This is a genomic window from Brachyspira hyodysenteriae ATCC 27164, from assembly GCF_001676785.2.
Classification (GTDB): Bacteria; Spirochaetota; Brachyspiria; order Brachyspirales; family Brachyspiraceae; genus Brachyspira; species Brachyspira hyodysenteriae.
The window spans coordinates 2,191,521-2,249,191 of sequence record NZ_CP015910.2; the positions used below are offsets into that span (position 1 = coordinate 2,191,521).

At 27.4% G+C, this 57,671-nt stretch carries 56 protein-coding genes (1 of these 56 only partly in view); 21 read left to right on the plus strand and 35 right to left on the minus strand.

From position 1 onward, the window contains the following. Window positions 1-58: 58 nt before the first annotated feature. The 11 genes from BHYOB78_RS09555 to BHYOB78_RS13610 form a co-directional block, all read right to left on the minus strand. The gene (locus BHYOB78_RS09555) at window positions 59-766 is read right to left on the minus strand and encodes an acyl-[acyl-carrier-protein] thioesterase (protein WP_020063961.1); all 708 of its coding nucleotides are present in this window, start codon (window positions 764-766) and stop codon (window positions 59-61) included. A 546-nt stretch (window positions 767-1,312) separates the two neighbouring features. Next, window positions 1,313-2,026 carry a peptidoglycan editing factor PgeF gene (gene pgeF / locus BHYOB78_RS09560; RefSeq protein ID WP_020063962.1) on the minus strand — a complete coding sequence of 238 codons (714 nt, stop codon included), beginning with the start codon at window positions 2,024-2,026 and terminating at the stop codon, window positions 1,313-1,315. Next, on the minus strand, window positions 2,019-2,255 hold the full coding sequence (locus BHYOB78_RS09565) for a hypothetical protein (RefSeq protein ID WP_012670572.1): 237 nt from the start codon (window positions 2,253-2,255) through the stop codon (window positions 2,019-2,021). Before BHYOB78_RS09565 ends, pgeF begins: the two co-directional genes overlap by 8 nt. 145 nt (window positions 2,256-2,400) lie before the next feature. Further along, window positions 2,401-3,489 (minus strand): 3-isopropylmalate dehydrogenase, encoded by a 1,089-nt coding sequence (leuB, locus tag BHYOB78_RS09570; RefSeq protein WP_012670573.1) that lies wholly within the window; start codon window positions 3,487-3,489, stop codon window positions 2,401-2,403. 3 nt (window positions 3,490-3,492) lie between these two features. Further along, complete coding sequence (gene leuD / locus BHYOB78_RS09575) at window positions 3,493-3,984, minus strand: 3-isopropylmalate dehydratase small subunit (RefSeq protein ID WP_012670574.1); 492 nt, start codon at window positions 3,982-3,984, stop codon at window positions 3,493-3,495. 56 nt (window positions 3,985-4,040) lie between these two features. Further along, complete coding sequence (leuC, locus tag BHYOB78_RS09580; RefSeq protein ID WP_020063963.1) at window positions 4,041-5,288, minus strand: 3-isopropylmalate dehydratase large subunit; 1,248 nt, start codon at window positions 5,286-5,288, stop codon at window positions 4,041-4,043. A 133-nt stretch (window positions 5,289-5,421) separates the two neighbouring features. Next, entirely contained in the window at window positions 5,422-6,918 is a 1,497-nt protein-coding gene (locus BHYOB78_RS09585; RefSeq protein WP_020063964.1) for a 2-isopropylmalate synthase, read from the minus strand. A gap of 85 nt (window positions 6,919-7,003) precedes the next feature. Beyond that, on the minus strand, window positions 7,004-7,999 hold the full coding sequence (gene ilvC / locus BHYOB78_RS09590; RefSeq protein WP_012670577.1) for a ketol-acid reductoisomerase: 996 nt from the start codon (window positions 7,997-7,999) through the stop codon (window positions 7,004-7,006). Window positions 8,000-8,032: 33 nt separating this feature from the next. After that, a complete protein-coding gene (gene ilvN / locus BHYOB78_RS09595; protein WP_012670578.1) occupies window positions 8,033-8,560 on the minus strand; it encodes an acetolactate synthase small subunit in 528 nt (175 codons plus the stop codon). 18 nt (window positions 8,561-8,578) lie between these two features. Further along, entirely contained in the window at window positions 8,579-10,252 is a 1,674-nt protein-coding gene (gene ilvB, locus BHYOB78_RS09600; protein WP_020063965.1) for a biosynthetic-type acetolactate synthase large subunit, read from the minus strand. A gap of 121 nt (window positions 10,253-10,373) precedes the next feature. Next, window positions 10,374-10,514 carry a hypothetical protein gene (locus tag BHYOB78_RS13610; RefSeq protein ID WP_020063966.1) on the minus strand — a complete coding sequence of 47 codons (141 nt, stop codon included), beginning with the start codon at window positions 10,512-10,514 and terminating at the stop codon, window positions 10,374-10,376. Window positions 10,515-10,668: 154 nt separating this feature from the next. On the opposite strand from BHYOB78_RS13610, the gene BHYOB78_RS09605 reads away from it, so the two are divergent. Next, window positions 10,669-11,490 carry a SanA/YdcF family protein gene (locus BHYOB78_RS09605; RefSeq protein ID WP_012670580.1) on the plus strand — a complete coding sequence of 274 codons (822 nt, stop codon included), beginning with the start codon at window positions 10,669-10,671 and terminating at the stop codon, window positions 11,488-11,490. 41 nt (window positions 11,491-11,531) lie between these two features. After that, window positions 11,532-12,965, plus strand: a complete 1,434-nt coding sequence (locus BHYOB78_RS09610) for a sodium/glutamate symporter (protein WP_020063967.1) — start codon at window positions 11,532-11,534, stop codon at window positions 12,963-12,965. 82 nt (window positions 12,966-13,047) lie between these two features. Here BHYOB78_RS09610 and BHYOB78_RS09615 read toward each other — a convergent pair whose 3' ends face one another. From BHYOB78_RS09615 to BHYOB78_RS09670, 12 genes are all read right to left on the minus strand, one after another. After that, entirely contained in the window at window positions 13,048-13,539 is a 492-nt protein-coding gene (locus BHYOB78_RS09615) for a peptidylprolyl isomerase (RefSeq protein ID WP_020063968.1), read from the minus strand. A gap of 33 nt (window positions 13,540-13,572) precedes the next feature. Next, a complete protein-coding gene (locus tag BHYOB78_RS09620) occupies window positions 13,573-14,148 on the minus strand; it encodes a peptidylprolyl isomerase (RefSeq protein WP_012670583.1) in 576 nt (191 codons plus the stop codon). Window positions 14,149-14,222: 74 nt separating this feature from the next. Further along, entirely contained in the window at window positions 14,223-15,689 is a 1,467-nt protein-coding gene (locus BHYOB78_RS09625) for a LysM peptidoglycan-binding domain-containing protein (protein WP_020063969.1), read from the minus strand. 41 nt (window positions 15,690-15,730) lie between these two features. Continuing rightward, window positions 15,731-16,321, minus strand: coding sequence for a hypothetical protein (locus tag BHYOB78_RS09630; RefSeq protein WP_012670585.1), 591 nt, complete (start codon window positions 16,319-16,321; stop codon window positions 15,731-15,733). A gap of 149 nt (window positions 16,322-16,470) precedes the next feature. Continuing rightward, a complete protein-coding gene (locus BHYOB78_RS09635) occupies window positions 16,471-16,962 on the minus strand; it encodes an META domain-containing protein (protein ID WP_020063971.1) in 492 nt (163 codons plus the stop codon). Between the two features lie 138 nt (window positions 16,963-17,100). Continuing rightward, a complete protein-coding gene (locus BHYOB78_RS09640) occupies window positions 17,101-17,553 on the minus strand; it encodes an ankyrin repeat domain-containing protein (protein ID WP_012670587.1) in 453 nt (150 codons plus the stop codon). Between the two features lie 138 nt (window positions 17,554-17,691). Beyond that, entirely contained in the window at window positions 17,692-18,114 is a 423-nt protein-coding gene (locus BHYOB78_RS09645) for an ankyrin repeat domain-containing protein (protein WP_020063972.1), read from the minus strand. Window positions 18,115-18,142: 28 nt separating this feature from the next. Beyond that, window positions 18,143-18,577, minus strand: coding sequence for an ankyrin repeat domain-containing protein (locus BHYOB78_RS09650; protein WP_020063973.1), 435 nt, complete (start codon window positions 18,575-18,577; stop codon window positions 18,143-18,145). A gap of 35 nt (window positions 18,578-18,612) precedes the next feature. Beyond that, window positions 18,613-19,071, minus strand: a complete 459-nt coding sequence (locus tag BHYOB78_RS09655; RefSeq protein WP_020063974.1) for an ankyrin repeat domain-containing protein — start codon at window positions 19,069-19,071, stop codon at window positions 18,613-18,615. A gap of 881 nt (window positions 19,072-19,952) precedes the next feature. Then, a complete protein-coding gene (rsgA, locus tag BHYOB78_RS09660) occupies window positions 19,953-21,056 on the minus strand; it encodes a ribosome small subunit-dependent GTPase A (RefSeq protein WP_012670594.1) in 1,104 nt (367 codons plus the stop codon). 63 nt (window positions 21,057-21,119) lie between these two features. Next, window positions 21,120-22,868, minus strand: a complete 1,749-nt coding sequence (locus tag BHYOB78_RS09665) for a DHHW family protein (RefSeq protein ID WP_020063975.1) — start codon at window positions 22,866-22,868, stop codon at window positions 21,120-21,122. An 11-nt stretch (window positions 22,869-22,879) separates the two neighbouring features. Continuing rightward, entirely contained in the window at window positions 22,880-24,205 is a 1,326-nt protein-coding gene (locus BHYOB78_RS09670; protein WP_239650876.1) for an MBOAT family O-acyltransferase, read from the minus strand. A 406-nt stretch (window positions 24,206-24,611) separates the two neighbouring features. Here BHYOB78_RS09670 and BHYOB78_RS09675 point away from each other — a divergent pair, with 406 nt between their 5' ends. After that, the gene (locus BHYOB78_RS09675; protein WP_020063977.1) at window positions 24,612-25,772 is read left to right on the plus strand and encodes an MFS transporter; all 1,161 of its coding nucleotides are present in this window, start codon (window positions 24,612-24,614) and stop codon (window positions 25,770-25,772) included. A gap of 55 nt (window positions 25,773-25,827) precedes the next feature. Here BHYOB78_RS09675 and BHYOB78_RS09680 read toward each other — a convergent pair whose 3' ends face one another. Together BHYOB78_RS09680 and BHYOB78_RS09685 are read right to left on the minus strand one after the other, a co-directional pair. Beyond that, a complete protein-coding gene (locus BHYOB78_RS09680) occupies window positions 25,828-27,765 on the minus strand; it encodes a heavy metal translocating P-type ATPase (RefSeq protein WP_020063978.1) in 1,938 nt (645 codons plus the stop codon). Continuing rightward, entirely contained in the window at window positions 27,752-28,150 is a 399-nt protein-coding gene (locus BHYOB78_RS09685; RefSeq protein WP_012670599.1) for an ArsR/SmtB family transcription factor, read from the minus strand. Before BHYOB78_RS09685 ends, BHYOB78_RS09680 begins: the two co-directional genes overlap by 14 nt. Before the next feature lie 611 nt (window positions 28,151-28,761). On the opposite strand from BHYOB78_RS09685, the gene smpA reads away from it, so the two are divergent. The 4 genes from smpA to BHYOB78_RS09705 all read left to right on the plus strand — a co-directional run bounded on the left by smpA (window position 28,762) and on the right by BHYOB78_RS09705 (window position 33,871). After that, complete coding sequence (gene smpA / locus BHYOB78_RS09690; protein ID WP_020063979.1) at window positions 28,762-29,241, plus strand: outer membrane lipoprotein SmpA; 480 nt, start codon at window positions 28,762-28,764, stop codon at window positions 29,239-29,241. 406 nt (window positions 29,242-29,647) lie between these two features. Next, on the plus strand, window positions 29,648-31,630 hold the full coding sequence (locus BHYOB78_RS09695) for a DUF4954 family protein (RefSeq protein ID WP_020063980.1): 1,983 nt from the start codon (window positions 29,648-29,650) through the stop codon (window positions 31,628-31,630). Window positions 31,631-31,658: 28 nt separating this feature from the next. Next, window positions 31,659-32,528: a 50S ribosomal protein L11 methyltransferase gene (locus BHYOB78_RS09700; protein ID WP_020063981.1), complete on the plus strand. Its 870-nt coding sequence runs from the start codon at window positions 31,659-31,661 to the stop codon at window positions 32,526-32,528. A 44-nt stretch (window positions 32,529-32,572) separates the two neighbouring features. Further along, window positions 32,573-33,871, plus strand: a complete 1,299-nt coding sequence (locus tag BHYOB78_RS09705; RefSeq protein ID WP_020063982.1) for a glutamate-5-semialdehyde dehydrogenase — start codon at window positions 32,573-32,575, stop codon at window positions 33,869-33,871. Between the two features lie 122 nt (window positions 33,872-33,993). Here the strand turns inward: BHYOB78_RS09705 and BHYOB78_RS09710 are convergent, their stop codons facing one another. Continuing rightward, window positions 33,994-35,364, minus strand: a complete 1,371-nt coding sequence (locus BHYOB78_RS09710; RefSeq protein WP_020063983.1) for a PTS transporter subunit EIIC — start codon at window positions 35,362-35,364, stop codon at window positions 33,994-33,996. 20 nt (window positions 35,365-35,384) lie between these two features. Then, window positions 35,385-36,779, minus strand: coding sequence for a glycoside hydrolase family 1 protein (locus tag BHYOB78_RS09715; RefSeq protein ID WP_020063984.1), 1,395 nt, complete (start codon window positions 36,777-36,779; stop codon window positions 35,385-35,387). A gap of 176 nt (window positions 36,780-36,955) precedes the next feature. On the opposite strand from BHYOB78_RS09715, the gene BHYOB78_RS09720 reads away from it, so the two are divergent. After that, window positions 36,956-37,711: a DeoR/GlpR family DNA-binding transcription regulator gene (locus tag BHYOB78_RS09720; RefSeq protein ID WP_020063985.1), complete on the plus strand. Its 756-nt coding sequence runs from the start codon at window positions 36,956-36,958 to the stop codon at window positions 37,709-37,711. An 89-nt stretch (window positions 37,712-37,800) separates the two neighbouring features. Here BHYOB78_RS09720 and BHYOB78_RS09725 read toward each other — a convergent pair whose 3' ends face one another. Beyond that, a complete protein-coding gene (locus tag BHYOB78_RS09725; RefSeq protein WP_012670607.1) occupies window positions 37,801-38,205 on the minus strand; it encodes a hypothetical protein in 405 nt (134 codons plus the stop codon). A gap of 246 nt (window positions 38,206-38,451) precedes the next feature. On the opposite strand from BHYOB78_RS09725, the gene BHYOB78_RS09730 reads away from it, so the two are divergent. The 3 genes from BHYOB78_RS09730 to BHYOB78_RS09740 all read left to right on the plus strand — a co-directional run bounded on the left by BHYOB78_RS09730 (window position 38,452) and on the right by BHYOB78_RS09740 (window position 41,495). After that, window positions 38,452-39,216 carry a ParA family protein gene (locus tag BHYOB78_RS09730; RefSeq protein ID WP_012670608.1) on the plus strand — a complete coding sequence of 255 codons (765 nt, stop codon included), beginning with the start codon at window positions 38,452-38,454 and terminating at the stop codon, window positions 39,214-39,216. A gap of 99 nt (window positions 39,217-39,315) precedes the next feature. Further along, window positions 39,316-40,278 (plus strand): ParB/RepB/Spo0J family partition protein, encoded by a 963-nt coding sequence (locus tag BHYOB78_RS09735; RefSeq protein WP_012670609.1) that lies wholly within the window; start codon window positions 39,316-39,318, stop codon window positions 40,276-40,278. Between the two features lie 8 nt (window positions 40,279-40,286). Then, window positions 40,287-41,495 carry a DUF4384 domain-containing protein gene (locus BHYOB78_RS09740; RefSeq protein ID WP_012670610.1) on the plus strand — a complete coding sequence of 403 codons (1,209 nt, stop codon included), beginning with the start codon at window positions 40,287-40,289 and terminating at the stop codon, window positions 41,493-41,495. Between the two features lie 47 nt (window positions 41,496-41,542). On the opposite strand, the gene BHYOB78_RS09745 is transcribed toward BHYOB78_RS09740, so the two are convergent. The 5 genes from BHYOB78_RS09745 to BHYOB78_RS09765 all read right to left on the minus strand — a co-directional run bounded on the left by BHYOB78_RS09745 (window position 41,543) and on the right by BHYOB78_RS09765 (window position 46,535). Further along, complete coding sequence (locus BHYOB78_RS09745) at window positions 41,543-42,232, minus strand: hypothetical protein (RefSeq protein ID WP_012670611.1); 690 nt, start codon at window positions 42,230-42,232, stop codon at window positions 41,543-41,545. Window positions 42,233-42,463: 231 nt separating this feature from the next. Further along, window positions 42,464-43,516, minus strand: coding sequence for a hypothetical protein (locus BHYOB78_RS09750; protein WP_020063986.1), 1,053 nt, complete (start codon window positions 43,514-43,516; stop codon window positions 42,464-42,466). A 14-nt stretch (window positions 43,517-43,530) separates the two neighbouring features. Then, a complete protein-coding gene (locus BHYOB78_RS09755) occupies window positions 43,531-44,346 on the minus strand; it encodes a TIGR00282 family metallophosphoesterase (RefSeq protein ID WP_020063987.1) in 816 nt (271 codons plus the stop codon). Between the two features lie 5 nt (window positions 44,347-44,351). Beyond that, window positions 44,352-45,881 (minus strand): ribonuclease Y, encoded by a 1,530-nt coding sequence (rny, locus tag BHYOB78_RS09760; protein ID WP_020063988.1) that lies wholly within the window; start codon window positions 45,879-45,881, stop codon window positions 44,352-44,354. A 114-nt stretch (window positions 45,882-45,995) separates the two neighbouring features. Next, the gene (locus BHYOB78_RS09765; RefSeq protein WP_014488538.1) at window positions 45,996-46,535 is read right to left on the minus strand and encodes a rubrerythrin family protein; all 540 of its coding nucleotides are present in this window, start codon (window positions 46,533-46,535) and stop codon (window positions 45,996-45,998) included. A 205-nt stretch (window positions 46,536-46,740) separates the two neighbouring features. Between BHYOB78_RS09765 and BHYOB78_RS09770 the strand changes: the two genes are divergently transcribed. From BHYOB78_RS09770 to BHYOB78_RS13805, 3 genes are all read left to right on the plus strand, one after another. Continuing rightward, on the plus strand, window positions 46,741-47,361 hold the full coding sequence (locus BHYOB78_RS09770; protein WP_012670616.1) for a cytidylate kinase-like family protein: 621 nt from the start codon (window positions 46,741-46,743) through the stop codon (window positions 47,359-47,361). 82 nt (window positions 47,362-47,443) lie between these two features. Further along, on the plus strand, window positions 47,444-47,815 hold the full coding sequence (locus tag BHYOB78_RS09775; protein WP_244269312.1) for a DUF2262 domain-containing protein: 372 nt from the start codon (window positions 47,444-47,446) through the stop codon (window positions 47,813-47,815). Next, entirely contained in the window at window positions 47,781-47,942 is a 162-nt protein-coding gene (locus tag BHYOB78_RS13805; protein ID WP_244269313.1) for a hypothetical protein, read from the plus strand. Before BHYOB78_RS09775 ends, BHYOB78_RS13805 begins: the two co-directional genes overlap by 35 nt. Before the next feature lie 121 nt (window positions 47,943-48,063). On the opposite strand, the gene BHYOB78_RS09780 is transcribed toward BHYOB78_RS13805, so the two are convergent. Both BHYOB78_RS09780 and ychF read right to left on the minus strand, forming a co-directional pair. After that, window positions 48,064-49,314 (minus strand): chloride channel protein, encoded by a 1,251-nt coding sequence (locus BHYOB78_RS09780; protein WP_012670618.1) that lies wholly within the window; start codon window positions 49,312-49,314, stop codon window positions 48,064-48,066. A 73-nt stretch (window positions 49,315-49,387) separates the two neighbouring features. After that, window positions 49,388-50,488, minus strand: coding sequence for a redox-regulated ATPase YchF (ychF, locus tag BHYOB78_RS09785; RefSeq protein ID WP_020063990.1), 1,101 nt, complete (start codon window positions 50,486-50,488; stop codon window positions 49,388-49,390). Window positions 50,489-50,715: 227 nt separating this feature from the next. Here ychF and BHYOB78_RS09790 point away from each other — a divergent pair, with 227 nt between their 5' ends. The 7 genes from BHYOB78_RS09790 to BHYOB78_RS09820 all read left to right on the plus strand — a co-directional run. After that, window positions 50,716-51,699 (plus strand): Rieske 2Fe-2S domain-containing protein, encoded by a 984-nt coding sequence (locus tag BHYOB78_RS09790; protein ID WP_020063991.1) that lies wholly within the window; start codon window positions 50,716-50,718, stop codon window positions 51,697-51,699. Between the two features lie 56 nt (window positions 51,700-51,755). Beyond that, complete coding sequence (locus BHYOB78_RS09795; protein ID WP_012670621.1) at window positions 51,756-52,133, plus strand: STAS domain-containing protein; 378 nt, start codon at window positions 51,756-51,758, stop codon at window positions 52,131-52,133. A 49-nt stretch (window positions 52,134-52,182) separates the two neighbouring features. Then, complete coding sequence (locus BHYOB78_RS09800) at window positions 52,183-53,187, plus strand: hypothetical protein (protein ID WP_020063992.1); 1,005 nt, start codon at window positions 52,183-52,185, stop codon at window positions 53,185-53,187. A 23-nt stretch (window positions 53,188-53,210) separates the two neighbouring features. Then, complete coding sequence (locus tag BHYOB78_RS09805) at window positions 53,211-54,146, plus strand: bifunctional riboflavin kinase/FAD synthetase (protein WP_012670623.1); 936 nt, start codon at window positions 53,211-53,213, stop codon at window positions 54,144-54,146. Further along, window positions 54,113-54,382, plus strand: a complete 270-nt coding sequence (gene rpsO, locus BHYOB78_RS09810; protein WP_008726355.1) for a 30S ribosomal protein S15 — start codon at window positions 54,113-54,115, stop codon at window positions 54,380-54,382. The genes BHYOB78_RS09805 and rpsO overlap by 34 nt, the downstream gene beginning before the upstream one ends. Window positions 54,383-54,451: 69 nt before the next feature. Next, complete coding sequence (gene pnp, locus BHYOB78_RS09815) at window positions 54,452-56,590, plus strand: polyribonucleotide nucleotidyltransferase (protein ID WP_012670625.1); 2,139 nt, start codon at window positions 54,452-54,454, stop codon at window positions 56,588-56,590. A 183-nt stretch (window positions 56,591-56,773) separates the two neighbouring features. Continuing rightward, window positions 56,774-57,671, plus strand: the 5' portion of a protein-coding gene (locus tag BHYOB78_RS09820; RefSeq protein ID WP_020063993.1) for an ankyrin repeat domain-containing protein. Its footprint extends 518 nt past the window's final position; only the first 898 of its 1,416 coding nucleotides appear in the window; the start codon lies at window positions 56,774-56,776; its stop codon lies beyond the right edge, outside the window.

Here is a 57,671-nt window from a genome sequence, read left to right on the forward strand (position 1 = left end):
TCCTTCATATATATTTTATTATTATAATAATCAATTAAAAGCAACAAAGTAAAATTAATTATAAACTATAAGAAAACTCTAATATAGCATAAGTTTTATTATCCTCACTGTCAAACTTTAATAAAACCTTATCGTCAATTACAGCTTTCTTTACAACAATAGTATCTCCTAAAGCGGCAGGCACTCTGTATTCTATTCTTATTCTTTTATAATAATCATCAACATAATCTATTGCCATATCAATATATCTTGCATTATTCACATGATTATTATCATCTATAAAATATTTTTTTACTTTGAATCTGTCAACTTCTTCTAATAAATTATTGTCAACTTTTATTTTTCTAGGTAAATAATTCATTTCCTGCTTATTATCAAATTTAAAATTTTCTATAAATGATGAAGGCACTCTAATCAAATTACCATTAGATAAATCTACAAATCCGCCTATAGCATAGCAAATAGCAAGTTCATTATAATTTTCATCATATATAACAGTATTTCTATAACCATAAGCCTCATTACATTCATAAACATAAGTACGCACTATAACTTTATCGCTATACTTTGGAAGTTTATATATATCAACTTGCCTAGATACCAAAAACATACTCACATTGTTTTCATTAAAATATTTTGTAAGATCCTCTTCTGAATCTAATTGAAAAAAAGAACAGTCCTGCATAAGATCAAATATTGATGATGTTTTTAAAAGTCCATCTTTATCAATCTGACTTGTTCCTACAATTGTTTTCATTTCATACATAAATAATACCTTTTCTTAAATTTAATTAATATAATTCAAATATTATAATACTAAAATTATAATTGTCAAAGCTATTAAATAATGGTAATTTCATATATACCGCACGGTTAGTTTATTTCTTATATAATGAAAACTCTATTATTTAATACGCTAATTTTATATATAAAAATTTAATCGTGCGTTGATAGTGCTTTAAATTTAAAAAACTCTAGGGTGGGCATCTATAATTCATATTTAAGTTATAAAAATAAATAAAACTATAAATTCAAAATAAATCATTAAATATTAAGGGTGGGGAATGAAAGTAAAATTTAAAATCTACTTACATATCCCGCCCTTTAAATTCATAGATTCATTTAATATTTTAACTATATTTATCTTTATTAATTTACAAAGAAAAAAGAAATCCCGCCCAAGTTTTGATTAGATTAAATACTGAATTTACCGCACGATTAATATAATTTTTCTAATTAATGAAATTTTAAAAATGAACTATTTTAAATTATTAGATTTATTCAACGTGCGATTTAGAAATTAAAAAAGAATTTATAAAATTACACCAAGAGTAAGCATTCTTCCCACCTGAACACCATCTCGTCTGTAAGAATAACAAATATCATCATAAGTATTTATTTTAGAAATCTCAATATTATTTTCTAAGATACCGCATTCAATAATCTGATCTTTTATTTCTAAACCATTATCAATATGCCATTTATCATTAATCATACCTTTATTTTTGAAATGCTCTGCTACTTCATCACCTACTTCATAATCTTTTTGAGCTATATAAGGCCCTATATAAGCATACATTTTTGAAGGATTGGCATTATATTCTTTTTTCATTAAATCTATAGTTTTTGCAGTAATATTCTGAACAGTTCCTCTCCAGCCAGAATGTATAGCTGCCATAGATTTACTTTCATCACAATAAAGTATTATAGGAACACAATCTGCTGTCTGAACTATTAAAGGAATGTTTTTAAGATTGGTTATCAAAGCATCAGTATCTTTAACTAATTTTTCTCTGCTTCCAAATAAATTGATATTAGATTCATCTATTTTTACTATATTATCTTTATGAACTTGATGCATAAAGACAGCTTTGTTTATATCAAAATTAATATATTTAAAAAAATCTTTTTCAGCATTTTCTCTATATTCTAAAGTAATATCATGAGCATTAATATTTCCTTTAGATAGTATAGCTATATATATTTTTTTATTATCATTTTCAGACGGATAAAAAATATTATTCATTCTTCAATCTTCTAATTTCTTCTTCTAATTCTTTTACTTTTATAGTTAATTCTTTAGTTTCGTTTCTAGACTGCTCCATTATATTTTCGTATAAAGTAAAAAATTTCTTTGCGTACTCTAATTTCTGCTTCAATTCATTTATCTCTTCTTTATAGATATCTATTTTAGAAGAAAGCAGTTTATTATCTTCCTGCAATTCCAAAATGATCTCTTTATCAGTATATTCCACTTCTACAAACCCTCTATTTATTTAATATATAATATTTATTATGTACATTATAAATGAATTGTCAAGTATAAATTGAACAATATTATGAAGTCTTAATTAACAAGAGGTTTAAAATGTTTTATACCCCTTGTTAATAAGATTATAATCATATATTAGATACTATTATATCACCCATTTCAGAACATTTTACCTGTTTGTATAAATAAGTCATCATATTATGCTTAGGCATTATATCTGCAGTTCTATAACCGTCATCTATAGCCTTATAAACAGCTTTTTCTATATCTTCAGCCTCATTTTCCATTTTAAAAGAATATCTAAACATCATAGCAAGAGAAAGTATTGTACCTATAGGATTAACTAAATCCTTACCTGCTATATCCGGAGCAGAACCATGTATAGGCTCATACATACCAACACTTCCATCAGATAAACTAGCAGAAGGAGCCATACCTATAGATCCTGTAATAACACTAGCTTCATCAGAAAGTATATCTCCAAACATATTTTCTGTTACTATAACTCCAAACTGAGAAGGATTTGAAGCAATCTGCATAGAAGCATTATCAACATACATATCATTATATTTTACATCACTGTACTCTTTAGCTAAATTATTCATAACCTCACGCCATAATTTAGAAGTATGAAGTACATTAGCTTTATCAACAGAAGTTAAAGGTCTTTTTAAATTTCTAGCTAATTCAAAAGCAACCTTTCCTATTCTTTTAATTTCTGTTTCTGTATAAAGCATAAGATCTGTAGCTTGTCTTACTCCATCAACTACTTCAAATTTATGCTCGCCAAAATATACTCCTCCAGTAAGCTCTCTAACCATGATAAAATCAACCATATCCTTACATATAGTTTCTTTAAGAGGAGAAGCATATTCTAAAGATTTTAATATTTTTGTAGGTCTTATATTGGCATATAATCCCATTCCCTTGCGAAGTTTTAATAATCCTCTTTCAGGTCTATTTTCAGGAGCAACATTATCCCATTTAGGGCCTCCTACAGAACCAAGAAGTACAGAATCGGATTTTATACATTTTTCTAAATTTTCTTCTGTAAGCGGAACTCCATATTTATCTATAGAACATCCACCCATATCAACATATTCCAAATTAAATTTATGAGAATATTTTTCAGCTATTCTATTAAGTACATCAATAGCCTTATCTACTACTTCAGGACCTACTCCATCACCCTTAATAACAACAATATTCTTTTCCATTAATTACCCCTTAGAATTTTTTATAGAATTTAAAAGCCCATTAGAGTTAATAATCTTTTTTATAAACTCAGGAAAAGGCTCTGCTTTATAAGTTTCATTTTTAGTAATATTCTTTATCAAACCATTATCAAAATCAACTTCAACTTCATCATTGTCGCTTATTTTTTTGCTTGCCTCATCACATTCTAATATAGCAAGTCCTATATTAATCGAATTTCTATAAAATATTCTAGCAAAAGAAGATGCTATAACACAAGATATTCCGGATTCTTTAATAGCAATAGGAGCATGCTCTCTTGAAGAACCGCATCCGAAATTATCCCCTCCTACCATTATATCTCCTGTTTTTACCTTCTTTACAAAATCTTTATCAATATCTTCCATACAATGTGCTGCTAATTCTTTATGATTTGCAGTATTTAAATATCTTGCAGGAATTATAACATCTGTATCAACATTGTCTCCGTATTTATGAACGAAACCTTTAGCTTTCATATTATCTCCTAATTAAAAATATAATATTTAATATATATATAAAAAACAGTGATTTATTATTTAGGCTCTGTTATATAACCTGTTATTGCACTATATGCAGCAGTGGCAGGACTAGCTAAATATACCTTTGAAGTTTTATCACCCATTCTTCCAACAAAGTTTCTATTAGTTGTAGTAACAGCAACTTCATCATGAGCAAGTATTCCCATATATCCGCCTAAACAAGGTCCACATGTAGGAGTGGATACTGCACATCCTGCATCAATAAATATATCCATATAACCTAATTTTATACATTCTTTATAAACTTTCTGAGTAGCAGGAATAACTATACATCTTACACCCTTAGCCACTTTCTTTCCTTTTAAAATATTAGCAGCTGTAGCCATATCAGATAATCTTCCATTAGTACAAGAACCTATAACTACCTGATCAACTTTTATATTTTTTAGTTCTTTAGCTTCTTTTGTATTCTCTGGTAAATTAGGACATGCCACTGTAGGCTCTATTAAAGATAAATCAATATCATATTCTTTATCATAAACTGCATCATCATCAGCTTTGAAAACAGTATAATCTCTTTTTACTATATCTTTTAAGTATTCTATAGTTTGATCATCAACTTCAAATATTCCGTTTTTAGCACCTGCTTCAATAGCCATATTAGCAATACAAGCTCTATCGTCCATAGTAAGAGATGAAACTCCTTCACCTCTAAACTCCATAGATTTATATAAAGCTCCGTCAACTCCTATCATACCTATAATATGAAGTATCACATCTTTACCAGATACATTTGGTTTTAATTTTCCTTTAAGATTAAATTTAATAGCAGAAGGAACTTTGAACCAAACCTGTCCTGTAGCCATAGCAGCAGCCATATCTGTACTTCCTACTCCTGTAGAAAAAGCTCCGAAAGCTCCATAAGTACAAGTATGAGAGTCAGCTCCTATTATAACTTCACCAGGTGCAACTAATCCTTTTTCAGGTAAAAGAGCATGCTCAACTCCCATATCTCCAACATCATAATAATTTGAAATATCATATTTATTAGCAAAATCTCTGCATTGTTTGCATTGCTCTGCAGCTTTGATATCTTTATTCGGAGCAAAGTGATCCATAACCAAAGCTATCTTTTCTTTATCAAAAACTTTATCAAAACCATACTTTTCAAATTCATTGATAGCAACAGGACTTGTAATATCATTTCCTAAAACTAAATCAGTTTTAACCATAATAAGTTCGCCTGCCTCTACTTTTTCTACGCCGGCATGTGCAGCTAAAATTTTCTGAGTAATAGTCATATTCGTATCCTTAAATTAATTTGCAGATAAAAAACATAAATATTTATGCTTATTTTTTAATAAAAAATGGGATATAATTATATCATAAAAAGGGCTTTTACAATCTTTTAATTGTATAGCCCTATAAAATTTATTATAATTTATTTAACCCATTAACATAAGCTCTCAAACTAGCTTCAATAATATCTGTACTTACTGCTCTTCCAATAACAGTTTTATCATCAGAAGCTAATTTTACAATAACCTCTCCCAAAGCATCTTCGCCTTCTGTAATAGCATTAATACTATAATTAACCAATTTAGCTTTATTGGAAGTAATAGAGTCTATAGCACCGAATGCAGCATCAATAGGTCCGTTTCCTTTTCCTATTCCTTCAACAACATTATTTTGATTATCCATAATTGATACTGTAGCCAAAGAAGATATTGAATTACCGTCATTAACAACAAAACCATTTAATGTATAAATAGGATTATCTGAATCATTATTACCTATCAATAATGCTTCTATATCAGAATCTGTCACTATTTTTTTCTTATCAGCTAAAGCCTTAAACTCTATAAATTTATCCTCTAAAGCCTTATCATCAATATCATAACCTAAAGATTCAATTCTGTCTTTAAAAGCATGTTTTCCAGAATGTTTTCCTAATACCATTTTATTCTGAGGTATTCCTATATCTTCAACATTCATAATCTCATAAGTAGAGCGCTCTTTCAAAACTCCATGCTGATGTATACCTGCCTCATGAGCAAAAGCATTAGCACCAACTATAGCCTTATTAGGAGCAACTACCATACCTGAAATTGTAGATAATAATTTTGAAATTTTATAAATTCTTTTAGTATTAATATCAGTATAAGCATTATAAAAATCTTTTCTAGTTTTAATGCCCATTACAATTTCTTCCAAACTAGCATTACCAGCACGTTCCCCTATACCATTAATAGTACATTCTACCTGAGTAGCTCCAGCTAAAACAGCAGATAAAGAATTAGCAGTACCAAGTCCTAAATCATCATGACAATGCACAGATATATCAACATTTTCTATACCTTTAACATTCTCTTTTAAATACTTTATCAAATCAGCCATTTCTAATGGAGTAGTATAACCAACAGTATCAGGAACATTTATTGTAGTAGCACCGTTTTCTATTGCAGTAGAATAAGCCTGAGCTAAAAATTCCCTATCGCTTCTTGATGCATCTTCAGCAGAAAATTCTATAAACTCAAATTTAGTTTTAGCATAAGAAACAGATTCTTTTATGGTTTCTAATACCTGCTCTCTGGTCATCTCTAGTTTATGCTTTAAATGTATATCGCTAGTAGCTATAAATGTATGAAGCATAGGATGTTTTGCATCAGCAAGAGATTCATAAGCTCTGTCTATATCCTTCTTATTGCATCTTGCCAAACTAGCCAATTTAGCATTCTCTACAACTTTGCTAACTTCTCTTATAGCATTGAAGTCATCATCAGAACATATAGCAAATCCTGCTTCTATAACATCAACGCCTAATTTATCCAATTCAGCTGCCATTTCTAATTTTTCAGCCAAATTCATAGTACAACCAGGAGATTGTTCTCCATCTCTTAAAGTAGTATCAAAAATCTTAATCTTTCTCATTGTTAAAACCCTTATAAAATAAACACTTGTATAATTAAATACTTTATTAAAAAATATTTAATTATACATAGAGTATGAATAAAAATTACTTTTTAATCCAACTCATCATCTTTCTTAATTCAGCACCGACTTTCTCTAATTTATGCTCGCTTTCTAATTTTTTAGTAGCATTAAATTTAGCTTTGCGGCCTGCACTAAACTCTTGAATAAATTCACTAGCAAAAGTACCGTCTTGTATCTCTCTTAATACTTTTTTCATTTCTTTTCTAGTTTCTTCAGTGATCATTCTTCTGCCTGTTCTGTAATCACCATATTCAGCAGTATTTGAAATAGAATATCTCATCATAGCAAATCCGCCAGAATATATTAAATCAACAATCAATTTCATTTCATGTATACATTCAAAATAAGCCATTTCTGGTTCATAACCTGCTTCTACTAAAGTATCGAATCCTGCTTTCATTAATTCAGTAACACCGCCGCATAATACAGCTTGTTCACCAAATAAATCAGTTTCAGTTTCTTCTCTGAATGTAGTTTCTAATATACCGGCACGTCCTGCACCTATTCCTGAAGCATAAGCTAAAGCATAATCTTTTGCTCTTCCGCTGAAATCCTGATAAACAGCAATCAAGCTAGGTACCCCTCTTCCTTCTAAATACTGACTTCTTACAGTATGTCCTGGTCCTTTAGGTGCTACCATAATAACGTCTATATTTTTAGCAGGAACTACAAATTGGAAATGAATATTAAATCCGTGTGCATACATTAATACATTTCCTTCTTTCATATGAGGTGCAACTTGAGTATTGTATATATCAGCTGAAACCTCATCAGGAACAAGCATCATTACTATATCAGCAAGCTTAGCAGCTTCTTCTACTTCCATTACTTTAAATCCAGCTTCTTCTGCTTTTTTGCAGTTTGCACTGTCTTTTCTAAGTCCTACAATTACATTCATTCCGCTGTCTTTTAAGTTCTGAGCATGAGCATGTCCTTGGCTGCCGTATCCCATTATAGCTATAGTTTTACCATCTAACAAACCTAGATTACAATCAGCATCATAATATTTTTTTATCATTTTAATTTCTCCTTTAACTTATATTATTATTTATTAAAATTCAAAATTGTTGATTATATTCATATCAGGAACTTCATCTCCAAGCTGTATTGAAGTTACGCCTGTTCTTGAAAGCTCTAAAATATTGAAATTCTTTAATGACTCTAAATATCCGTCTATCACAGATACAGAAGCATTAAGTTCAACTATCATACTTTTACTTCCTATATCAAGTATAAGTCCGTTATGAGCATTTGTTATATTACAAGCTTCACGCTTATTTTTATCATTAATTTCTATTTTTACCAATAATAAATCTCTTATTATACTATTAGAATGATCTATTAAATGTACTGAATGAACTTCTATAAGTTTTGAAGTCTGTTTCATAATATGAGATATCTGAGTATCATCGCCTTCTGTTACTATAGTCATTCTTGATATACTAGGCACACAAGTTACAGAACAAGTGATTGTTTCTATATTAAAACCTTTTTGACTGAATAATAAAGTTATTCTATTTAATACACCTGAACTATTATCTACAAATAAAACTAAAACTCTTCTTTGTTTCTTATTCATTTTTTACTCCTACTGTTTTTAATCTACTATTATATCATCTATAGTACCGCCGGCTGGAATCATAGGTAAAACTTTCAAATCTTTATCTATAACACATTCTATCCAAACAGGACATTTGCATTTTAAAGCCTCTTCAAAAGCTGTTTCAAATTCTTTTATAGTTTCGCATCTAAATCCCTTAGCACCGAAACCTTCAGCAACTTTAACATAATCCATTTTTTTATTTATATCTGTACTTGAATATCTTTTATCATAAAATATAGTCTGCCATTGTCTAACCATACCTAATGTACTGTTATTAAGTATAATTGTTATAACAGGCAAATTGTATTCAACTGCTGTTGCTACTTCATTTAAATTCATATAAAAAGATCCGTCTCCTGTTATATGTATTACTCTTCTATTTGGCTTAGCCACCTGAACACCTAAAGCAGCACCATATCCGAATCCCATAGTTCCCAAACCTCCGCTTGTTATAAAACTTCTTGGTTTGGTATGTCTTATATATTGAACAGCCCACATTTGATGCTGTCCTACATCTGTAACATAAATTGCATCGTCTTTAGTTTTTTCACCTATTATATCCATAACTTTACTTGGATAAATACCATCTTTATTTGTGTTTCTGTCTGAATCTTCTTTAATTTCTTTGGCTCTTAAATCAGATAAATATTTTACCCATTCATCATCTTGTACCCTTTTTACAAGTTTATTAAATCTATCCAATACATCATTCAAATCGCCTATTATACTATAATCAACATGAACATTTTTATTAATTTCACTTCTATCAATATCTATATGAACTTTTTTAGCAACACCTCCGAACTTTGAAGTATTCAAAGCAACTCTATCGCTGAATCTAGTTCCAACAGCAAGTATCAAATCAGCTTCATTCATAACCTTATTTGCTGTGGCAGAACCATGCATTCCCAAAAGTCCTATATTTAATTTTTCATTATATCCTAATACTCCTGCTCCCATTAATGTATGCACTGAAGGTATATTAGAGTTAATCATAAACTTTCTTAATTTATCGCTTGAATCTTTAGCACCGCCTCCAAAATATATGATAGGTCTTTTTGATTCATTTATTAATTTTGCTACTTCTTCTATAGTTTTTTCATCTTCAGCACTTATTTTTACATGCTTGGGAACAAATTTTTCTTTTCTTGTAAATTCTGTTTCAGTGAATGTAAAATTTTTAGGTATATCTATTAAAACAGGTCCTTTTCTTCCTGTATTTGCTATAACAAATGATTTTCTTATTATATCTGCCAAATCATTAATATCCCTAACTACAAAATTATGTTTTGTAATAGGCATTGTAATACCTGCAATATAAACCTCTTGAAATGAATCTTTACCGATCAAACTTTCAGGTACATTAGCAGTTATAGCAATCAAAGGAACACTATCCATATATGCTGTTGCCAAAGGTGTTACTAAATTAGTAGCCCCTGGTCCGCTTGTTGCGATTACTACTCCTGTTTTTCCGCTTGCTCTTGCATAACCGTCTGCTGCATGACAAGCTCCTGTTTCATCTGCAGGCATTATATGTTTAATTTTATCTCTATATTTATAGATAGCATCATATATAAATAAAGCCGCACCTCCCGGATAACCAAATACTGTATCAACACCTTCCTCTATTAGAACTTCCATTATTATATCAGAACCGTTTAACTTCATTAAATAACTCCTTATATTTTATAGCCTTTTTAATTTTCTTATTAGTATTTCTACTTATAGAAATTATATTTTTAAATGTATTCAATCAAATAATGTATTTTATAAAAAATAGATTATAATATTACAGGATAATGAGAAGAATTGAGAGGAGAATATTTAGGAAAATAATAGTTTTTGAAGATTTATTTTGTTTATAAAAATTAGAAGCAGGAGCTGTATCATCAAAAACAGCATTCATACCATTAGCAGATGATGTATTCATCTTTATTCTCCTTATTATATTTGCTAAATATTATAATATTTTTGAGTAATATTGCAATACTTAAAATCAATTTTTTCTTAACTTTTATCATTAATAGTAATTGACAATATAAATTAATTTAGTATACTATCAAAACAATGACATTGCAGGTTTTATGAAGATATTAAAAAATAGATACAAAAATAAAATATTAAATATTAAAAATAATAAAAGAATAATTGAAAATAGAATAGAAAATAAAAGCAGTATATATAAAATTATAAATTATATACTTCTTATTTTTATTTCTCTTTTTACTTTTCTTCCTGAAATTATTATTCTATCTCTTATATCTGCAGTAATATTGTATTCATCTGTTTCATTATATTCAAAAAGATATATATATTCATCAATAGAAGAAATACCATATAATGATGTTGCATTGGTATTAGGAACAAGCAAATATCTGCATAACGGACAGGTTAATATGTATTTTCAATTCAGAATGGAAGCAGCTTATGAATTATATAAAAGCGGAAAGGTAAAATATATACTTGTAAGTGGAGATAATAGATATAAATCATATAATGAACCAAGACAAATGCGTCTTGATTTAATAAAATTAGGTGTAAATAAAAAACATATATTTTTAGACTTTGCCGGATTTAGAACAAGAGATTCTATTATAAGAGCTAATAAAGTTTTTGAACTTACAAATTTCACAATAGTTTCCCAGCCTTTTCATAATGAAAGAGCAATACTAATAGCAAGACAAAAAAATATTAATGCAATAGCATATAATGCCAATAATGTTAGAAAACTTTATAGAGTAAGACAATTTCCAAGAGAATTAGGAGCAAGAGCTTTAATGTTTGTTGATATATTATTGAACAGACCGCCTAAATTCTATGGAGATATTATTAAAATAGAAGAAAGAGAAGATACTATAATAGATAAAAGCAATAAACTCGATAAATCAAAAATTAAACAATTATAAAATACTAAAAAATAAAAACATTCATTTTTAAGGAAAGAAATATGACATCTAAATTATTAACAGAATTGCTGCAATCATTATCTCTATTATCGGTACTGCTGCTTATAGGTGTGTTTTTAAGAGCAAAAATAAAGCTGTTTCAAAAATTATATCTGCCGGCTTCCGTAATAGGAGGATTCATAGGTCTTCTAATATCTCCTGAAATATTGGGTAAATTTTCAAACTATTCAATATCTTCTGAATGGATAAAAACCTATTCGCTTCTTCCTGGAATATTATCAATACCTATATTTGCTGCTATTCCTTTGGGTATGTTTTTAAACGAAACAAAAAGTATAAAATCACTTTACCCCACAAAAGTTTTAATAGCATTTGGTATATTTCAATGTGCAAGCATGTTTCAATCTGCAATAGGATATGCCACTAATATACTATTTACAAAAATAAATCCTGATATAAATATGTATAGAACTTTCGGATATGAACTTTCAGCCGGATTTGCAGGAGGACATGGACTTGCCGCTGCTACAGGAAAATTACTTGAAGGTTTTGGAATACCTCAATGGGAAATAGCTCAGGGAGTTGCTCTAACTACCGCTACAATAGGACTTGTTGGAGGAATGATATTTGGAATAATATTCATTAATATTGCTGTAAGAAGAAATAAAACCAATGTTATAAAAAAAGTAGTTAATGAAAATGAAGACAATCAAAATATAAATAAAATAGATAAAAATATGGAAGTAGGATACAATAATGATATAAGCAAGCAGGCTAGTTTAGGAAGAGAAACTTTTTTAAGCAGCTCTATAGAAACTATAACTTTTCATTTGGCTGTTATATTTGCAGTATGCGGACTTGCTTTTATAGTTTTAAACTTCATTAAAAAATTAAAAGTGCATGGATTAGATGTTCTTCCTGTTTGGACTTATTCTATGATTATAATGTTTGCTTTAAATATGATAATAAAAAAATTGAAATTATCTTGGATGGTAGATGCTAAAGTAAAAGCAAAAATCATAGGTACATTAAGCGACTTTGCTATAGTATCAGCAATAACAAGTCTTCCAATAAAAGCAATAATACATTATATAGCACCTATAATAGTTATGTGTGTAGCTGGATTTGTATTTACTTATTTGATAGTATTTATATTTAATAACATGTTATTTAAAGATGATTATGCTTTTGAAAGAGCTATAATTTCTTGGGGTACTTTGACAGGAGTTTTAATAACAGGAATGACTCTTTTAAAAATATGCGATCCTGAATATAAAAGCCCAGCACTTACAGAGTTTTCTCTAGGATTTTCTTTGATGTCTGTTACAGGTTTATTAGTAGTGCCTATACTTAATACGGTTTTGGCTGTAGGTTCAACTTGGGATAATCTTATAACCGCATTAATAACTTCAGCCATTTATTTGATTATAGCATTTGCTGTTTACTTCGTTCATAAAAAGTCGGTTAAGCAATAATAAAATAATTAAAAAATTATAAAATAATAAAGACGAAACTCAATATTGGGCTTCGTCTTTATTATTTTTAAGTTATTAAATATTATTCTACTTCTTTAACATAAACTTTGTTCATAGTAGAATTTTCCATAGGGTTGTCGTTATGATCTCTTTTTAAAGAAACAATTTTATCAGCAACATCCATACCATTAACAACATTTCCCCAAACTGTATACTGTCCGTCCAAATGAGGAGCATCAGCTACACAGATAAAGAACTGAGAACCGGCACTGTCAGGATGCTGACTTCTAGCCATAGAACATATACCTCTTTTATGAGGCTTATCGCTAAATTCAGCAGGAATATTAAATCCAGGACCGCCTGTACCATGCAAATGTCTTTTTGTTGCGTCTTTACTTACAGGATCTCCGCCTTGTATCATAAATCTAGGTATTACTCTATGAAATCTTATTCCATCATAAAAACCTTCATTAGCAAGTTTTTTTATAGCCTCAACATGTTTTGGTGCTATTTCAGGATAGAATTCTATTTCTATAGTACCATAATCTGTTTCAATAAATAAATGTTCTTTCATTTTAATTTCCTATTTTCCTTTATAAAAAATAAATTAATTAACTGTTTTAACATAAACTCTATTCATTTTAGCAGGCTCTAAAGGGTTATCATTAGCATCTCTTTTTAATGCCACTATTTTATCAGCAACATCCATACCGCTAACAACTTCTCCCCATACTGTATATTGTCCGTCTAAGAAAGGGCTGTCAGCTACACAGATAAAGAATTGAGAACCAGCACTATTTATACTAGCTCCTCTAGCCATAGAACATATTCCTCTTTTATGAGAAACATCATTAAACTCTGCAGGTATAACAAAATTAGGACCGCCTGTACCATGCAAAGATCTGTTAGGCTGCTTACTTAGAGGATCTCCGCCCTGAATCATAAAACCAGGTATTACTCTATGGAAAAGTGTTCCATTATAAAAACCTTCATTAGCAAGCTTTTTTATAGCCTCAACATGTTTTGGTGCTTTTTCAGGAAAGAAAGCTATTTCTATAGTACCAAAATTTGTTTCTATAAATAAATGTTCTTTTGAAGCTTTCGGCTTTTGTGCTATAAGTACAGTTCCGAATATAATCACACCCAACAATGAAATAATAATGATTTTTAATTTTTTACCCAAAATATCTACCTCTTAATTATAATTCTTCAATAATATTCGTAATTATTTTTTATAAATTTATATCAATTTTTATATTATTGATTTCCTTCTTCTGCTGCTGTCTCATCAGTAACTGTTGTATCATCTTCAGTCATTTCTGTATTCTCATCAGTAGCTGCTGTATCTTCAGTCATTTCTGTATTCTCATCAGTAGATGCTGTGTCTTCAGTCATTTCTGCATTTTCGTCAGCAGTTGTTGTATCTTCTGTCATTTCTGCATTTTCATCAGCAGTATCAGTTTGTTCATCTATAACAGTTTCTTCTGTCTGCTCTGCTTGTGCTTCCATAGCTTCTTCATCTTCTATAATTATATTACCTTCTATTTGGTTAGTAGAGAAAGTAGTTATATTTCCGTAAGTTTGGTTAGTGCTGTAAGTTCCCTGTCTTGTTTCACCTTTAAGACTAGGTATAACCAATCTTTGTCCAGCTCTTATAACATTAGGATCTTTTATAGTATCTCTATTAGCTTCATATATTCTTCTCCATAAATTACCATTACCGTAAATGAAATCATAAGAAGCTATACGCCATAAAGAATCTGTATTAGCTCTTCTAGACTGAACTATATAATATTGAGGGAATACTGTTCCATCTGTTACTATTACTTCTTCAGTAGTACCTATATCTCCAGATGTACTTTCCATTGAATTAACTAAGCTGATAACATTTTTAGAATGCATTAAAGAATCAGTGTAATTATTAGCTATCAAAGTTTCACCTGCTGAAGATAATGATTTTAAAGCTTCTGTATATAAATTAGGTTTACTATTATTGAAACCATCTTGTTTAGCTTTATCCATAGAATCCTGAGCTTTAGCATAAGCTAACGGAGCTTCTAACATATCAAGTATATTCATAGCCTCTCTTGATTTTGTTAAAGAATTAGTATAATCTCCGCTGCTTAATGCATTTTTAGATTCATCTCTTAAATTTGTAATTTGTGTATCATTATTATCTCCATTAGTTAATACTGATTCACTCATTAAATATTCTCTTCTTAAATCTATAGCAAGAACATTATAGCCCAATTCAGATTTTTCAGCTGACTTATTATATTCGAGCATAGTATTAGTATAATCAGTGCTGTTAGTTGATGCTTCAAGCATGCTATGTGCTGAATTAATATCAGTAACAGATTCTTCATATAAAGAAGTTGTCAATTCATTAGTATCTCCGCCAACTCCTTTGAATAAGCTAAGTTTTCTTTCTGCATCTCTCTGACTATTTAAAACATATTCATAAACACCATATCTTAATATGATTTTATCAGAATATTCTTTACTCTGTCTTGAATACTCTATACTTTGATTATAATCACCTACACTATGAGCATCTATAGCCATTTCTCTATATCTTTGTGCCAATTTATAATCATCGCTTTCCTTTATACTAGCAGGCAAATCTGCTGGCAATTCAGGAGGTAAAACTAACTCATTTGTTTCTTGTGCATACAAAAAACAAGAAAATGTTAATAAGATAAATAAAAATAATCCCTTTTTCATATTTTTTCTCCATTAATTTTTTATAATTAAAGTAAGGTTATTTACTTGGAAGATGATCTTTCTAATTCTTCAATCTGTCTAATTTTATCTTCAGCTTCTTTTATTCCTCTTGTGCTTTCATCGTATCTTATTTTAGTTGTAAAATAAGCTTTATGATGATATTTCTTAGCATTTAAAAAACAACTTACAGCTTCTTCATAATTGTTTGTGCTTAAAGCTGACAATGCATTTATATAATTAAGTTCTGCAAATTCATAATTTTCTTTATCTACTCTATATGCTTTTACTTCTTTAGAATATACTCTCTCTAGAGATATTTCATTTTTTAAAACTTCAGCATACTGAGGAAGTCCGTCATTCAATACTGTCTGATATGAATTTGATGCAGTTGTAAGAAGCTCTTTTACTTTTGCTGAATCTTTATTCTCATCTATAAGTATCATAGCTTCAGAATAATTTGCTTCAGCTATATCAAATTCCTCTTTAGAATAGTTTTGCAAATCATACTTTATAGCTTTATCTCTTAAAGTAGTTGCATCTTTATATTCCTTTAAAGGCATACTCTCTGAACAGGATATAACGATAATCAAACAAAATACTAGCGGTATAAAAATATATTTCTTTAATTTCATAATCACTCCAAATATTTTATCTAAAAAACAGAAATATACATTTATATTATACTACTCAATATAAAAGTCAATAGTTTATTAAAAATTTAAAATAAAAAAGCAAGATAATATAAAATATTATCTTGCTCTAATAATATAGATAGTGTTAATTAATTGGCATTTTCACTTGCTACTTCTACATTACCTTTGAAAGTATAAATTAAATTAGTACCTGAAGTTGTAGTAATAGTTAATACATCTCCATCTAAAGAAATAGTATCAGCACCATTTAATATTTGTAGATATTCTGTTTCTACAGCCATATCTTCTTCAGGACCTGCCATTTTAGTAGAACCTAAAGCATTCAATTTTAATTTATTACCGTCTAATGAGAACTCAGTAAAATAGTTATTAACAGCTGATTTTCCGCCTAACATATTAGTATCAGAAAAAGCTATTGTAACTTCTTTACCTTCATACATATTAGTAAGAGAATACTCTTTTCCTAATAAATCATCAACTGTAATTACTGTAGCAGTAGCTGCTGGAGCTTCTATAGCGGTAGTTGTGTTTTCTGCAGTAGTATTAGAAGTATTACCGCCGCATGATACTGCAAATAGTGTTCCCATAACAATAAGAACTAATGGCAATATTTTTCTCATGTTTTCTTTTTTCCTTTACAAAATTTTTTTAAATTTGCAAAGAATTATATTATGATTAAAATTTATTATCAATGTTATATATAGTAATTTTAATAAAAATTGCTATTTTTTTTATATTTTATAATTAAAACTTTAAAATTATTTACCGCCTGCAGCTCTTAAAAGGCTAACTACATTTTTATGATTCTCTTCTGAAGCATAACTCAAAGCTGTTTTGTCTTTTCTATCTTTAACATTAACTTTAGCACCTGCATCAATTAAAAGCCTTACAACATTAATATGTCCGTTTTCTGATGCTTTGCTTATTGCTGTTCTTCCATCTTTGTTTTGAAGATTCAAACTGCATCTATACTGAACCAATAATTCAATAATTTTTAAATGTCCATTTTCTGATGCTTTTATTAAGGCATTATCTCCTTTAGAGTCTTGTTCATTAATATTAGCACCGCCTCTTAGAAGCTCTCTTACCTTTTTAATATCTCCATTTTCTGCAGCATTTACTAAATCTACATTGCTTTTAGGAAATGCACTATTACAAATAAATAATGATAGAATTATAAAAAATAAAAATATTTTATTATTTAATTTCATAAAAAACTCCTATATCAAATAAATAAACAAATTTACATAAAGATCTTACAATTATTAAATCGTCATTTTTTATTTTTAATACAAATATTTTTTAAAAAAATTAAATAAATTTTATAAGTTAATTTAATGAAATATAAACTACTTTTTTAATATGGAAACAATATCTTTATGCCCTCTCTCCATTGCATAATCCAAAGCAGTTTTTCCATATTTATCTTTAATACTTTTATCCGCTCCGGCATTCACTAACATACGTACTATTTCAGTATGACCTTTATATGAGGCTCTGCTTAAAGCTGTTCTATTTCTAACATTTCCTAAGTTTAAATTAGCTTTCTTTTCTATCAATACTTTAACAACTTCTGTAAGACCTTCTTCTGATGCCTCTATTAATGGAGTTTCTCCCATTCTATCTTTAGTATTTATATCAACCCCTGAATTTATAAGTGCTATTGCTGTTTTAGTATCTCTTTTTTCCAAAGCATCCATTAAAGGACTTCTTTTTTGAGCAGCAAATGAAACTGCACTAATAAATATTAATAAAAAAATGATTTTCTTCATATATAACATATTCCTTAATTTTATAATTTTATTTAGCACCTGCATCTTTTAATATTTTTATTATACTTTGATGACCTCTTTGGGTAGCATAACTTAATGCTGTTTTACCATATTTATCTTTAAGATTTATATTAGCTCCGGCATCTACAAGAATTGAAACTATATCTGCATAACCTCTGCTGGCAGCTCTCATTAAAGCTGTTCTCTTATTATTATTTACATCATTCAAATTAACCTTTTTACTTACCAACAACTTTACTACTTCAGGAAGTCCCTCTTCTGCAGCCTCTATTAATGGAGTTTCTCCTCGTCTGTCTCTTGTATTAAGATCAACACCTGAGTTTATTAATTCTATAGCTCTTTTAGTATCTTTTCTCTCCAAAGCCTCCATTAAAGGTGTCATCTTCCTTTGAGCAAAAACACTAATACTAATTATAAAAATTAAAGCTAAAATTTTTTTCATAAATATATCTCCTTAATTATTTAAATATGTTAACTTTATTTAGCACCAGCAGATTTTAATATTTTTACTATATTCTGATGTCCTCTTTGATTAGCATAAGTTAATGCAGTTCTTCCTCTATTATTATCTTTAATATTCAAATCGGCACCTGCTTCAACAAGAACCTTTACTATATTAGCATAACCCTTAGAAGAAGCTCTCATTAATGCAGTTCTACCCCATTTACTTTTGAGATTCAAATTTACTTTATTATCTATCAATAATTTAACAATTTCTATATGTCCGCCTTCAGCTGCCTCTATCAATGCATTCTCTCCTACTCTATCCTGCTGATTGATATTAGCTCCATTGTTTATAAGTGATTTTACTTGATTAATATCTCCTCTGCCGGCAGCATCAATAATAGCTATATTACTTTTTGAAAATGCATTAAGGCAAAATATTAATAACAAAACAAATGAAAATATTAATATTTTATAATTAAAATTTTCCATAAAAAATCTCCGTATAATCTATATAAAAAATAGTATAATAGATCAAAAAGGATTTGTCAATTTTATGTAAATAAAATTTATTAAAACTTTACATTTTTAATAATATTTTAGATAATATGTAAACTAAATTTATACATAATAGACATTTTAGAATAATATTTATATTTAAATAAACAAAATAAAATAATATTTAAACAATTTATAATCTTTGTAAAATATAATTCATATTCATAACAAGTAATTATATTCATATATAATTATTTCTTATTCTTGACATTCATTTTTTTATAATTATTTCTATGTTTTGTAATTTTCTTTAATGCCATTTTTTTATTATTGCTAGTGATAAACTCGCCGATTATTAGCTGACAACTTCCTTCGTCAGTTATCAGCTGCTCGTTTATCACTTTAAACTATTTCTTATTTTTAACATTCATTTTCTTATAATTATTTCTATGCTTTGTGATTTTCTTTAATGCCATTTTTTTATTATTGCTAGTGATAAACTCGCCGATTATTAGCTGACAACTTCCTTCGTCAGTTATCAGCTGCTCGTTTATCACTTTAAACTATTTCTTATTTTTAACATTCATTTTCTTATAATTATTTCTATGCTTTGTGATTTTCTTTAATGCCATTTTTTTATTATTGCTAGTGATAAACTCGCCGATTATTAGCTGACAACTTCCTTCGTCAGTTATCAGCTGCTCGTTTATCACTTTAAACTATTTCTTATTTTTAACATTCATTTTCTTATAATTATTTCTATGCTTTGTGATTTTCTTTAATGCCATTTTTTTATTATTGCTAGTGATAAACTCGCCGATTATTAGCTGACAACTTCCTTCGTCAGTTATCAGCTGCTCGTTTATCACTTTAAACTATTTCTTATTTTTAACATTCATTTTCTTATAATTATTTCTATGCTTTGTGATTTTCTTTAATGCCATTTTTCTGTCTTTTTTTATCTCTATAGAAGTTTTTTGAAGTTCTCTATTTTCATTAAGTAAAGTTACATAAGCATCATATCTTTCATAAGGTATCTCATCATTTTCAAGAAGTTCCAATATATAACAATCTGGCTCATGCTGATGTGTACAATCTTTAAACTTACATTTTTTAGCATACTCTTCCAAATCTTCAAAAGTTTTCTTTATACCTTTATCATCTTCCCACAAACCTAAATTCCTTAAACCAGGAGTATCTATTACAACTCCGCCGCTATCTAGTACTAAAAGTTCTCTATGTGTTGTGGTATGCATTCCTTTGAAATCATACTCTCTCACTTCCTGAGTTTTCATCTTTTCATCTTTCAAAAGATAATTAATAATAGTAGATTTTCCTGCACCTGAAGCTCCGATAAAAACAGATGAAGTATCTTTCTTAATATATTTCAAAAATGTATCTGCATTCTTTCCTGTTTTTGAACTATATGCAAAAGCTGTTTCATTAGGATAAGTTTCTTTTATTGCTGCCAATAATTCTTTGTATTCAGCATCTTCATACAAATCAATTTTACTTATTGCAATTATTGGTTTTATACCTGAAGTATGAACTACTGATAAATATCTTGCTATGGCTGACATTGGCATTTCATTATCGATTCCTACTATAATAAAAGCATAATCAATATTACTTACTATAGCTTGAATATCATTTTTTTTAACATTAGCTTTTCTATATAAAATATTTTTTCTAGTAAGTATTGTATCAATAAAGGCGTTATTATCTGACTTTTTCATTAGAACCCAATCGCCTACTACAGGAAGCTCGCTTTGTATTTCAGAATTATATCTAATCTTTCCTTTTATTCTAGCTAAAAACTCGCCTTCATCAGAAAACAAAGTATAATATCTTTTATTAATCCTTATCACTCTTGCTGGAACAAGTTCTTCATTATTAATTTCTTTTAAAGAATTAATATTCAAACTCTCTAATGCTAACTTCTCAAAATATTCATCAAAGCCAATATCTTTTATTTTCAATATTTTTATCTCCAAAATTTAATATTACTGTTATATAATACTAAATATAAAAGTTTTGTCAATTTAATTGTTAGTTGCTATAGAATTAGTTTCTAAATTTTTATTATTTATTTCCTCTATTTCGTAAATTGGTATCACATATAATAAACGATATTTTAAAAATCTTTCAACTGTTTGAAAAACTACTATATTAGGATTTATATCTATCACATCATTAAACTTAAAATCAGAAATACCTACAAAACTAGATTTATAAAAAGAAGATGCTATATAATCAAACATTGCTATTGTAAATGAATCTCTAATCATTAATATATTATTTGTATTATTAGAATATGATTCATAGCTATAATAATGTTTATCTACATTATTTAACATTTTATAATCATTTGAACTAAAGGAATTTATAATATAATTATTATCATTTGAGTAAAACTTTATAAAATTTATATGTCCAGCTAAATCTCCAGAAATTTTACCAGAAGATGAAATTTTTAAATTATCTAAAGGCTCAGCATTTATATTGATTTTTTTCATAAGTTCAAAATATCCTATATAACCTCCTAATGCATTCCAATGTGTATCGTATTTATAATATAATTGATATTTATGTTTATAACTCAATAATTCTTTCTTAGGATAAACTACTTTTATATCAGTATTATTATTCATATATTCAACAAATTTATCTGTAGAATTTATTTTACTCTTTCTTTTTATATAAGATGGCATATTCTCTTCATAAATTAAATTTTTATTTGGGCATATCATCAATACAAAATCAATATTTCTTTTTTTAAGTTCATCTCTTAAATGTATCAAATTATTTTTAGCAATTTCTAATTGTTCATCTGTAAAACCATCCAGACCAATATAGTTTTCTATCAAATTATCATATCTATAAAATAACCAATCATTTTTACCAAGCAAAACATTGTGAATAATATTTTTAAATAAATTCACATCAATAATATTTTTCAACTGTATAAGTTCATTTCTAAAAGCTAAAAAATCATTAAAATAATTTTCATATGATTTAGGATAATTTTCTAGCTTAATAGAAAATATATACGGTTTTTCTGATTTTGTCCTATTCTCATAATTATTTTTATCAAAATAATTACCAAATATAGTATAAATTATAATAGGTAATACAAGAAAACTTAAAAATACTGTTATAATATAATGCCCTTTTATATTGGATAATTTTTTCAATTTTTTTACAGTTAATAATAAAGCTAATAATATAAAAACTATAAATATATTATTTACAGAAATATTGAACAATATAAAAAAAGCAAATATAAATAAAACAATTGGGATTATATATTTTTTTAATATAAAGAAAAAATCAATTTTATTAAAAAAATTTGCTACTACGATACATAAGTCATCTAAAATATAAACAAATATAATGAATAAAATAATTAATAATATAAATAATAAAAAAATATTACTTTTTACTTTCAATCTATATTTAATATTATCTATTTTTTCTTCTTTTATTTTTTTTGCACTGACTAAAGTACCAAAAGGACTTCCTTTACTTTTATAGTTTATATTTTTTATATAATCAGGCAAACTATCTTCTACTATATAAACTCCATATATATCACTATTTCTAAATACTTTATCATAATATCTTATAGTAAAAGTATATTCATAACTATTATTAATAATATTAGTAAGTAATAAATTATTTAAATATCCTATCCTCTCTTTTCCACCTAAAATACTAAAAACTATTAAACTTATAAAACCTAAAACTAATATACATATATAAATACTAATTAATACTTTTTTTAATTTCATAAACTACTCTCTTAAAATCTGAAATAAATAAATGGATTGTAAGTACCATTAACTAAATACATAATACAAATAAATAAAAGTATGAATTGAATTATGCTTTCTAATACATAAACTTTTGTTGAAAATACTGCTTCTTTAATCTTTGGAAATATACTTTGAAATAATCCGCTAAATAAAATACCAAATATGAAACAAACTAAAGTCTGAGGATAAAAGAAGTACCTAACTGTAAAAATACTTTCCTGATAACTAAACATTACTTTATACAATTCTAAAGCATGTGTTAAATCATTAGCTCTGAAAAGTACCCAGCCTAATACAAATACTAATATTACATAAATATGATTTATAAACTTGAATTTATTTTTCTCTAGTAAATTAGCTAAAAAGATTCTCTCTATAACTAAAAACAATCCATGCCATAAACCCCATAATACAAAATTAAAACTAGCTCCATGCCATAAACCTGTAGCAAAAAATACAATAAACAAATTCAAATAAGTAAAATATTTTCCTTTTCTATTTCCGCCTAATGGTATGTATAAATACTCCTTAAACCAAGTAGATAAAGATATATGCCATCTCCTCCAAAACTCCTGTACTGACTTCGATATATAAGGATAATTAAAATTCTCTAAAAACTTGAATCCGAACATATGACCTAAGCCTATAGCCATATCCGAATAACCTGAAAAATCATAATATATCTGAAGCGTATAAAGAATAGCAGCAATCCATACTAAAATCGTAGAAAGCTCACTTACTGGCTGTTTTAATATTTCATCACAGGATAAAGCAAACATATTAGCTAGTATCACTTTTTTTGATAGTCCGTAAATGAACCTTTTTATTCCGTAGCTTATATTTTCTAAAGTTTCTGTTCTATTTATTATCTGATTTTCTATATCATGATACTTTACTATTGGGCCTGCTATTAATTGAGGAAAGAAAGATATATATAATGCTAAATTAATAATATTTTTCTGTGCTTTATTTTGTTCTCTGTAAACATCTATAACATAAGATAAAGCCTGAAAAGTATAAAATGATATACCTATAGGAAGAACTATATTTTTTAATGAAATTAATTCTTTACCTGATATGGAGTTGATTATTGATATAGCAAAATCAGTATATTTGAAATAACCTAATATTAATAAATTAAGTACTATACAAAACAATAAATATATTTTCTTTTTTCTCTTATCGTTATCTTCAATTGCTTTATCAATCAATAATGCAAATATATAATTAATTATTATAGAAGAGAACATTATTAAAGTGTAGCTTACTCCGCCCCAAGCATAGAATATAATGCTGGATATTAGTAATAACACATTTCTATATTCTTTTTTTACTAAATAATAAATACAGAATACTACAGGCAAAAAAAGCCACAAAAAAATCATGGAACTAAAAAGCATTAGTATAGCCCCATGTTATAAAGATTATATGTAATTTTATAAAAGGATAGTTTAGTGCGGTGCGGTGCGGTGCGGTGCGGTGCGGTGCGGTGCGGTGCGGTGCGGTGCGGTGCGGTGCGGTTACCACCATATTTATTCTCCTAATCATATTATTTAAATTATAATATTATACTTTTTATTTAATGTCAAATACAAAAGTTTTGTCAATTTTATTATTATTGTCAGTAACATATTTAGCAACAAAAATTATTTATATAATAAGTATTCAATAAAAAATTATTTGTATTATAATATTCAAATAAATTTATGGATACTTAATATGGTTAATTTACTTCTAGCTATTATATATTTATCTTTTATAAGTTTAGGACTTCCGGATGCACTTTTAGGTTCAGCTTGGCCTAGTATGTATAAAGAATTCAATGTAGCTATTTCTTATGCAGGTATAATTTCAATGATTATATCTATAGGAACCATAATTTCAAGTTTACAAAGCGACAGATTAACTAAAAAATTTGGAGCTGGAAAAATAACAGCATTCAGCGTTGCCGCAACAGCTATAGCATTAATTGGATTTTCAATTGCTCATTCATACTGGATGCTTTGTATTTGGGCAATACCTTATGGATTAGGCGCTGGAAGTGTTGATGCTTCTTTAAATAATTATGTGGCTCTTCATTATGAAAGCAAACATATGAGCTGGCTTCATTGTATGTGGGGAATAGGTGCTACCATTGGACCATATATAATGGGGTATGCTATTACTAATAATAATTGGAATGCAGGATACAGATATATATCAATAATACAGATTGTACTTACTGCCATTTTATTTTTTAGTCTTTCTTTATGGAATAAAAATGATGAAAAAAATAAAGAAAAAATCAGTACAAAAGTTTTAAGCTTAAAAGAAATAATAAATATACCAGGTACTAAAGAAATTATGATATGCTTTTTTTGCTACTGTGCTATAGAATCAACCACTGGATTATGGGCAAGCAGTTATTTAAATCTATATAAAGGAGCGGACATAAAAACAGCAGCTTCATTCGGAAGTTTATTTTATATAGGAATAACTGTAGGAAGAGCAATATCCGGATTCATTACAATGAAATTAAATGATAATCAAATGATAGTTTTAGGCGAATCATTAATTTTAATAGGTATAATATTGATGATTATTCCTACAGTAAATATTTTATCTTTAATAGGATTTATCATTATAGGTTTAGGCTGTGCACCAATATACCCTTCTATCATACATTCAACTCCATATAATTTCGGAGCAGAAAATTCTCAGGCTATAATAGGAGTACAAATGGCTAGTGCATATGTAGGTACATCTATAATGCCGCCATTATTCGGATATATTGCCAATCATATATCAATATATTTATTACCATTTTATTTAGTAATAATTTTAATATTGATGTTTATTATGCATAGATTAATGATAAGAAAAACTATAAAAAATAAATAAAAAATAGATGCATGAATAATAATCATGCATCTATAAAAAATATAATTATCAATAATCAATGTCCGCAGCCACAGTCAGTAACTTTTATATCACAAGTTTTAGTATCTATATTAACAGCCTCTCCTTTTTCACCTAAAGGATAAAGAAGTCTTAATGCATTTAATACCACTATCATAGTAACGCCTGTATCAGCGAAAATAGCAAGCCACATAGAAGCAAGTCCTAAAGCTCCTAATATAATAGCTCCAAATTTAATAGCTAATGCTAAAAGTATATTCTGCAATACTACAGCATGATTTTTCTTAGCAAGTTTTATAGCAAGTGAAACTTTAGAAGGCTTATCATCCATAATAACAACATCAGCATTTTCTATGGCAGCATCAGAACCAAGTCCTCCCATAGCTATACCTATATCAGCTCTTGCTAGAGAAGGAGCATCATTTATACCATCTCCTACAAATATTGAAGCCTTAGAATCTTTCATCATTTCTTCTAATACGCTTACTTTATCTTCAGGTAAACAGCCGCCTTTGAATGATTGTATATTCATCTCTTTTGCAAATGCTTCTACCCTACACACATTATCGCCGCTTATCAATGCAGTTTTTATATTCATTGAATTTAACAAATCAATAGCTTCTTTGGTATCATCTTTCACACTATCATCAATGAAAAATCCGCCGGCATATTTATTGTCTACAGCAATATGAACATTGATATTTTCTTTAATTTCTGATATTTCAACATTATTCTGTTTTAATAAATCAATTCCGCCTATTAATATATTTTTATTTTCAACTATTGATGAAGCACCTTTTCCGCTTATGTCTTTATGATTTGAAATTAAGCTATCATTTATAATGCCTTTATGATGATTTTTATAATGCTCAACTATTGATACTGCTATAGGATGAGAAGAACCTGTCTCAGCATAGGCAGCATATTTTAGTAAAGTTTCATTATCATATACACCAGTATTGTATATATCTCTTATAGAAAACTCACCTTTTGTAAGAGTTCCTGTTTTATCAAAAATAACTTTATCAACTTTAGCAAGCAAATCTAAAAATACTCCGCCTTTAACCATTATACCAAATTTAGATGCTCTTCCTATAGAAGCAAAATATGTTAATGGAATACCAACCATAAAAGCACAAGGACAAGATACAACTAATAGAGTTAAAGAACGCTTGAACCAATTATCAAAAACCTCAGTACCGTATATTATAGTAGGTATTACAGTAAGAAAAATTGCACCGAATACCACTATAGGAGTATATATACCTGCAAATCTGCTTATAAACTGCTCAATATTAGCTTTTCTGTTTTGTGAATCCTGAACTAATTTTAATATTTTAGCTATAGATGATTCTCCATATGCTCTTATAACTTTTGCCTTTATAGTGTTATCGCCATTAATAGTACCAGCTAAAATTTCATCATTAACTTTAACACTTCTAGGCATACTCTCACCAGTTAAAGCCTTAGTATCAATCCAGCTTTCTCCTTCATATATAATAGAGTCAAGAGGCACTTTCTCAAATGGATTTATTATTATACTATCATTGATATGAACTTCTGATATATCAACTTTTTCAACATTTCCATTTTCTCTTATAATGTTTGCTGAATCAGGTCTTATTGCCATTAATGCTGCTATTGTGCGTTTAGATTTATCCACTGCCATATCTTCAAAGTACTCACCTACCCTATAAAACATAAGTACTGCTAAAGCCTCAGGAAGTTCATGAAGTATAATAGCTCCAACTGTAGCTATACTCATAAGGAAACTTTCACGCATAAACTTTCCTTTAATGAAATCTAAAGCAGCATTTTTAAATACATCTCTTCCCAAAATAAAATATGGTATAAAGAAAATAATATATTCTATAGTACCATGTATATTGTTATGCAAAGTATATAATAATACTAATACTATAAGTCCTAAAAAAATTTCTGATAAAAATAAAAGTCTCTCTTTATTCTTTAACATGTTCATACCCCCAAGTATAAATTTTTTCTATATGCTCATCATCTAATCTATAGAAAACATGAAGTCCTACTTTTCTCTTTTTTACTACCCTAGCCTGCCAAAGCATCTTTAAATGCTGTGATATGGAAGGCTGCTTCATATCTAGCAAAGATGACAATTCATGCACACATAATTCCTTCTCACTCAGGGCAGATATTATTTTTAATCTTGTAGGATCTGAAAACACAGAAAAAAAACCTGCTAAAAGTGAAAACTCTTCATCATTGGGAAGTTTTGGTATTAATGATGATATGTTTGAATCTTTTGTGCTTATTTCACAATCATCATCATTATTCAAATATTCTTCATCAGAAGATTCAATATCTTTATTTATATTCTTTTTCATATTACCTCATCTTTATATAAGTATATTATAATATAATAATATACTTATATAACAATTAAGTCAATGATAAAAATATAATTTTTTTAATTTTACTAAAATTTTAAAAAATACTATGTAAAGTATAAAGTAAACATTATTTAACAATAAATTAGATTTTTTATTTCTTTACAAATAAATATTACATATAATAATTTTTTTTAATATTTCAATTTACAATTAAAAAATATTATTTTTTTTATTTTTTGAAAAAAATAGATATATAAATTATTTAGTTTTAATTAAAATGAACATAAATCAATCATATTCAGAAAAAAAATAAAAAAAACAAATAAAAAATAATATTTTCAGAAAAAAAATATTTTCTGAGTATTGACATAAAATATAAAGACCTCTAGCATTTTAGTATAAAGAAATTAGAAACATTGATAAAAAAATAAGGCAATATGGTTGTAAAGTTAGATTACATAAACTAAAAATTACTCTTTACAATAAAGATCAAATTGTTCTTAAATAATACCATAATCAAAAAATATAAATGTTTCTAAAACAATTTTTCAAATAAGCATTAGAAATAATGTTTATTATAAATTTCATTTAAAGGAGTTCAAAATATGAACAAAAAAATTTTCACACTATTTTTAGTAGTTGCCGCATCTGCAATATTTGCAGTAAGCTGTAACAACAAAACAACAAATCCTACTTCAAACAGCTCAGAAAAAAAGATTGTTACAGAAGAAGATTTTAAAAATGCTATAGAAGGTTTAACTTACAAAACTTGGGCATTTACTGGAAAAGGAAAATCATTTAATTTCGGAAGTCCTATAACTGTAGAGGCTACATCTGGTTCTGATTCATTAGCAGGTGTAGAAAAGGGATTTGGAAATGCATTAAAATCAGCTTTAGCAGCTAAAGGAATTGATACTGGAAATATAACTTTTGATAAAGGTGGAGCAAGTTCTTCAGATAAAACATCTGTATCTTTCAAATTTACTCCTAAAGCTCTTGGAACATCAAATTTTGAAGAAAAATTAAAATCTTCTGTAAAAGAAGTAGAAATAAAATTAACTCCTAAAGAAAATTGGGGAGCTTAATTAAAATTGACATATTGTAAAATATGCTTGTCATACAAAAAATTGAATTAAAAAATGGTGTGAATATATATAATTATAATTGCACCTAAAACACAAACTATATATAACTATTATTCAAAAAATATTTTATTTATCTTTCTAATTAAAAGATTATTTGACTGGCGGGGATATAATATCCCTGCCATACAAAAAATTGAATTAAGATTATCATATATTCATATTAAAAAAAGTCAATATAAAAAATCTAAATTTATTCCATATAATAATAGAAAATTATTTTATTTTGATATATAATCTGTAATATTTTTCATTTTTTAACGAATTTTCATTTTTACAAAAAATTTACACAATTTTTTAAAGTTAACATAATGATTAATAAATAATAAAAAAAGGAAAACTTTTAATTATGTATATTTTCAAAAAACAAGATAAAGATTTTAGAAATCTAACAAGCGAAGAAATAAACTTTCTTAAATCTCAAGGCTGCTCTTCTCAGTCTTGGGAAAAAATATTGATTAAAAATGTAGATTTAAGCAGGATAAAAGATGTTCAGTTTCATGGCAAAATAAAAATCAATTCTCTTAATGGAATGGTAAAATATCACAAAAAAGTTAAATTATTAGCTTCTATAAACAGAGCAACTTTAATAAATGTATATATTAATGGAAATGTTTATATAAATAATGTAGGAAGATTTATAGAAAATTACAAAATAGAAAACGGTGTTATAATAGAAAATGCCGGATCTATATATATGGAAGGAAAAAGCAGTTTTGGAAATGGTGTTGAAACTTCACCTATTATGGAAGGCAATGGAAGAAGTGTGAAAATATTTTATAGACTTAATTCTCATATAGCGTATTTAGTATCAATGTATAGACATGAAAAAATAATGCGTGAAAAAATTAATTCTATGATAGATGAGTATACAAAACAAAAAACTAGAAGATTCGGAAAAATAAAAAAATATGCAAAAATAATAAATGCAAGACTAATAAAAAATTCCTTAATAGATCCTTATGCCACAATAGAAAATACTGATGAAATTAATAATACAACAGTAATAAGTACAAAAGAATGCCCATCATATATAGGAACTTCTGTTATATTAACAGATTCAATAGTGCTTAAAGGAGCCCATATAGTTGATGGTACAGTTATTAAAAAGGCATTCATAGGCGAAGGTGTTAAACTTGGAAGACAATTTTCATGCGAGGATTCTCTTCTTTTTGCAAACTGCGAAGGAGAACATGGAGAAATGTTTTCAATATTTGCAGGTCCTTATACAGTTACGCATCATAAAGCAACTCTTCTAATAGCAAGTCATTTTTCTTTCTTTAATGCCGGAAGCGGAACTAATCAAAGCAATCATATGTACAAACTAGGGCCATATCACCATGGTTTTATGGAAAGAGGATGCAAAACCGGAAGTAATTCTTATATATTATGGCCTTCTCATATAGGAGCTTTCTCAACTGTTATAGGCGCTCATTATGATAATGTTGATACTTCTGATTTTCCTTTCTCTTATATAACTGAACATGGATATCATCAGACAAGACTAATACCTGCTTTAAATTTATTCGGAGTAGGTTTATCAAGAGATGAAAACAAATGGAGAGAAAGAGACAGAAGAAAAGGTGATAAAAAAGATTTAATAATATTTAATGTATTTAGTCCTTACACTGTATCTAAAATGATTAACTCAGAAAAAATATTGGAAGAAATAAAGAATGAAAGAAATAACAATAATGGAGATTTTTTAACATACAAAAATATGATTATAAAAATATCTTCTTTAGATAAATATTCAAAAAGATATTCCATAGCAATAGACTTATATCTTCATAATAAAATACTTTCATATATAGAGAACTCTAAAAATATTGATGAAATTATAAAAAACCTTAATTATGATGAGAATAGTATTTTTGAAAAATGGGTTGATATAGGCGGACTTATATGTGCAAAACAAAGAATTGATAATATTATAAAAGATTTAGAAAATGATAAAATAAGCGATGTAAAATCATTGACTGAAAGATTTGAAGATATATATAACTTATATTCAGAAGATGAAAAATCTTGGGTAATGAATACTATAAAATCAAGATATAATATAAAAGATATAGATAAAGAAACTATAAAAAAATTGTTAAATAATCATAAATCATTATTAGAAGAAGCATATAATATATTTTATAAAGATGTTGAAAAAGAATATGATGCATCAAAAATGGTAAGCTCAGGCATTGATGATAAAAGCGTTATGGAAAAAGATTTTGAGGCTGTAAGAGGTACTGTTAATGATAACACTTTCGTAATAAAATATAAAAAAGATATGGAAAATAAAATCGAATCTATTAACAATATTATTAATATATTGTAATATATAGAAAATTATTATTGGAGTCATTATGTTAATATATTCATTATCAATAAAAATAGAAAGAGGTTTTGAAGATATAATTGAGGCTGTTATAGAAAGCGGTAAATTAAATATATTAGGTTTTAATACAGAGTTTCCTATAAAAGAAGAAAGTATTTCAATAGTTAATATATACAATGAAAATGAAGAAATATTAAAAAATAATTTAAATATAATAGAAGAAAATATTAAAGGTATAGCTGAATACACATACAAAACAGAAGAATTAAAATCTGAAGAATATTTAACTTCATATATGGATTTTCTTAAACCTTTCAATATAGGAGATGTTACTATAGTACCGAATTTAAAAGATTTTTATAATGAAGAATGTGAGAATCCTCTTTATATAGCAAAGCAATATGCATTCGGTTCTGGAACCCATGAAACTACATCTCTTGCACTTGAAATGATTTATGAATATTCAAATAATAATGATATCGTTTCAAAAAGTATAGCTGATATAGGATGCGGAAGCGGTATATTATCATTATTCGCTTATAAACTAGGTGCAAGAAATATTACCTCTATAGATATTGATAATGATGCTGTTCATTGCACTCTCGATAATGCTGATTACAATAGTATAAAACTTGATAATGTTATACTTGGAAATTCTAGAGATTTAATCAATATGAATTTAAAATTCGATTTGGTAATAGCTAATATTGAAACTGATATTTTAATAGATATTCTTCCGGATTTAAAAGAATTATTAAAACCTAGTTCTACTTTAATATTATCAGGAATTTTACTAGAAAAAGAATCTTATATGATTAATGCCATTAGAGAAAATAAACTCAATACCTTTTTAAGAAAAAGAAAAAATGATTGGGTATCTTTAATGCTTAATCTATAATAAAAATAATTATGTTTACTTAAAATATATTTAAGGAGAATAATATGCAATTAATAGATTTAGTAAAAAATGCAAAAGAAGCCACATATAAATTACAATCATTGAATACAGATATAAAAAATAATGCTCTTCTTGAAATAGCAAAAAAAATTGAAGAAAATAAAGATAAAATATTTGAAGCTAATAAAAAAGATTTGGAATATGCTCAAAAACTTCTTGATGAAAATAAAATTTCTAAATCTATGTTTAACAGATTAAAATTAGATGAAAATAAATTAATAGATGTTGTTTCAGGAATTAGAGATGTTGTAAAATTAGAAGACCCTATTAATAAAGTATTATTAGAAACAGAACTTGATGATAATTTATTATTAAAAAAAATATCCTGCCCTATTGGACTTATAGCTGTAATATTTGAGGCTCGTCCTGATGTTATATCTCAAATATCTTCTTTATGTATAAAATCATCTAATGCCGTTATACTTAAAGGAGGAAGCGAAGGGGAAAACACTAATAAAGCAATATACAATATAATAGAAGAAACTCTAAATAATATAAAAGAATTTCCAAAAAATTCTGTTAATTTGGTATTCACTAGAGAGGATATAAAAGAATTATTATCAATGGATAAATATATCGATTTAATAATACCAAGAGGCGGAAACAGTTTAGTACAGTATATAAAATCAAATACAAATATACCTGTACTAGGACATGCTGACGGTATATGTCATTTATATATAGATGAATCTGCCGATCAGGAAAAAGCATTAAAAATATGTTTGGATTCAAAGGCTCAGTATCCAAGTGCATGCAATGCTGTTGAAACTATACTTGTAAATAAGAATATCGCTTCAGAATACTTACCAAAACTTTATAATTTATTCAAAGAAAATGAAATAACAATGAACGCTGACGCTGAAGTAAAAAAAATATTAACTTCATCTGATATAGGCGAAGTAAAAGAATGGCATTTTGAATATGGAGATAAAGAAGTATCATTAAAAATAGTATCAGATACAGAAGAAGCATACAATCATATCAACAAATACGGTTCTCATCATACAGACTCTATAATATCAGAAAACAAAGATAATATAGAAAAGTTCATGACATTCGTTGATTCTGCCAATGTATACTGCAATGCTTCAACAAGATTTTCAGACGGATTCAGATATGGTTTTGGTGCTGAGGTAGGAATTTCAACAAACAAAACTCATGCAAGAGGTCCTGTAGGTTTGGAAGGATTAACAATATACAAATACAAAATTTTTGGTAACTATCAAGTAGTAGATGATTATGTTAACCATAGAGCTAGTTTCAAACATAAAAGGATAAAATAATATTGCTTTTAAAATGTGAGTAAATCATAAAACAATTTCTATAAAATTATAAAAGGCAAGGACTTTTTATTAAAGCTCTTGCCTTTTATATAATGGATAGTTTTTTAATATTTATAATAATACTATTCTATTTTAGTAATAAAGAAACTCACTATAAAACCTACAGCAAAAGAAATAACACATGTTATTATGGCATGAACTATATTCATAGGATTTTCGCCTATAAATACAGGCAATGCAGTTAATCCAGGAGATACAAAAGCATATCTAACAAGTCCTGATAAACCTGCATATATACCGCCTACTCCGCCTCCTATCATAGCAGCAATTAAAGGAGTTTTTAATTTTACAGTAACACCAAATAAAGAAGGTTCTGTAATTCCAAGAAGAGCTGTAAAACCTGTAGAAGCAGCTAATTGTTTTAACTCTTTGTCTTTTGCCTTTAATGCCACAGCTAAAGTTGCACCGCCTTGTGCTATATTAGAAGCTAACATTCCAGGACCATTAACCTGTTCATATCCGTTTTTAGCTATTTGCATAGTTGCTATAGGTGTTAAACTCCAAGCTGTTCCTGTCAAAAGCATAACCGGCTGTAAAGCTCCCATCAATAATGGTATAAGCCAGCTTACTTTATCATTCAATATATTAGCAAAAGAAGCAACAATATCATTTAATTTTGAACCTAAAGGACCTATAAATAATAAAGCTAATATACCAGTAAGCAATATTGTTATTAATGGCTTAGTAAAAAATTTTATCATTTCAGGAGAATATTTATCAGCATATTTTTCTATAAAACTCTGTATCCATACTGTAATTATTATAGGCAAAACACTTCCGGAATAATCAACTAATGTAAGTTTTATGGCAAATAAAGAAGCAGCTTCATTGCCATTAACCAAAGCTATCCAACTAGGATGGAGCAATACTCCGGCTAATGTTATAGATAATATAGGATTGCATTCAAATTTTAAAGCAGCGCCATAAGCTAATAACATTGGAAGAAAATAAAAAGCAGCATCGGATATCATATTTAAAATATAATAAGTATGACCATTAGTATCTATTGCCTTAGTTAAAACTAATATTGCAAGTATGGCTTTTATCATACCAGCTCCTGTTATGGCAGGAATCATAGGAGTAAATATAGTAGATATTGTATTCATAAATCTTTCTAATAATGATTTTTTAGCCGGTTTTTCTGATGAAGAAGTATTAACACTATCATTAGATACGCCTAATACTCTATTTAAAGACTTATATACAGTCTGTACATTCATTCCTATTATAATTTGAAACTGTCCGCCTCCTTCTACTACATCTATTACACCATCTATAGCCTTTATAGAATCTACATCAACTATATCTCTATTTTTTAATTCAAATCTTAATCTTGTAGCACAATGAGTAAGTTTATGAATATTTTCCTTACCTACTATATAAGGCAATATAATGCCGCCTAATTCTTCATAATTAATTTTATTTTTAGCCATAACTATCTCCTTTAATTTAATTATTTATTATGTAAACTAACACCATTAGTTTTTATAACTTTTGAATACCAATAAAAACTATCTTTCTTAATTCTTTTTAAAGAACCTTTTCCTTCATTATCTTTATCAACATAAATATATCCGTACCTCTTTGACATTTCAGCTGTAGATGCACTGATAATATCTATAGGTCCCCAACTCAAATAACCAAGCAAATCAACTCCATCTTCTATAGCATTGTATACTTCTAAAAGATGCTGTTTTATATACTCTATTCTATAATTATCATGAACTTTCATGTCATCTGTAAGATTATCCAAAGCCCCAAGCCCATTCTCTACTATAAATAATGGCTTTTTATATCTGTCATATAAATTATTCAAAGTAATTCTTAATCCCAAAGGATCTATCTGCCACCCCCATTCGCTAGTTTTAAGATAATTATTCCTTACACCCTTTTGCATATTGCCTGAAACTAATTGTTTTTTAGATGTATCAGCACTAATAACTTTGCTTGAATAATAACTAAAGCCTATAAAGTCAACAGTATTTTTTATTATCTCATAATCATTTTTATCAATATATATTCCAAGCTCTTTAAATAATTTTTTTATATAAAAAGGATACTCACCTTTTACCTGAACATCAGGACATAATGTTAATTTTCTCTGTTCTTTCAAACAAGCAAAAACATCTTCAGGATTAGGAGTATCAGGATATATAGGAGAATATGAAATCATACATCCTATTTTTGAATCTTTTATAATATCATGACAAAGCTTCACTGCTTTTGCACTGGCTACTAATTGATGATGAAGTGCCTGATATTTTGTTTTATCATCTTCTTCTAATATGCCCGCACCTGTAAAAGGTATTGATAAAGTAAAATTAAGTTCGTTGAATGTAAGCCAATACTTTACTTTATCTTTATATCTGTTGAATATAGTTTCTGCAAATTTACAGAAAAAATCTATTAATTTTCTATTTTTCCATCCGCCAAACTTTTCTACTAAATATAAAGGCATTTCATAATGCGATATAGTTATAAAAGGCCTTATATTATATTTCAAAAGCTCATCAAATAATCTGTCATAAAATTCTAATCCCTTTTCATTTGCTGTATCTTCTACACTTGTAGGAAAAATTCTTGTCCAAGCTATAGATGTTCTTAAACAATTTATACCAAGTTCAGCTAATAACTTTATATCTTCTTTATAAGTATGATAAAAATCTATACCATAATGAAAAGGATTATAAATATTACTATCAAAAGGCAGTTTTGGAGGAAATACTACACCATTTGGAGATACATCTGCTGTAGAAAGCCCCTTACCATCTGCATTATAAGCTCCTTCAGACTGATTTGCTGATATAGCACCGCCCCATAAAAAATTATTAGGAAAAGAATTATTCATAAGCAATAACCTCTCTATACATAATGAGATATTATAAAAGAAAAATATTTTATGTCAATAAGAAAATTATTTTTCTTTTAATATTTTAAAAGAAATAAAAAGAAAAAATATTTTCTTTTTCATGATTGATATTAATAATAAAACAAATTATAATTAAATTATAAGGGGTTGGTAATATGGATTTTAAATATAGAAATGTAATATTAAATTATATAAAGGAAAATAAAGAAGCAAGCATACATGATATTGTGGAACTATGCTCTATAACTATACCAACAGCAAGAAAATATTTAAATGAACTTTCAAATGAAAATTTAATTTCTTTCAAAAGAGGAAAAGCTGTTATTACATCATCATTTTATTATTCAAATTTTTCAAGAAAGATAAATGAAAATCAGGATTTAAAAAAACAAATAGGAGAATATGCTTCTTCTTTTATCAGTAATAATAAAACCATATTTATAGGAGGAGGATCAACTTCATTTTATATATTAGAAAATATACTAAACTATAAAAATATAACAATAGTAACTAATTCAGTGCCTATAATAACATTTGTAATACAGCATCCTGAAATAAATTTAATAGTTATAGGCGGAAAATGGAATGACAGAACAGAATCTTTTGAATCAAATGATATAAAACAACTTGAAGATTTGTATCCTGACATAAGTTTTGTAGGCGCTATGGGAATAGATATAAACAGAGGTGTTACTCAAAATACTCAAATGCAGCAGCAAACAGAGTTTATAATGTTTGAAAAAAGTAAAGAATCATTCATATTGGCAGACAGCACAAAATTCAATATAGCATATCCATGGACTGTTTTTCCAATAGAAAAGATTTCTAATATCATAACTGATAATAAATTTGATGATAAAGATATAGAAGTTTGGAATAATATAGGAATATCCATATTCAAATACAAATAATTTAATTAAATAATAAGTACATACTAAAAACTATATTAAAGCTAATAATATGTACTTAAATATCTTTATTCAATTAAGTTATTTATTAATTATATTTTTTCATAATAGAAAATCATATTGGGTTTGCTTCCATAACTTATTTCACATTCATTCTCACTTATAAAATAAAATACAATGCTGCCTAAAATAGGAATATTAGGTATAACCAATTCATAATAACTTCCTTCATCATATTTATAATAATTCCAATTATCAATATAATGCCTGCTGTATGTACCATCAGAATTATAAAAAGTTAATATTCCATCATAAGAAATAGTAAATCTTTCATTATAATTATCTATGTTTCTCCAAGTACCTCTCAAATCATAAGGCCTGAATCTTACTCTATAATCAGGCTCAAAAAATGATGAACAGCTTACAGAAAACATAGATATTATAGAAATCAAACTAATAAATATAAATGCTCTCACAATTTTTTTATTTTTTATCATATAAACCTCCTCAAATGCAATATCATAGTATAAATAATAATTAATATGATATGCATTACTAGTCTATAGTATAACACCAAAATATTTTGTCAATAACATATAACAAATATACAATAATAAAATTTAAGATTTTAAGCATAAAATCATATATATAGAATAAAATAGTTATATATAAAACTTGATAAAATGCCCGATTTTGATATAATAATATAATTTCATGATAGTTTTTAGTTTAAGGATATATTTATGTCTAAAGTTATAGCTATAGTTAATCAAAAAGGCGGAGTAGGAAAAACTACTACAGCTGTTAATTTAAGTGCCAACATAGCAAAAATGGGTCATAAAACACTTCTTATAGATATAGACCCTCAGGCAAATGCTTGTCTAGGTATAGGAATTACAAGAGATCAAATGCAAAAAAGTGTATATGATATATTGATAGGACAGGCTGATGCAAAAGAAGTTATAATGCCTACTTATCAGGAAAATTTATTCCTTATACCAGCAGATTCTGATTTGGTAGGTGCTCAGATAGAACTTGTTAATGAAATAGCTAGAGAATATAAATTAAAAAAGGCTGTAGAAGCTATAAAAAATGACTATGAATATATTATTATAGACTGTCCACCTACTTTGGGTATATTAACACTTAATGCATTAACGGCAGCGGACTCTGTGCTTATACCTATACAATGCGAGTTTTATGCATTAGACGGAGTTGCTGAACTTAATAATACAATAGCACTTGTAAAAGAAAATCTTAATAAAGAGTTAAAAATAGAGGGTGTTCTTCTTACTATGTATGATGCTAGAACAAAATTAGCTTCAGATGTAGTAAAAGAAGTTGTAAATTTCTTTAAAGAGAAAACTTATAAAACTATGATACCTAGAAATGTAAGATTAAGTGAGGCTCCTTCATACGGTAAAGCTATAGGAGACTATGATAAAGACTGCGTAGGGGCTAGAAGCTACAAAGAATTTGCTAAGGAATTTGTTGAAAAGTCTAAATAATTAGTATTGTTATAAAATATTAAGAAAATAAAATATTTTGTATTAAAAAAGCTTATAAAAATATAATTATGTTAATTAAATAAAATTAAGAGGATTTATATGAGTAGAAAAGGCGGACTTGGTGGTCAGGGGTTAAGTGCATTAATAAAATCTGCTGACAATGAAATAAGAACAGCAGCTGAAGAAGCAGAAAAAAACGGAGTACTAGAGATAGATGTATCTCTTATAGATGTTAATCCGGATCAGCCTAGAAAAGTATTCAATGAAGAAGAAATACAAGGTCTTGCTGAATCAATAAAAGAAAATGGACTTATAAATCCTATTACTTTAAGAGAAAAAGACGGAAAATACCAAATAATATCCGGAGAAAGAAGATTCAGAGCTTTCAAATTCTTAAACAGAAACAAAGTTCCGGCATTAGTTCTCCAAAATATAGCAGATTCTAAAATGCTTGAGCTTACTTTAGTTGAAAATATACAAAGGGCTGATTTAAATGCCATAGAAGTTGCAAGAAGCTATAAAAAATTAATATATGATTTGAATATCAAACAAGAAGAATTGGCTTTAAGAGTGGGAAAAAGCAGAAGTACAATATCAAATTCTATGCGTATATTAGATTTAAGTGAAAATATACAAAATCTAATATTAGAATCAAAAATAACTGAAGGACATGCAAGAGCAATATTATCATTAAGCGATGAAAATGAAAGAGAAGAATTTGCTAAAGAAATAATAGAGAAAGGATACTCTGTAAGAGAATGCGAAAGAATAGTAAAAGAAAGAAAAAACAATATATCAAATGATTTAAGCGGTAGTAATGAAGAAAATACAGAAAATCAAAATGAAGCGAAAAAAGAAAATAAGAAAGACCCTAATATAAAAAAGCTAGAAAATGATTTAGAAAAAATATTCTCTACTAAAGTAAATGTAATAGATAAAAATGGCAAAGAAGGTAAAATAGTGATAGAATATTACAGTTCTGATGATCTATCAAGAATTATGGATATGCTTGAAAAAATATATGAAAGAGAAACCGGAATAAAACCTACTCTTGAATATTAGGAGCAATTTTGAAAACTGCATTAAAATATATTTTAATTATAACTATAATATCATTAAATCTTTATTCAAGAGAAACACTGCTTATAGCTACTGTAGATTTAGATCATAGTTTAAGAGCTAATGAGCCTTTAAGAAAAGAGCTCGTAAAAGCAATAAATAGATTTCATTATCTAAAACAAAAAACTTCTATTTCTGTAGACAGAGAAAAGAAAAAATTATTTTCTACAAATGTACTTACTTTACAAGAAGGCTTAACTGTTGCATCAAATCTAAAAGTACAGGCTGTTATTATAATGGACAGCGAAAAAGTATTAAAAAATACAAATAATAATAACAACAATAAAATCACAATCAATTCAAACGATATAAATACAATATTAAGCAATTATAATATTACAAATACAATGTTTAGTAATGATATAGTGCTTACAAATGAGATAAAAGATTTAGGCGACTTGATAGAATATGGAATAGGAGAAAAAAAAGAAAACATAGATAAAGACGGAGAAGAAAAAAGCGATGAAGAACTTTATGAAATAAGATATAATTTAAAAGTTATGGATATGGCAACAGGATATACACTTAAAGAATATAAATTAAAAAATAATTATGAAACCATATCTGCTATGCAAGAAATATGCACTTATCTAGAATTTCATTTATCCAACCGCATATTTAAATACATTGAATATCCTATAAATGGAATATATTTAAACTTTAGAATAGAAAGAATTACATTAGAAAATAAAACAAATATAATAAATAATATAGGCGAAATAATAGAAGGAGAATCTTTCACTTTGAATTTCAGATCAAATATGGAAGGTTATCTATACATTTTTGCTTTTCAAAATGACGGAAATGTAATATTGATGTATCCAAATGATTTCAATAACTTCACAAATGATAAATATGAGAATAAAATATATGCTAGAAAAAACTATATAATTCCTCCTTCTAACTCTAAATTCAATATAAAAATAAGGCCTCCATTCGGAGAAGATGCCTTTTATTGTTTATACACAAGAAAAGAACAGAAATGGATAACAGGGGAATATTTCAAAGGTGATGGCTTTAAGATATGTCCAAAAAATAAAATAGCTGAATTTACTGATAAATTAAAATACAAATTGAAATTTATTAGTTATGAAGATTGGCAAATATCAAAGATATATTTAAAATCTATTTCAGAAACAAATGAGCTATTAACTCAGTAAACTAAGTTAATAGCCCTTTTGATAATAAAACTTTTTCGTATATATAATTATTTGTAAATATATTTACTGTTATATAGAGGCTGATATCTATTTTCTTTATCTAAAAATGAATTAAGATAAAAATCATATAAAACAATGGTTCCATCTTCCTGAACATGTCCTACAGGATCATATTTATAAAAAGGCAAAATAGAACCTTTATATTTTACTGTATCTGAAGGACCCCATTTTTGAGGTACATCAACACCGAATACCTTATCCTCTTCTACAGGTACTCCATATATATAAACATATTTTGTGTAAATATCTATAGCTATTAAAGTATTGTCTAAAGATATTATTCCGCCGCCTTTTCCTGTAAATCTATAGAAATAAAAACGTTTCATCATATCAGCATTATCTCTATTTCTTTTCTCTGTATATAAAGGATTATATCCTCTGTATTGATAGTATGTCATAGAAGATATAAAAAACATACCTGCTTTTGAATTTTTGCCCTTATACATATATTCTTTTGTATCTTCGTTATTTATTTGCCAATACTTATCTTCTGTTTTTTCTATGAATTGTAATGTAGGTACATTATCACCATTAAAAGCAGCAACTAAAAGCCAATTATTGAATTTTGAAGAACTAAAGTTTGGATTATATGATAAATCTCTTTCTATAGTTTCTTTAGAAAATAAAAATAAACTATTTATAAATATTAAAAATAAACAAAAAAATATTTTTTTCATAAAATCATCTCAAAATTATACTAATAATCTCTTTTTTATTAAATTTATAATACACTAAAAATTATATAAGTAAATGTTAAAAATATAGTATATAATATAAATTTACTTAAAATTAAAGAAAAAAAAGAATTTATAGTATAAATATAATACGTTTTATACAAAAAATACTACATTTTATATTTATTGTTGATAAATTAGTGAACATTTTTTATTTTATGTCTTATAAAGATATTAATTATTATCTTGGTTATCGTTATCTGAATTAAGTTCTATATATTTGATATCATCTTTATTATCATCGCCATTATTATCAGCATTAATTTCTATAAATTTCAAATCATCTTTATTAGTATCATCATTTTTTTCTTCTTCTGCTGCAGGCTTTTTATTGATGTTTTTTAATTTTCCATAAATAATTACAAAAATAACATAATAAATAATAGACATTAAAACGGCAGATAAACTATAAGGAATTAATGACATATTATTATTGTATACTGTTTTAAACAAATAATTATAACCATAAGGGAAAAGTATATATAATAATAATATTAATGGAATGGTAAGAAAAAGCCATAATTTATTTTTATAAACTTTATCTGCAAAAGAATATGATATAATAATAGTTAATATAGATATTGTAGATAAATATGAAACAGTACCTCTATCTAATTTAGCATTATTATAATCTAATTCTAAGAAATTCATTATAATTATTCCGCATATAGAAGTCAAAAATATACCTATCATAGTATACAATATAGCAAATAATAATTTTAATAAAAATACTCTGCTTGAAAACTCTTTTTCAGTATGAGGGAGCATTTCAACAACCCAAAGTATTATAGAAAAAGAAAAAGTTTGAATAAGAAGTTCAGGTAAATTAGTTAGATGAAATTCAATAGGAAGCTGAGTATATATTAAACCTTCTATAGAACTAGGTGCTGATGAAGGAGATGCAATAATACCTATACATGCAAATACAAGCCATAGTATAAACCAGCCGAATTTAGTTGCTATAATTCTTCTTAGAGGAAATAATGCAATAGCTATAAATATTGCCCTTATAGGCTGTAAAAATGGTCCTATAACTGTAAGAGGCGATTCAAAGCCTCGCATAAAATTAGATACTATATCATTGTTATATACTGAACTATAATCGAACATATTAGAAAATAATATTCCAAAAACTATATAAGTTAAAGTATGAATAACAGCAACTTTTATATAAAAAATAAAAAAATGCCTAATAAAAATTTTCGGACTATTATCATTTTCTTCCATAAAGTTCTCTCTAATTATTTTTCTTGTCTTTCTACAATATCATTATGATAAACCAAATTTATACGCTTAATAGAAATAGCTTTACCTGTTACAGTATCAATTTGAACTACAATACCATTAATCATAGGACTAGTAGTTTCAACCTCAAATCTATGAGGCATTTTAGTAACAAATCTGGCAATAGCAGGCTCTTTTTTCATTCCTATAACAGAATTATAACTTCCGCACATACCTACATCAGATATATAAGCTGTATACGATGATAATATCTTTTCATCTGCAGTTTGAACATGCGTATGTGTACCAAATATGCATGAAACCTGACTTTCAAGATAATATGAAAAAGCTATTTTTTCCGCTGTAGCTTCAGCATGGAAATCTATGAATATGATATTTGTTTTTTCTTTTATATGCTTAATTGCAAGATTGGCTTTCTTGAAAGGACAATCCAATGTATCCATAAAAGTCCTTCCCATAAGATTAATTACCCCAATCTTACAATCCAACATATCATATATATAATAGCCAAGCCCAGGAGCATCACTAGGATAATTATACGGACGAAGCAGACGATGTTCATTTCCTATTAAAGCAAAAACATCTCTATTATTCCAAATATGATTACCAGAAGTTAGTACATCTATACCGGAATTAAAAAGTTCAGCCGCTGTATCTCTAGTGATCCCTATTCCATTGGCAGCATTTTCACCATTTGCTATTATAAAGTCTATATTATTCTCTAATTTTATTTCTTCTAAATGCCTTCTTATAGCATAACGTCCTGTAACGCCTATAATATCGCCAAGACATAGTATATTCTTCACAGACATTTTATTTACCTTGCAACTTCAACTGCTCTAGTTTCTCTAATAACAGTAACTCTAATTATACCTGGGTATTTCAATTCATCTTCTATTCTCTTAGCAATATCTCTTGCTATTTGTTTAGCTTGAATATCATCTACTATATCGCTTTTAGCCATAACTCTAAGTTCACGGCCTGCCTGTATAGCAAATGATTTTTCAACACCCTCTATACTATCAGCAATCTTTTCTAAATTATCTAAACGTTTTATGTAACTTTCAAAAGATTCTCTTCTTGCTCCAGGTCTTGCAGCACTAATAGCATCTGCAGCCTTTACTATTACAGCCTCAACAGTTTGAGTATCAACATCATTATGATGCGCTCTTATAGCATTAACTACTTCTTCTTTTTCTCCGCATCTTTTAGCTAAATCGGCACCACTCATAGCATGAGAACCCTCGCCTTCTGTTTCTATAGCCTTTCCTATATCATGCAAAAATGCACTTCTCTTAGCCATTTCCACATTGGCACCTATTTCAGCAGCTATCATAGCAGCAATATTAGCAACTTCTTTACTATGGAAAAGCATATTTTGTCCATAACTTGTTCTATACTGAAGTCTTCCCATATGCCTTATTAATTCATGGTGCATAGTGGTAAGATTCAAATCTACAATAGCATTTTCACCAGCTTCCATTATAGAATCTTCAACTTCTCTTTTAGTTCTCTCAACAACTTCTTCTATTCTGGCAGGGTGAATTCTTCCATCTAGGATAAGCTTTTCTAATGAAACTTTAGCAATATGCTTTCTTACAGGATCGAAACATGATATTACAACAGCTTCAGGAGTATCATCTATAATAATATCAACACCAGTAAGTGTCTCAAGCATTCTGATATTTCTTCCTTCTCTTCCTATGATTCTTCCTTTCATTTCTTCACTAGGTAAAGATACAGATGTTACAGAAGTTTCCTGAGCCACTTCGCTTGAAAGTCTTTGTATAGTTTGTACGATAATTTCCCTTGCTTTTTTTTCTCCTGTTTCTATAGCATTTTTTTCTATATTGTCAACTATTTTAGTAGCAGATTTTTTAGCATCTTCTTCTATGCTTCTTATCAAGTCAGCCTTAGCTTCTTCCTTAGTAAGTCCCGCTATTCTTTCAAGTTCTTTTTCCGCATCTTGTATAACAGAAGTTAATTTATCCTCCTGTTCTTTTATTTTTTTCATTTTATTCTCAATATTATGCTCTTTATTTTCCAAATATTGAGACTTTTTATCAATATTAGCCTCTCGTTGTAGCACTCTATTTTCTAATTTCTGAATTTCAGCTTTTCTATCTCTATTTTCGCTTTCTAGTCTATTACGTTCTTTCTGTATTTCAGAATTAGCTTCAGAAAGTATAGTCTTTCTCTCATTTTCTGCTTGCTCTCTTGCACTTTGGAGCAATTTATGTGTTATTATTTCCGTAGAATTAAGCTTGATTTTAGCTATAATAAAACGGGTTGTATATCCAAAAACAAACGCAACTACAACAGAGGTGATAATTATTACTGGATTCATATTTCACCTCTTTTTTATGTTTTATATTATTTTTTACAATATAGTATTATTTAACATAGATTTATTATATTGTCAATAATATATTAATTATAAAAATAACAAAAAATGTTGCTATTAATATTTTTGGAACATCTTTCCTGAGCCTCCGCAAGTTTCGCAAGTTTCAGGTGCTTTATCTCTATATATATTACCGCAGCTTGGGCAAAGATAGAAAGTAACATCTCCGTCTTTATTCAAGAAATTATCTATAATATCTTGGAAAAGTTTAGCATGTTCTGTTTCAACTTTACCTAATGAATTTACAGTATCGCTAGCTAATTTATTTTTCTGCTCTATTGCAACCTGTGCTAATTGAGGATAAAGTATAGTAGATTCATAAACCTCACCTTTTATTCCTGCCTCTAAATTTTCTTTATCGCTTAAAGGTTCTACAGGGTTAAGCTGAGGAACGAATTTACTCATATCTAATCCGCTTCTTAGAGCTAATTTTCTCATTTTTTCAGCATGAATTTTCTCTGCCAATGATGTTGTTGAAAAAACTTTTTGAATAGCTTTATTGCTAGATGCTTTACCAAATGAACTATATCTATTTGCAGCGTTTGATTCGCCTTGAAATATTTGATATAAAACTTCTTCTAATGTTTTAGCAGCCATATTTATTTCCTCCAAATTATATATTTATCTTAAAAAAGAATAATTGTTTTTATTATAATATTCCTATGTACATGATATCAATTAGTTAAAAAAAAATCAAACCATTTTTTTAAAAATAGAAAAAAAATTACATAGCATTAATGTAGATTTAAATTTTTTTTGTATTATAATAAAAAAATTATTAAATTCAAAAAATGGCTAAAATATGGACAGTATTATTATAACTATAAGCAGACAATATGGAAGCGGCGGAAGAAATATTGGAAAATTAATAGCAAACAAATTAAATATAAATTTCTATGATAAAGAATTTGTAGAAATAGTAGCAAAAAGAACTGGTATTAATAGAGATTATTTAGAAAATGTAGAAGAAAAATTCACTAATGATAATCTTTTCTTTAGTGCATTTCATAAAGAACATTTTTCAAGCCCTTTCTCAGGTGAAATCAAATATTCAACCCTAGACAAAATGTTTGAAATACAAAGCGAAGTAATAAAGGATATAGCAAACAAAGGAAACTGTGTAATAATAGGAAGATGTGCTAATTTTATACTTAAAAATACTCAACATCAATGCTTTAATGTTTTTATACATGCCCCTGATAAAAATAGAATAGAAAGAATAACAAAAGAATATGGTGTACAGATAGAAAATGCAGAAACACAATTAAGAAATACGGATAAATACAGGTCTAATTACTACAAATACTACACAGGTATGGAATGGGGAAATATGGTTAATTACAATTTAACTATAGACAGCGGATGTTTTGATGATGAAAATGTATGCAATATTATTATAGAAGCTGCCAAAAAAAGAATATAAATACTTGAAAATTGATAATATATTACTATATTTAAATATAAAGATCTGCAAATATAAAAATGATATGAAATAAGAGGATATTATGAAGGATAAGATTATAAAAGATTTTTATGAAAATGATTACTTTTCTTATGAATCTGACTGCGATTTATGGGATGATGAAAAAATATCATTATTAATAGATTTTGGCGAAGTATCAAATAAGTCTGAAATGCTTATGAAATATATAGATAAAATCAATGAAATATTAAAATGGATTGATGAGCATAAAAAAAATGTTACAGATTTCCTTATAGAAAAACAATGTTTAGAATTAGCAGAAGAATGGGTAATAACTTGCGAAGAAGTAGATGAAAATACATATAAAAATCAATCTGGAGAATTAATCACTATACCTATAAAAGATGAAGATTTTTTTAATGCTATATATAGATACAATATTAATAGACTTTGATGAAGATGAAACAAGACCCGATACAGCATTGCATATACTTTTTGAACCTGATTATTTTAAACATCATTCATTAATAGTTTATATTGACGGAGATAAAAACATAGAATACGGCGATATCGCAGGATAATACAAGTAAAAAACAATATAGTTTGTCATAAAATAAAAACAGACAAACTATAATTGATTTTACATTTTTAAATCTTTATACTAAATAATAATTCTTTTATAATCTAAAATAAAAATTATTATTAATCTTGATGATCATATATAGAAGTTACTCCCAATACCTTAGCAACCATATACGATATTATCGCGACTATAACAAGTGCCGAGAAATTAGAAATAGAGTTGGATATTTCAAGTATCAATATACATACCATTATAGGAGTTCTTGTAATTCCTGACATTAATGAAGTTATTCCAAGAAGTATAAACAAATCTCCATATACTGCATAATCAGGAAAATATTTAACTAAAAATATATCATATAAAGAACCTATTGAAGCACCTAATATAAATGTAGGAAAGAATATTCCTCCAACTGCTCCGGAAGTAGCACATACAGAAGTATAAAATAATTTCACAAATATCAATATAAAAAGCATAGATACAGAAAACTTATCTTTTACTATACTTCCTATAAGCAAATCACCGCTTCCAAGTACATAAGGGAAAAACATTATCATAAATCCAGCAAGCAAAAATGCAGGAACTGGACGAATTATATCATTATTAATCTTTTGATACATCTTAGAAAAGAAATTCATAAGAAAATTTAACATAGAAGCAAGTATTCCGCATATTATACCAAAAGGAAGTAAAGATATATAATGTCTTACCTCAAGAATTTTAGGTAAATTGAAATTAAGTATGAATCCCTGCCCTACAATATGCTCTATTACAAGTATTGAAGCTATGGAAGAAAAAACTATACATACAAAAACTATATGATTTTTATGCTCTCCAAGCTCTTCAAAAGAAAAAGCAATTCCTGTAAAAGGAGCACTGAAAGTAGCAGTCATTCCGGCACAAGCTCCGGAAACAAGTAAATATCTTCTATATTTAGCCAATTTAGAAAAATATTTATGAAAAAAAAGTCCAACAAGCATACCTACATGCATTGAAGGACCTGCCCTTCCTAGAGAAATACCGCTTGCAAATGATATCATACTTCCGAAAAGCTTAAATAAAATTTCAAAAAATATATTTTTAGGTTCATGCAGAGATATATAATATTTTATCTGAGGAACTCCTGCACCTCTTATCTGCGGATAATGTATAAGAATATAACCTATAAGACAGCCCATAGCTATAAGAAATGCAAATAAAAGAACTGGGTAATACCATTTTTCAAATATGAAATTTGATACATAGAATACATTAACACTTAACTTATATAATATAATTCTATATATAGATATTATGAACCCTACAACTGCTCCTATACAAGCAGACAGTATAAAAAGTTTTATGTATTTAACTTCAAAATTTATCTTCATAATTTAGTTTTCTAATCAATGTTTTTTATTTTTTATCAATCATTATTATATATAAAAAATATAATAGTGTTAATCATACATTAAATCTGAATGTTACAACATCGCCTTCTTGCATAAGATATTGCTTACCCTCAAGTCTTATAGCACCAGCCTCTTTAGCTTTAACAAAACTGCCAAGCTCTAAAAGCTTATCGCAGTTTATAACCTCAGCACTTATAAATCCTCTCTCGAAATCGCTATGTATAACTCCTGCTGCCTCCGGAGCATAAGCACCTTCTCTTACAGTCCAAGCCCTTGTCTCATCTTCCCCTGAAGTAAGGAATGTTAAAAGCTTCAATAATCTATGTCCTGCTTTTGTAAGTCTTGCCACTCCTGATTCTTTAACTCCTAAATCTTCTAAATAGCTTAATCTTTCTTCTTCATCTAAATCCTGCAAATCTGCCTCTATTTTAGCACTGAAAGGTATCAATTCAATATTTCTTTCATTTGCATATTTTTGTAATGTTACATAATTAGAATTTTTCTCAGGATTAGCAAGTTCATTTTCTGATAAATTAGCACCTATCATCATACTTTTTGCTGTTAATAAGAATAAAGGTCTTAATATTTCTTTTTCTGTATCTGTTAAATCAAGACTGAATACAGGCTTAAAATTATTTAATTCAGGCAGTATTTTTTCTAATAAAGCTACTTCTTCTTCAGCAGATTTTACCTTAGCACCTTTTGCTGCTTTTTTCTGCTTTTCCATTCTTGCATTAATAGTTTCAATATCTGCAAGCATAAGCTCTGTTAATATAATGTCTAAATCTCTTAGAGGATCAACTTCTCCTATATGGGTAATATTTCCATCCTCAAACACTCTTACAACATGCAAAACTGCGTTAACTTCTCTAATATGAGAAAGAAATTTATTACCTAACCCCTCACCTTTTGAAGCTCCTTTAACAAGTCCTGCAATATCTACAAATGTTGTTGTATTATAAACTTTCTTTTTTGATTTAAAAAGCGCTGCTAATTTATCAACCCTTTCATCTTTTATTATGGCAGTAGCTTCATTTTTATCTATAGTACAAAATGGGTAATTAGCTGCCTCTGCATGGGCATTTGTAAGTGCATTAAAAAGTGTAGATTTTCCAACATTAGGAAGTCCTACTATTCCTATAGATAAAGCCATATTTATTTCCTTAATTTGTATTTAACATTAAATTGAAAAACTGAATTATTTTCGGTAATATTATATATCAAAAAATATTAATAACAAGTATATTAAAGTGAATAATAAAAAATATTTGAATTTATATTATTCTTAATATTGTATATCTAAAAAAAATCATCTTATAAAATGTTTATTTATTAAAATAACAATATATAATTATAATATAAAATATTTAGGATATAATTATGATATATAATATGTGGTATGCTGTACTAGATTCTAAAGAAGTAAAAAGAAATAAACCTCTTTTTGCAAAAAGATTAAATAAAAATCTAGTATTTTGGAGAGATTCAAACAATAATATATGCTGCATAGATGATAAATGCTGCCATAGAGGAGCTTCATTATCTCATGGGAAAATATGCGGAAACAATATAGCATGCCCATTTCATGGTTTTCAATTTGATAAAACAGGAAAAACAGTAATGATTCCTGCTAATGGAAAAAATACTGAAGTTAATAAAAATTTCTTTGTTGAAGGTTATGAAGTTAGAGAATTATATGGATTTATATGGTTATGGTATGGAGATAAAGATAAAATTAATGACAGAATAATGTTTCCTGATGATTTGAAAGATAAAAAATTCTCATATTCTACAATAAGGGATCAGTGGCATAATCATTATACAAGATGTATAGAAAATCAGCTTGATGTAGTTCATATCGCTTTTGTTCATTATAATACTATAGGTAAAGGAAACAAAACTGTAGTTAATGGCCCTTTAGTAGAGTTAGATGATGATAATAATATATTAAAATTCTATGTAAATAATGTTATTGACAGCGGACAGAAGGCATTAAGAGAATCTGAAATGAAAAAAGAATATTTTAAATACTTTTTATATTTTTATTTCCCAAATACTTGGCAGAATTACATATTTGAAAAGATGCGTGTATTTGGAGTATTTGCCCCTGTTGATGATGAAAATACAGTTATATATATGAGGTTTTATCAGAAAATAGTAAATATTCCTTTTATAAAATCTATAGTGAATCTTATAGGAAAAAAATATTCAGATAAGGTATTAAAACAAGATAAAAATGTAGTAAAAACTCAGTCAAGCAAAGAGTCATATTTGGGAATGAAAGAAGAAAAATTAATACCAGGAGATAAACCTATAATAATATATAGAAGCACTAGAGATAAATTAAAAAAATCTAATAATTAAATCAAATTTCAAATAAATTTATTGACTAAAAATTAAAAATTTGTTAAAGTAATCTTATGATAGGTATTTCACTAGAAAGCAGCTATTATTTAAAAGATGATTCTGTTATCATTATATCTTTATATAATAACATATATGATGAACATCTTCCTCAAATAAAAGATTTATTCTCAGAATTTATCACAAAAGATATAAACAATATCATATTAGATTTATCCGATTGTCTTTTTATAGAAAAAGAAATATGGGAATATCTTGTAGAATTAAAAAAAGAATTATTACATAAAAAAGGTGATCTAGTTTTGACAAATATGTATGGTGTTGTTAAAAATGATTATAATATTATGGAATTATCAAATTATTTAGAGTCTTTCAATGACATAAATAATGCTTTTTATAATTTCGGCATATTAAACGATATTAAATCAGCTTAATTTGATTTTTATACTTGAATTTTTCTTTCTCTAGATATAATATATAATCATGAAAACTATTAAAAATCTTGTTACTCTTACGCTTTTCTTTGTAGCGTTTTTTATAATATATTTTGGAATTTATTTATTTAAAGTTTTGGATACAAATAATATTTACCAAAACATGAATATTGATTTAGTAAAAAATTTGATGGAACATTATTTCCTTGCAATAGTTATAGTTGCCGGTATTTCCTCTGTAGTAATAATAGGAGCTTTAAATAAATTTTCAGGAAGCTTATCAACAATTATAGCAATAGGTATTCTTGCCTTATTTATTACATTATATCCGGCTTATACAGTAGCATTTAATAAAAACATAGACTATCTTAGAAACGAACTTAATGATAAAACTTCATTATTTATAGATGATACAGGAAGATATTTTACTAAAGTTGATAATTACTTAATAAAAGTAGGATATAAATTATTAGATAATACATACAAAAATGTAATATTAGTAGATCCTACAGTTATGGGTAAATTATATATAGGAGATTATATATATATTACTGATAAAGAAATATCTTTACATGAAGTAAAAGAAATTAACGGTACTTCAGTAATAGAAAAAACATCAAGTATATTTAGCAGAAATTCTATAGGAAATTATTTATCAAGCTTTACAGCAGATATAATTTTCGGATTTGAAGTATTTCCAATAATAGTTGCATTACTAAAAATAATCACTTTGACTGAAATGCCAATCTATGCTATAGCTTTATTGTTTATTAATCTATGGCTTATGTTATTTGCTTTCTATATGTTGGGATTATCTCTAAATTCAAGACAGTATATATATCATAATATACTAAATGCTCTTTTATTATATGGTATAATAAAAATAATATTTGCTGTATCTATAGAACAATATAATTTATTAGAATTAATAGTAAGAAATGTAAATTATTGGACTATGAATCTATATATGTTCATAGCATCATTAATCACCATAATAATATCATTAGCTTTGAAAAAAATTCTAAATAACGATAAAAAAACAATTAATAATTAAAGAAACGGATAAAGAATACTAAAATGAACCGCATTATATATGATTTTTGTAAACTTCCTATAAAAAAAGATAGTATAGTAACAATAGGAAAATTTGACAGCGTACATAAAGGACATCAAAAGCTGATTAAATACACAGTTGAATACGCAAATAAAAATAATCTAATATCAATAGCAATAGTTATCAAAAAGAAAAATGTATCAATATATAATACTGAAGATAATAATGCTTTAATAAAGTCTATGGGTATTAATTATATAATAGTTATTGACTTTTTACCAGAATTTTATACAATGGAAGCTAAAGAGTTCTTTGATAAACTCATAGAATATTATCGCATGAAACATATTGCTGTAGGAAATGATTTTGCATTCGGTAAAGACAGAATGGGAGACAGCGAATTCTTAAAGAAATATTCAAAAGAATGCGGCATTGGAGTAAGTTTTATCAATTTCTTAAATTACAAAAAAGATAAAATATCAAGCTCCAATATTCGTGAAGCTCTTTCAAACGGAGATATGGTTAGCGTTAATAAAATGCTTGGAAGAGAATATTCTATGAGCGGATTAGTAGTTCATGGTAATGCTCTAGGAAGAAAAATAGGATACCCTACTGCTAATTTAGAAATACCTAAAAATATTTTTATACCTAAAATGGGTGTATATAGTTCTACAGTACAAATAGGTAATTCTGATACTATATATAAAGCTCTTACTTTTATAGGTATCAGTAATATCAATAAAGAACTAAGAGTAGAAAGCCATATATTGGATTTTTCTAAAATGATATATGGTAAAAAAATAACTATTGTATTACTCAAATATATCAGAGATAATATAAAAGTAAACTCTATAGATGAAGTAAAAAAATTATTAGAAAATGATGAAAAAAAGATAAGAAAATATTTCAAAAGGAGAACAAAAAAATGTCTATCACAGCAGACGAAAAAGCAAAAATAATAAAAGAATTTGGTAAAAATGAAAAGGATACAGGCTCTACAGAAGTACAAGTAGCACTTTTAACTAATCGCATAACTTATTTAAAAGGTCACTTTCAAACTCATACTAAAGATAATCATTCAAGAATGGGACTTCTTAAAATGGTTGCTAAAAGAAGAAAACTTCTTAACTATTTAAGAAAAACTGATATAGAAGCTTATAAAAATCTTATACAAAGATTAAAATTAAGAAAATAAATTTGCTCAATCAAATTTAATGATTTCAATACCCTCTCGGTGTTTTGTACCTAGTATAAGGAGTAAAATATGGTAACAGTTAAAAGTGTATTTTGTGGAGAGGAGTTAATTTTAGAAACCGGACTTTTAGCAAAACAAGCTCATGGTTCTGTAACTTTGAGACTTGGAAATACAACTATATTAGCAACTGTTGTAGCGGCTAAAGAACCTAATTTAGAATCTGACTTTTTCCCTTTAACAGTAAATTATAATGAAAAATATTATGCAGGCGGTAAAATTCCAGGCGGTTTCTTTAAAAGAGAAGCAAAGCCAAGAGATAAAGAAATACTTATATCTCGTATCATAGACAGACCTTTGAGACCTCTTTTTCCTGAAGGTTTTAGAAATGAAGTTCAAATAATACCTACAGTACTCTCAGTAGATACTGATATGCCTACAGATGCTTTGGCTTTAATAGCTTCATCTGCAGCACTTACCATTTCTTGGATACCTTTCGGAGGACCAGTTGCAGCTGTAAGAATAGGGTATAAAAACGGAGAATATATAATCAATCCTAAAAATAGCGAGCTTTCTACTAGTGAATTAGATATTATTGTAGCTGGAAGTAAAGATGCTATTTTGATGATTGAAGGAGAAGCTAAAGAAGTTTCTGAAGAAGTGTTTATTGGAGCAATAGAATTAGCTCATAAAGAAATGCAGAAATATATTGATATGCAAAATGAAATGGCTAGTCTATGCGGAACTCAAAAAATAGAACAGGAATTATTTGAATTCGATGCTGATTTAGTAAAAATGGTTACAGAATACGGCAGAGATAAAATAGAATCTGCTAATTATAATCCTGATAAAACTAAAAGAAATGAAAGTATGGATAATGCCTTCAATGAGATAGAAGAATATATCAAAACTAAAGTAGAAGATGAAAAATTGATATCTCAAGTTAAAGGTATTTGTCATTCTATAGAAGAAGAAATAGTTAGAGAGGCTATAGTAGAAAAATGTATGCGCCCTGACGGAAGAGCATTAGATGAAATTCGTCCTATAACTACTATGACAAATCTTATTCCTAGAGTACATGGTTCTGCCCTTTTCACAAGAGGACAAACTCAATGTTTATCTATAGTTACATTAGGAAGTGAGAAAGATGCTCAGTTAATGGACGATATATACGGCAAAGAAAATAAAACTTTTATGCTTCATTATAATTTCCCTCCATTCTCTGTAGGAGAAGTTGGAAGATATGGTGCTCCTGGAAGAAGAGAAATAGGACATGGTAATTTAGCAGAACGTTCTTTCAATGCTGTACTTCCTCCAAAAGATAAATTTCCGTACACTATAAGAGTAGTTGCTGAAATACTAGAAAGTAATGGTTCTTCATCAATGGCTACAATATGTGCATCTACTATGTCATTACTTTCAGCAGGTGTTCCTCTTAATGCAAGCGTTGCAGGTATTGCTATGGGACTTGCTACATACAAAGACGGCTATAAAATACTTACAGATATACAAGGGGTAGAAGATCATTTAGGAGATATGGATTTCAAAGTGGCAGGAACTCGTAAAGGTATTACTGCTTTCCAATTGGATATTAAACTTACAGGAATCTCTGCTCAAATATTAAAAGAAGCATTAGAGCAGGCTAAAAAAGCAAGATATTTTATACTTGATAAAATAGATGCTACCATAGCTAATGCTGGAGAGATTTCTGATTTTGCTCCTAAATACAAAACTATGGATGTTAATCCTGAAAAAATAAGAGTATTAATAGGACCTGGCGGAAAAAATATAAAAGCTATAATAGAAGAAACTGGAAGCGATGTAGAAATACAAGACAGCGGTGTAGTTAATATATTTGCTCCTGATACTCCTACTTTAGATAAAACTATAAAACTTATCAACTCTTATGTTAAAGATCCTGAAGTTGGCGAAGTTTATGACGGAATAGTCAAAGACATCAAAGATTTCGGTGCTTTCGTTGAGATACTTCCGGGAGTAGAAGGACTTTGCCATATATCAGAACTTGCTTATAAACATGTTATGAATGTAGAGGAAGTTCTAAAAATCGGTGATGAAGTAAAAGTAAAAATATTAGATGTTAAGGGCGGTAAATATTCTTTAAGCAGAAAAGCATTGCTTGAAAAACCTGCTGATTATGTTGAAGAAGAATATAATAAAAAAGAAAAAAAACATGGTAAAAAAAGATTCTAATTAAAAATTTAAATAAATAATTTTTAATGATAAAAGGCTGTTATAAAAATATAATAGCCTTTTTTTATTTAACAATAAAATATTCTAATCTTTAATTAACAAATATAATTTAATCCTTATAAAATATTTACTAAAAATATATTATATGATATTATTGAAACAATTAATATTAAGGATCGTATTATGAAAAATAAAATCATTCTCATTTTGATGATAACTCTAACAGTAGTAATAGCTTTATATGCAAATGATGAAACTAATAATGATAAAATAAAAGAAACTATTCTTAACAATGAAGGAACAAATGATATACAAATAAAAAATAATGAAAGCAATAATGATAAAGTAAAAGACAGCACTATAAATAATACAGAAACAACAGATGATGTACAGATAGAAGATAATACATTAATAGAGCCTGACAAAGAAGCTGATGAATATACTGAAAATGAAGAAATAAAAGAAGAAACAAAAGACAATAGTACTTTTAATGAAAGTAATAATGATAAATTAAAAAATACAGTAACTACAAATGAAATAATAATGCCTAGTGAAGAATTATTAAAACTATTAGAAAAAAATAAAAATAAAACAGGCGTTCCTGAAATGATTGAATTGATAAATGAGGGCGGTATAAATGGTGCTTCAAAAGATAAAATTGATATAGAAGATATAATATGCCACACTAATACAACATCTTTAATGTTAGCATCATCATTTGGTCATTATGATATAGCAAAAGCATTGATTGATAATGGAGCTTTAGTTAATTTAAGAGCAGGCGATGGATTTAATGCTTTAATGGAAGCTGTAAGAACTGATAATATAGAGATGGCAAAATTATTAATAGAACATGACTCTGATATAAATATAAAAAATAAAGACGGTAAAAATATGATTATGATTGCATGCGAAAACGGCAATGAAGAAATGTTTAATTTATTAGTAGAAAATAATGCAGATATAAATGAAAAATCATCATGGGGAGCATCTGCACTTATTTATGCTTCTGAAAAAGGCAATATTAATATAATGCAATATTTAATAGATAATGGAATAGATGTTAATGGAAAAGCTGATG

What these genes read in the sequence shown, in the direction of transcription:
- BHYOB78_RS09695 (WP_020063980.1), top strand. Translation starts at nt 29,648, where the DNA reads ATGTATATTTTCAAAAAACAAGATAAAGATTTTAGAAATCTAACAAGC.
- BHYOB78_RS09730 (WP_012670608.1), top strand. Translation starts at nt 38,452, where the DNA reads ATGTCTAAAGTTATAGCTATAGTTAATCAAAAAGGCGGAGTAGGAAAA.
- BHYOB78_RS09750 (WP_020063986.1), bottom strand. Translation starts at nt 43,516, where the DNA reads ATGGAAGAAAATGATAATAGTCCGAAAATTTTTATTAGGCATTTTTTT.
- BHYOB78_RS09655 (WP_020063974.1), bottom strand. Translation starts at nt 19,071, where the DNA reads ATGGAAAATTTTAATTATAAAATATTAATATTTTCATTTGTTTTGTTA.
- BHYOB78_RS09710 (WP_020063983.1), bottom strand. Translation starts at nt 35,364, where the DNA reads ATGGCTAAAAATAAAATTAATTATGAAGAATTAGGCGGCATTATATTG.
- BHYOB78_RS13610 (WP_020063966.1), bottom strand. Translation starts at nt 10,514, where the DNA reads ATGAATACATCATCTGCTAATGGTATGAATGCTGTTTTTGATGATACA.
- BHYOB78_RS09630 (WP_012670585.1), bottom strand. Translation starts at nt 16,321, where the DNA reads ATGAAATTAAAGAAATATATTTTTATACCGCTAGTATTTTGTTTGATT.
- BHYOB78_RS09795 (WP_012670621.1), top strand. Translation starts at nt 51,756, where the DNA reads ATGATAGGTATTTCACTAGAAAGCAGCTATTATTTAAAAGATGATTCT.
- BHYOB78_RS09790 (WP_020063991.1), top strand. Translation starts at nt 50,716, where the DNA reads ATGATATATAATATGTGGTATGCTGTACTAGATTCTAAAGAAGTAAAA.
- BHYOB78_RS09755 (WP_020063987.1), bottom strand. Translation starts at nt 44,346, where the DNA reads ATGTCTGTGAAGAATATACTATGTCTTGGCGATATTATAGGCGTTACA.
- BHYOB78_RS09555 (WP_020063961.1), bottom strand. Translation starts at nt 766, where the DNA reads ATGTATGAAATGAAAACAATTGTAGGAACAAGTCAGATTGATAAAGAT.
- BHYOB78_RS09665 (WP_020063975.1), bottom strand. Translation starts at nt 22,868, where the DNA reads ATGAAATTAAAAAAAGTATTAATTAGTATTTATATATGTATATTAGTT.
- BHYOB78_RS13805 (WP_244269313.1), top strand. Translation starts at nt 47,781, where the DNA reads ATGCTATATATAGATACAATATTAATAGACTTTGATGAAGATGAAACA.
- leuC (WP_020063963.1), bottom strand. Translation starts at nt 5,288, where the DNA reads ATGACTATTACTCAGAAAATTTTAGCTGCACATGCCGGCGTAGAAAAA.
- BHYOB78_RS09735 (WP_012670609.1), top strand. Translation starts at nt 39,316, where the DNA reads ATGAGTAGAAAAGGCGGACTTGGTGGTCAGGGGTTAAGTGCATTAATA.
- ilvB (WP_020063965.1), bottom strand. Translation starts at nt 10,252, where the DNA reads ATGAAGTTAAACGGTTCTGATATAATAATGGAAGTTCTAATAGAGGAA.
- rny (WP_020063988.1), bottom strand. Translation starts at nt 45,881, where the DNA reads ATGAATCCAGTAATAATTATCACCTCTGTTGTAGTTGCGTTTGTTTTT.
- BHYOB78_RS09700 (WP_020063981.1), top strand. Translation starts at nt 31,659, where the DNA reads ATGTTAATATATTCATTATCAATAAAAATAGAAAGAGGTTTTGAAGAT.
- ychF (WP_020063990.1), bottom strand. Translation starts at nt 50,488, where the DNA reads ATGGCTTTATCTATAGGAATAGTAGGACTTCCTAATGTTGGAAAATCT.
- BHYOB78_RS09615 (WP_020063968.1), bottom strand. Translation starts at nt 13,539, where the DNA reads ATGAAAGAACATTTATTTATTGAAACAGATTATGGTACTATAGAAATA.
- BHYOB78_RS09585 (WP_020063964.1), bottom strand. Translation starts at nt 6,918, where the DNA reads ATGAGAAAGATTAAGATTTTTGATACTACTTTAAGAGATGGAGAACAA.
- BHYOB78_RS09780 (WP_012670618.1), bottom strand. Translation starts at nt 49,314, where the DNA reads ATGAAGATAAATTTTGAAGTTAAATACATAAAACTTTTTATACTGTCT.
- BHYOB78_RS09765 (WP_014488538.1), bottom strand. Translation starts at nt 46,535, where the DNA reads ATGGCTGCTAAAACATTAGAAGAAGTTTTATATCAAATATTTCAAGGC.
- BHYOB78_RS09610 (WP_020063967.1), top strand. Translation starts at nt 11,532, where the DNA reads ATGACATCTAAATTATTAACAGAATTGCTGCAATCATTATCTCTATTA.
- BHYOB78_RS09770 (WP_012670616.1), top strand. Translation starts at nt 46,741, where the DNA reads ATGGACAGTATTATTATAACTATAAGCAGACAATATGGAAGCGGCGGA.
- ilvN (WP_012670578.1), bottom strand. Translation starts at nt 8,560, where the DNA reads ATGAATAAGAAACAAAGAAGAGTTTTAGTTTTATTTGTAGATAATAGT.
- BHYOB78_RS09725 (WP_012670607.1), bottom strand. Translation starts at nt 38,205, where the DNA reads ATGATAAAAAATAAAAAAATTGTGAGAGCATTTATATTTATTAGTTTG.
- BHYOB78_RS09685 (WP_012670599.1), bottom strand. Translation starts at nt 28,150, where the DNA reads ATGAAAAAGAATATAAATAAAGATATTGAATCTTCTGATGAAGAATAT.
- BHYOB78_RS09635 (WP_020063971.1), bottom strand. Translation starts at nt 16,962, where the DNA reads ATGAGAAAAATATTGCCATTAGTTCTTATTGTTATGGGAACACTATTT.
- BHYOB78_RS09645 (WP_020063972.1), bottom strand. Translation starts at nt 18,114, where the DNA reads ATGAAGAAAATCATTTTTTTATTAATATTTATTAGTGCAGTTTCATTT.
- leuD (WP_012670574.1), bottom strand. Translation starts at nt 3,984, where the DNA reads ATGAAAGCTAAAGGTTTCGTTCATAAATACGGAGACAATGTTGATACA.
- BHYOB78_RS09640 (WP_012670587.1), bottom strand. Translation starts at nt 17,553, where the DNA reads ATGAAATTAAATAATAAAATATTTTTATTTTTTATAATTCTATCATTA.
- rpsO (WP_008726355.1), top strand. Translation starts at nt 54,113, where the DNA reads ATGTCTATCACAGCAGACGAAAAAGCAAAAATAATAAAAGAATTTGGT.
- pgeF (WP_020063962.1), bottom strand. Translation starts at nt 2,026, where the DNA reads ATGAATAATATTTTTTATCCGTCTGAAAATGATAATAAAAAAATATAT.
- leuB (WP_012670573.1), bottom strand. Translation starts at nt 3,489, where the DNA reads ATGGAAAAGAATATTGTTGTTATTAAGGGTGATGGAGTAGGTCCTGAA.
- BHYOB78_RS09720 (WP_020063985.1), top strand. Translation starts at nt 36,956, where the DNA reads ATGGATTTTAAATATAGAAATGTAATATTAAATTATATAAAGGAAAAT.
- BHYOB78_RS09705 (WP_020063982.1), top strand. Translation starts at nt 32,573, where the DNA reads ATGCAATTAATAGATTTAGTAAAAAATGCAAAAGAAGCCACATATAAA.
- BHYOB78_RS09680 (WP_020063978.1), bottom strand. Translation starts at nt 27,765, where the DNA reads ATGTTAAAGAATAAAGAGAGACTTTTATTTTTATCAGAAATTTTTTTA.
- pnp (WP_012670625.1), top strand. Translation starts at nt 54,452, where the DNA reads ATGGTAACAGTTAAAAGTGTATTTTGTGGAGAGGAGTTAATTTTAGAA.
- BHYOB78_RS09675 (WP_020063977.1), top strand. Translation starts at nt 24,612, where the DNA reads ATGGTTAATTTACTTCTAGCTATTATATATTTATCTTTTATAAGTTTA.
- BHYOB78_RS09775 (WP_244269312.1), top strand. Translation starts at nt 47,444, where the DNA reads ATGAAGGATAAGATTATAAAAGATTTTTATGAAAATGATTACTTTTCT.
- BHYOB78_RS09800 (WP_020063992.1), top strand. Translation starts at nt 52,183, where the DNA reads ATGAAAACTATTAAAAATCTTGTTACTCTTACGCTTTTCTTTGTAGCG.
- BHYOB78_RS09715 (WP_020063984.1), bottom strand. Translation starts at nt 36,779, where the DNA reads ATGAATAATTCTTTTCCTAATAATTTTTTATGGGGCGGTGCTATATCA.
- BHYOB78_RS09805 (WP_012670623.1), top strand. Translation starts at nt 53,211, where the DNA reads ATGAACCGCATTATATATGATTTTTGTAAACTTCCTATAAAAAAAGAT.
- ilvC (WP_012670577.1), bottom strand. Translation starts at nt 7,999, where the DNA reads ATGATAAAAAAATATTATGATGCTGATTGTAATCTAGGTTTGTTAGAT.
- BHYOB78_RS09605 (WP_012670580.1), top strand. Translation starts at nt 10,669, where the DNA reads ATGAAGATATTAAAAAATAGATACAAAAATAAAATATTAAATATTAAA.
- BHYOB78_RS09745 (WP_012670611.1), bottom strand. Translation starts at nt 42,232, where the DNA reads ATGAAAAAAATATTTTTTTGTTTATTTTTAATATTTATAAATAGTTTA.
- smpA (WP_020063979.1), top strand. Translation starts at nt 28,762, where the DNA reads ATGAACAAAAAAATTTTCACACTATTTTTAGTAGTTGCCGCATCTGCA.
- BHYOB78_RS09625 (WP_020063969.1), bottom strand. Translation starts at nt 15,689, where the DNA reads ATGAAAAAGGGATTATTTTTATTTATCTTATTAACATTTTCTTGTTTT.
- BHYOB78_RS09650 (WP_020063973.1), bottom strand. Translation starts at nt 18,577, where the DNA reads ATGAAAAAAATTTTAGCTTTAATTTTTATAATTAGTATTAGTGTTTTT.